This is a genomic window from Burkholderia sp. Bmkn7 (assembly GCF_041103175.1).
GTDB classification, from domain to species: domain Bacteria; phylum Pseudomonadota; class Gammaproteobacteria; order Burkholderiales; family Burkholderiaceae; genus Burkholderia; species Burkholderia cepacia.
In genome coordinates, this window is record NZ_JBGCUH010000002.1 from 3,414,808 (window position 1) to 3,472,478 (window position 57,671).

At 64.3% G+C, this 57,671-nt stretch carries 40 protein-coding genes, 2 rRNA genes, 1 pseudogene and 1 riboswitch (2 of these 44 only partly in view); of the genes and pseudogenes, 17 read left to right on the forward strand and 26 right to left on the reverse strand.

Annotated features, from left to right (window positions below; genetic code table 11):
• Positions 1-312: the beginning of an adenosine deaminase gene (gene add, locus AB3K92_RS21155; protein ID WP_369465750.1), read on the reverse strand. It extends 789 nt beyond the left edge of the window; only the first 312 of its 1,101 coding nucleotides appear in the window; it begins with the start codon at positions 310-312; its stop codon lies off the left edge, out of view.
• A gap of 46 nt (positions 313-358) precedes the next feature.
• Complete coding sequence (locus AB3K92_RS21160) at positions 359-1,708, reverse strand: NCS2 family permease (RefSeq protein WP_369465751.1); 1,350 nt, start codon at positions 1,706-1,708, stop codon at positions 359-361.
• Between the two features lie 94 nt (positions 1,709-1,802).
• Here AB3K92_RS21160 and AB3K92_RS21165 point away from each other — a divergent pair, with 94 nt between their 5' ends.
• Complete coding sequence (locus tag AB3K92_RS21165) at positions 1,803-2,714, forward strand: LysR family transcriptional regulator (protein ID WP_027790547.1); 912 nt, start codon at positions 1,803-1,805, stop codon at positions 2,712-2,714.
• A gap of 55 nt (positions 2,715-2,769) precedes the next feature.
• Here the strand turns inward: AB3K92_RS21165 and AB3K92_RS21170 are convergent, their stop codons facing one another.
• The 4 genes from AB3K92_RS21170 to AB3K92_RS21185 all read right to left on the reverse strand — a co-directional run bounded on the left by AB3K92_RS21170 (position 2,770) and on the right by AB3K92_RS21185 (position 8,259).
• Positions 2,770-3,822, reverse strand: a complete 1,053-nt coding sequence (locus tag AB3K92_RS21170; RefSeq protein WP_369465752.1) for a nucleoside hydrolase — start codon at positions 3,820-3,822, stop codon at positions 2,770-2,772.
• A 10-nt stretch (positions 3,823-3,832) separates the two neighbouring features.
• Positions 3,833-4,945 carry a porin gene (locus tag AB3K92_RS21175; protein WP_249454504.1) on the reverse strand — a complete coding sequence of 371 codons (1,113 nt, stop codon included), beginning with the start codon at positions 4,943-4,945 and terminating at the stop codon, positions 3,833-3,835.
• A gap of 169 nt (positions 4,946-5,114) precedes the next feature.
• A complete protein-coding gene (locus AB3K92_RS21180; RefSeq protein ID WP_369465753.1) occupies positions 5,115-6,443 on the reverse strand; it encodes a hypothetical protein in 1,329 nt (442 codons plus the stop codon).
• A 397-nt stretch (positions 6,444-6,840) separates the two neighbouring features.
• Entirely contained in the window at positions 6,841-8,259 is a 1,419-nt protein-coding gene (locus AB3K92_RS21185) for an MFS transporter (RefSeq protein ID WP_059524920.1), read from the reverse strand.
• A 454-nt stretch (positions 8,260-8,713) separates the two neighbouring features.
• Between AB3K92_RS21185 and AB3K92_RS21190 the strand changes: the two genes are divergently transcribed.
• The gene (locus AB3K92_RS21190) at positions 8,714-11,158 is read left to right on the forward strand and encodes a DUF3772 domain-containing protein (RefSeq protein WP_301854826.1); all 2,445 of its coding nucleotides are present in this window, start codon (positions 8,714-8,716) and stop codon (positions 11,156-11,158) included.
• 51 nt (positions 11,159-11,209) lie between these two features.
• On the opposite strand, the gene AB3K92_RS21195 is transcribed toward AB3K92_RS21190, so the two are convergent.
• The 7 genes from AB3K92_RS21195 to AB3K92_RS21225 all read right to left on the reverse strand — a co-directional run bounded on the left by AB3K92_RS21195 (position 11,210) and on the right by AB3K92_RS21225 (position 23,545).
• The gene (locus AB3K92_RS21195; protein ID WP_165582005.1) at positions 11,210-12,667 is read right to left on the reverse strand and encodes a TolC family protein; all 1,458 of its coding nucleotides are present in this window, start codon (positions 12,665-12,667) and stop codon (positions 11,210-11,212) included.
• Positions 12,639-13,982 carry an HlyD family type I secretion periplasmic adaptor subunit gene (locus tag AB3K92_RS21200; RefSeq protein WP_060278028.1) on the reverse strand — a complete coding sequence of 448 codons (1,344 nt, stop codon included), beginning with the start codon at positions 13,980-13,982 and terminating at the stop codon, positions 12,639-12,641. The genes AB3K92_RS21195 and AB3K92_RS21200 overlap by 29 nt, the downstream gene beginning before the upstream one ends.
• Positions 13,979-16,165 (reverse strand): type I secretion system permease/ATPase, encoded by a 2,187-nt coding sequence (locus AB3K92_RS21205; protein WP_219704974.1) that lies wholly within the window; start codon positions 16,163-16,165, stop codon positions 13,979-13,981. The genes AB3K92_RS21200 and AB3K92_RS21205 overlap by 4 nt, the downstream gene beginning before the upstream one ends.
• 102 nt (positions 16,166-16,267) lie before the next feature.
• Positions 16,268-20,806 (reverse strand): calcium-binding protein, encoded by a 4,539-nt coding sequence (locus tag AB3K92_RS21210; protein ID WP_369465754.1) that lies wholly within the window; start codon positions 20,804-20,806, stop codon positions 16,268-16,270.
• A 57-nt stretch (positions 20,807-20,863) separates the two neighbouring features.
• On the reverse strand, positions 20,864-21,370 hold the full coding sequence (locus AB3K92_RS21215; RefSeq protein WP_369465755.1) for a hypothetical protein: 507 nt from the start codon (positions 21,368-21,370) through the stop codon (positions 20,864-20,866).
• 856 nt (positions 21,371-22,226) lie between these two features.
• Positions 22,227-22,784, reverse strand: coding sequence for a hypothetical protein (locus AB3K92_RS21220; protein WP_369465756.1), 558 nt, complete (start codon positions 22,782-22,784; stop codon positions 22,227-22,229).
• Between the two features lie 302 nt (positions 22,785-23,086).
• Entirely contained in the window at positions 23,087-23,545 is a 459-nt protein-coding gene (locus tag AB3K92_RS21225; protein ID WP_369465757.1) for a hypothetical protein, read from the reverse strand.
• Between the two features lie 549 nt (positions 23,546-24,094).
• On the opposite strand from AB3K92_RS21225, the pseudogene AB3K92_RS21230 reads away from it, so the two are divergent.
• Positions 24,095-24,600 (forward strand): annotated as a pseudogene (locus AB3K92_RS21230) (transposase); the annotation flags it as partial.
• A gap of 148 nt (positions 24,601-24,748) precedes the next feature.
• Here the strand turns inward: AB3K92_RS21230 and AB3K92_RS21235 are convergent.
• A complete protein-coding gene (locus tag AB3K92_RS21235; protein ID WP_021161161.1) occupies positions 24,749-26,260 on the reverse strand; it encodes an aldehyde dehydrogenase family protein in 1,512 nt (503 codons plus the stop codon).
• A 366-nt stretch (positions 26,261-26,626) separates the two neighbouring features.
• On the opposite strand from AB3K92_RS21235, the gene AB3K92_RS21240 reads away from it, so the two are divergent.
• The 4 genes from AB3K92_RS21240 (at position 26,627) to AB3K92_RS21255 (ending at position 30,695) form a co-directional block, all read left to right on the forward strand.
• On the forward strand, positions 26,627-26,866 hold the full coding sequence (locus AB3K92_RS21240; protein ID WP_124628408.1) for a hypothetical protein: 240 nt from the start codon (positions 26,627-26,629) through the stop codon (positions 26,864-26,866).
• 123 nt (positions 26,867-26,989) lie between these two features.
• Positions 26,990-28,474, forward strand: coding sequence for an amino acid permease (locus AB3K92_RS21245; RefSeq protein ID WP_230941579.1), 1,485 nt, complete (start codon positions 26,990-26,992; stop codon positions 28,472-28,474).
• A gap of 164 nt (positions 28,475-28,638) precedes the next feature.
• Positions 28,639-29,907 (forward strand): NAD(P)/FAD-dependent oxidoreductase, encoded by a 1,269-nt coding sequence (locus tag AB3K92_RS21250; RefSeq protein WP_369465758.1) that lies wholly within the window; start codon positions 28,639-28,641, stop codon positions 29,905-29,907.
• A 113-nt stretch (positions 29,908-30,020) separates the two neighbouring features.
• Positions 30,021-30,695, forward strand: a complete 675-nt coding sequence (locus AB3K92_RS21255) for a TetR family transcriptional regulator (protein WP_011353990.1) — start codon at positions 30,021-30,023, stop codon at positions 30,693-30,695.
• Positions 30,696-30,770: 75 nt separating this feature from the next.
• On the opposite strand, the gene AB3K92_RS21260 is transcribed toward AB3K92_RS21255, so the two are convergent.
• Both AB3K92_RS21260 and AB3K92_RS21265 read right to left on the reverse strand, forming a co-directional pair.
• On the reverse strand, positions 30,771-32,555 hold the full coding sequence (locus AB3K92_RS21260) for a phospholipase D-like domain-containing protein (RefSeq protein ID WP_369465759.1): 1,785 nt from the start codon (positions 32,553-32,555) through the stop codon (positions 30,771-30,773).
• A gap of 105 nt (positions 32,556-32,660) precedes the next feature.
• Positions 32,661-33,419 carry a DeoR/GlpR family DNA-binding transcription regulator gene (locus tag AB3K92_RS21265; RefSeq protein WP_021161157.1) on the reverse strand — a complete coding sequence of 253 codons (759 nt, stop codon included), beginning with the start codon at positions 33,417-33,419 and terminating at the stop codon, positions 32,661-32,663.
• 208 nt (positions 33,420-33,627) lie between these two features.
• Between AB3K92_RS21265 and AB3K92_RS21270 the strand changes: the two genes are divergently transcribed.
• The 3 genes from AB3K92_RS21270 (at position 33,628) to nadE (ending at position 36,054) form a co-directional block, all read left to right on the forward strand.
• Entirely contained in the window at positions 33,628-33,813 is a 186-nt protein-coding gene (locus AB3K92_RS21270; RefSeq protein ID WP_021161156.1) for a hypothetical protein, read from the forward strand.
• 205 nt (positions 33,814-34,018) lie between these two features.
• Complete coding sequence (locus AB3K92_RS21275) at positions 34,019-34,888, forward strand: DMT family transporter (RefSeq protein ID WP_369465760.1); 870 nt, start codon at positions 34,019-34,021, stop codon at positions 34,886-34,888.
• A 317-nt stretch (positions 34,889-35,205) separates the two neighbouring features.
• On the forward strand, positions 35,206-36,054 hold the full coding sequence (nadE, locus tag AB3K92_RS21280; protein ID WP_021161153.1) for an ammonia-dependent NAD(+) synthetase: 849 nt from the start codon (positions 35,206-35,208) through the stop codon (positions 36,052-36,054).
• 134 nt (positions 36,055-36,188) lie between these two features.
• Here the strand turns inward: nadE and AB3K92_RS21285 are convergent, their stop codons facing one another.
• The 3 genes from AB3K92_RS21285 to AB3K92_RS21295 form a co-directional block, all read right to left on the reverse strand.
• Positions 36,189-37,865 (reverse strand): S10 family peptidase, encoded by a 1,677-nt coding sequence (locus AB3K92_RS21285; protein ID WP_060376675.1) that lies wholly within the window; start codon positions 37,863-37,865, stop codon positions 36,189-36,191.
• Positions 37,866-37,940: 75 nt separating this feature from the next.
• On the reverse strand, positions 37,941-39,545 hold the full coding sequence (locus AB3K92_RS21290) for a protease pro-enzyme activation domain-containing protein (RefSeq protein ID WP_059487870.1): 1,605 nt from the start codon (positions 39,543-39,545) through the stop codon (positions 37,941-37,943).
• A gap of 249 nt (positions 39,546-39,794) precedes the next feature.
• Positions 39,795-40,421: a LysE family translocator gene (locus AB3K92_RS21295; protein WP_027790530.1), complete on the reverse strand. Its 627-nt coding sequence runs from the start codon at positions 40,419-40,421 to the stop codon at positions 39,795-39,797.
• A 134-nt stretch (positions 40,422-40,555) separates the two neighbouring features.
• Between AB3K92_RS21295 and AB3K92_RS21300 the strand changes: the two genes are divergently transcribed.
• A complete protein-coding gene (locus AB3K92_RS21300; RefSeq protein ID WP_011353982.1) occupies positions 40,556-41,020 on the forward strand; it encodes an Lrp/AsnC family transcriptional regulator in 465 nt (154 codons plus the stop codon).
• Between the two features lie 126 nt (positions 41,021-41,146).
• Here AB3K92_RS21300 and AB3K92_RS21305 read toward each other — a convergent pair whose 3' ends face one another.
• Positions 41,147-42,058, reverse strand: coding sequence for a LysR family transcriptional regulator (locus AB3K92_RS21305; protein WP_027790528.1), 912 nt, complete (start codon positions 42,056-42,058; stop codon positions 41,147-41,149).
• A 139-nt stretch (positions 42,059-42,197) separates the two neighbouring features.
• Between AB3K92_RS21305 and speB the strand changes: the two genes are divergently transcribed.
• A complete protein-coding gene (gene speB, locus AB3K92_RS21310; protein WP_021161147.1) occupies positions 42,198-43,154 on the forward strand; it encodes an agmatinase in 957 nt (318 codons plus the stop codon).
• A gap of 56 nt (positions 43,155-43,210) precedes the next feature.
• Positions 43,211-44,536 (forward strand): MFS transporter, encoded by a 1,326-nt coding sequence (locus tag AB3K92_RS21315; RefSeq protein ID WP_059619845.1) that lies wholly within the window; start codon positions 43,211-43,213, stop codon positions 44,534-44,536.
• 97 nt (positions 44,537-44,633) lie between these two features.
• Here the strand turns inward: AB3K92_RS21315 and metE are convergent, their stop codons facing one another.
• A complete protein-coding gene (metE, locus tag AB3K92_RS21320) occupies positions 44,634-46,928 on the reverse strand; it encodes a 5-methyltetrahydropteroyltriglutamate--homocysteine S-methyltransferase (RefSeq protein ID WP_369465761.1) in 2,295 nt (764 codons plus the stop codon).
• A 125-nt stretch (positions 46,929-47,053) separates the two neighbouring features.
• Here metE and AB3K92_RS21325 point away from each other — a divergent pair, with 125 nt between their 5' ends.
• Complete coding sequence (locus AB3K92_RS21325; protein ID WP_048023349.1) at positions 47,054-47,962, forward strand: LysR family transcriptional regulator; 909 nt, start codon at positions 47,054-47,056, stop codon at positions 47,960-47,962.
• Positions 47,963-47,984: 22 nt separating this feature from the next.
• Here AB3K92_RS21325 and AB3K92_RS21330 read toward each other — a convergent pair whose 3' ends face one another.
• Entirely contained in the window at positions 47,985-48,707 is a 723-nt protein-coding gene (locus AB3K92_RS21330; protein WP_369465762.1) for a CbtA family protein, read from the reverse strand.
• A 13-nt stretch (positions 48,708-48,720) separates the two neighbouring features.
• Complete coding sequence (locus AB3K92_RS21335; protein WP_006488502.1) at positions 48,721-48,930, reverse strand: CbtB-domain containing protein; 210 nt, start codon at positions 48,928-48,930, stop codon at positions 48,721-48,723.
• Between the two features lie 32 nt (positions 48,931-48,962).
• Positions 48,963-49,106: riboswitch (cobalamin riboswitch) on the reverse strand.
• Positions 49,107-49,151: 45 nt separating this feature from the next.
• Between AB3K92_RS21335 and AB3K92_RS21340 the strand changes: the two genes are divergently transcribed.
• From AB3K92_RS21340 to AB3K92_RS21350, 3 genes are all read left to right on the forward strand, one after another.
• A complete protein-coding gene (locus tag AB3K92_RS21340) occupies positions 49,152-49,724 on the forward strand; it encodes a histidine phosphatase family protein (RefSeq protein ID WP_060222422.1) in 573 nt (190 codons plus the stop codon).
• Between the two features lie 175 nt (positions 49,725-49,899).
• The gene (locus AB3K92_RS21345; protein WP_059854964.1) at positions 49,900-51,492 is read left to right on the forward strand and encodes an inorganic phosphate transporter; all 1,593 of its coding nucleotides are present in this window, start codon (positions 49,900-49,902) and stop codon (positions 51,490-51,492) included.
• A gap of 422 nt (positions 51,493-51,914) precedes the next feature.
• On the forward strand, positions 51,915-52,658 hold the full coding sequence (locus AB3K92_RS21350; RefSeq protein ID WP_369465763.1) for a 2OG-Fe(II) oxygenase: 744 nt from the start codon (positions 51,915-51,917) through the stop codon (positions 52,656-52,658).
• Positions 52,659-52,885: 227 nt separating this feature from the next.
• On the opposite strand, the gene AB3K92_RS21355 is transcribed toward AB3K92_RS21350, so the two are convergent.
• From AB3K92_RS21355 to AB3K92_RS21365, 3 genes are all read right to left on the reverse strand, one after another.
• Complete coding sequence (locus AB3K92_RS21355) at positions 52,886-54,310, reverse strand: MFS transporter (protein WP_059648926.1); 1,425 nt, start codon at positions 54,308-54,310, stop codon at positions 52,886-52,888.
• A 553-nt stretch (positions 54,311-54,863) separates the two neighbouring features.
• Positions 54,864-54,976, reverse strand: a 5S ribosomal RNA gene (rrf, locus tag AB3K92_RS21360).
• 156 nt (positions 54,977-55,132) lie between these two features.
• A 23S ribosomal RNA gene (locus AB3K92_RS21365) occupies positions 55,133-57,671 on the reverse strand (it continues 342 nt past the right edge of the window).

Genomic DNA, 57,671 nt, shown 5'->3' on the forward strand with positions numbered 1-57,671 from the left:
CGCATCCTCCAGATACTCGTAAGCGATGCGCCGCAGGTCGTCGGGCCGCGTGAGCAGATACTTGTCGAGCGCGCGCAGCACGTGCAGCACGCCGACCGGCTTCTCGCCGCGCGCATAAAACGCGTCGATCTCCGCGCGCTCGATCGGCGCGCCGCTGCGTTCCGCGAGCGCGACGAACGTGTCGTGCCGCACCGCGCCGAGCAGGTGGCAATGCAGCTCGACCTTCGGCAGCGCGTGGAAGAAGGCCCGATGGGCCGGCGTGATCTCGATGCCCGTGCGCGCGGCCGGGACGTTACCTGGTGTTGCCTTCATTGCAGTCTCGTTTTGGGTAGTGCCGATACGTCGCGAAAGCCGTCTCTCAGTGCGGCTTCACGACGGTCCAGAAGTAATAGCCGATCGGCAGCGCGAGCACGACGAGCCCCCACGACACGTCGCGCCGGCGGCCGGCCAGCAGCTTGACGAGCACGTAGCACAGCAGCCCGCCCGCGATGCCGGTGCCGAAACTGTTCGACATCAGCGTGAGCAGCACCATCGACATCACGGGCAGCGCATCGGTGAAGTCGTCGAAATGCGTATGGCGGATCGTTGCGAACATCGACAGCCCGATCAGGATCAGCGCCGGCGCGGTCGCCTCTTTCGGGATCGCGAGCGCGACCGGCACGAACAGCAGCATCGCGGCGAACAGCACGGCCGCGGCCAGCGACGACAGCCCGCTGCGGCCGCCGGCCTCGACGCCTGCCGCCGATTCGATCAGCGCGGTCAGCGCGGGAATGCCGAACACGGGCCCGATCGTCGCCGCGAGCGAATCGACGAGGAACGGCCGGTTGATGTTCGGCAGGTTGCCCTGTTCGTCGAGCAGGTTCGCCTTCGCGCCGACCGCGAGCGCGGTGCCGAGCGTCGAGAAGAATTCCGCCGCGAAGAACGCGAACAGGTACGGCGCGACCGCGAGGCTCAACGCGCTGCCGATGTCGAGCTTGAACGCGATCGGCGCGATGCTGTGCGGCAGCGACACGAACGACGCGGGCAGATGCGTGACGCCGAGCGGCACGCCCGCCGCTGCCGCGACGAGGATCGCGATCAGGATCGCGCCGGGCACCTTGCGTGCCTGCAGCACGATCGCGACCGCCAGGCCGATCAGCGCGACGAGCGCACCCGGCCGCGAGAAATCGCCGAGCGCGAACGCGTTGGTCTTCGCGTTCGCGACGACCATCCCCGCATTGCGCAACCCGAGCATCGTCACGAACAGCCCGATCGACGCGCCGAGCCCGAGCTTGATCTGCACCGGTATCAGCTTCATCACGACGCCGCGCGCACCGAGAATCGTCAGCAGGAGGAACAGGATGCCCGACACGCACGCGATGCCGAGACCCGTCTGCCAGCCCACATGCTCCGTCGTCGCGAGCGTCACGCCGATGATCACCGAGCCGCCGATGCCGGGGCCGACCAAGAACGGCAGGTTCGCGTAGAGCCCCATCAGCGTCGTGAACAGCACGAACACGACGATCGTCGCGGTCGTCGCCGCGCCGCGCTCCATGCCGCCCGTCGCGAGCAGCGACGGGATCACGACGAGCAGGTACGCGGCCGCGAGAAACGACGTGACGCCCGCGATCGTCTCGGTGCGCACGCTCGTGCCGCGCGCGGCGAGCGCGAAGCGGCGTTCGAGCCAGTTGGCCGGCGCGCGCGCCGGCATCGTGTCAGTCGCTGACATGGTGGTTCTCCTGTGATTCCGAATATTGTCCTGTGTCGATGCACGCAGCGCGGTCTTATACTGCCGCGTACCGCACCCCGACCGTTATTGCCCGATGTCGTCCGACCGCTCGTCGCTGCTGCCCGCGCTCACGCTGCGGCAGGTTCAGCACTTCGTCGTGCTCGCCCACGCACGCAGCTTCACGCAGGCCGCGCAGGCGCTGTCGCTCACGCAGCCCGCGCTCACCGCGTCGATCCGCCAGATCGAGTTCCTGCTCGGCGGGCGCCTGTTCGCGCGTTCCGCGCACCGGCTCACGCTCACCACCGCGGGCGAAGCCGTGCTGCCGCTCGCCGAACGCCTGCTCAACCAGGCACGCGGCACCTTCGACGACATGACGCGGCTCATCGGCGAACGCATCCAGACCGTGCGTATCGCGTTCATCCCGTCGGTCGCCGGCCGCCTGCTGCCCGCGCTCAACGCACTGCGCGACGCCCACCCGACGCTGCGCTTCACGCTCACCGACCTGCCCAACAGCGCACTCGTCGAAGCCGTGCGCGACAGCGTCGCGGATCTTGGCATCGGCGTACGCGAACCCGACAGCGACGACGGCACGCTGCGCTACCGGCAGCTGTTCGAGGACGAGATCGTGATCGTCGTGCGGCACGACGATCCGCTCGCCCGCGCGAAAAGCGTCACGTGGGCGAAGCTCGTCGATCGCGAGCTCGCGGTGTTCGTGCGCGGCAGCGTCAGCGAATCGCTGCATCGCACCGGCGGCGCCGAGAAGCTGCGCCTGAACGTCACCTACCGGATGGAATACACCGAGCCGCTCTACGCGCTCGCGCGCAACGGCCTCGCGACCGCCGTGCTGCCGAGCCTCTATACGATGCATCTGCACGATCCCGAACTCGTTGCGCTGCGCGTCGACAAGCCGCGCGTCACGCGCGCGATCTCGCTGATCTCGCTCGCCGGCGACGATCGCGGCCCGCACGTGCGTACATGCCGCGAGTGGATTGCGAAGCACATCTGATTACGTCGGCCGAGTGCGGTTCGCGGTTCGCCGTTCGCCGCACGAGCGCCCGCGCTCAGGGCAGCTTCGCGATACGCTCGACGAGCGTCGCGTAGAAGCGGTCCGCGTCGACCTCGTTGATCCACATCGCGTTCGCCGCGCGGCCGCTGCGCCCGTTCCAGTCGACGACGGTCTCGCCGAGCGTCCACTGTCCCGTCGTCTCGACCATCACGTTGACCTTGCGCCCGCCGAACAGCGTCGGATCGACGAGGTAGCCGACCGCGGTCGGGTCGTACATCGGCGCGTCTTCAGCGCCGCGCCGCTTCTTGTTGTACGCGAGTTCGGCATCCATGATGTCCGCGACGATCGCGCCGCAGCGGTTGCCGAGCGCACGGAACGGTGCGACGCGCGCCGGCGTGATCGGCGCCTTCACCGCGACATCGCGCGGCAGCACGACGATCGGCACGCCGCTGCCGAACACGACTTCGGCCGCCTGCGGATCGACGTAGATATTGAACTCGGCGGCCGGCGTGATGTTGCCGCGCTCGAAGAACGCGCCGCCCATCAGCACGATCTCGCGCAGCGCACCGCGAATCTGCGGCGCCTCGACCAGCGCGGTCGCGACGTTCGTCAGCGGGCCGAGCGCGCACAGCGTCACGCTGTTCGGCGCCGCTCGGCTCAGCGTATCGACGAGGTACGACACCGCGTGGCCTGCCGCGAGCGGCGCGCGCGGCTCGTGCAGTTCGACGCCTTCCAACCCCGTCTTGCCATGCACGTTCGCGGCCGTCACGAGCTCGCGCACGAGCGGCCGCGGACAGCCCGCGTAGACCGGCAGCGTCTTCGTGCGGCCGGCCCAGTCGCGGATGATCCGCGCATTGCGTTCGGTCAGGTCGAGCGGCACGTTGCCCGCGACGGCGGTCAGCGCGCGCACGTCGAGGCGGTCCTGCGCGCCCAGCGCGAACAGGATCGCGATGGCGTCGTCCTGCCCCGGGTCGGTATCGATGATCACCGTGCAGCGCGCGGCATCGCCGCCGGCGGCGAACGCGCCCGTTTCGGGCAGCAGCGCAGTGCCGGCCAGCGCGGCGGACAGTTTCAGGAAGGTGCGGCGGGATGCGATCGGATGGGTCATGGTCGGGCGCTCAGAAAACGTGCCGGACGCCGAGCGTCGCCATCATCTGACGCGTGCCGGTCGAGCGCGCATACGCGAAGATCTGCGCATGGTCCGCGTCGCCGGCCGCCTGCTGCGCGATCACCGTCAGCGCGACGTCGGTGCGTTTCGACAGGTAATAATCGGCCTGCAGGTTCACCTGATGCCATTTCGGCCGCTTGTCGATCACGTCGTACTTGCCGTTCGTGAACGCATACGCGGCGCCGAGAAAGAGCTGCGGTGTCATCGTGTAGACGACGTTCACGCCGAGGTTCTGCAGGTGCAGGTGCGAATTGTCGAGGTAATCGTAGCGCACGTCGGTAAACATCGCGGCGAACTGCGCGCGGCCGATCGTGTAGAAACCGCCGGTGCCCGCGATCCGCTGCCGGCTGGCGTAAGCCGCGGGCGTCATCGCGCTCTTGCTGAAGATCAGCAGCGGCGACGCGTAGTCGTTCGCGATCGCGCCGTCCTGGTTCGTCGCGCTGTAAGGGTGGTTGTACTGCGCGTAGACCACGCTCCAGCGCAGCGGGCCCCGCTCGTAGCCGAGCCCGAAGCTGTAGGCGCTGTTGTTCGCGAAACCCGTCGCGTTGCTGAAGCCGTACAGCGCGGTGAATTTCAGGCCGTGGTACACCGGGCTCACGTACTTCACCGAGTTCTGCACGCGGATGTCGTTGTAGCCGTTGTCGTTGTCGCCGATGTTCACGCCGTTGCTCGCGATGATCACCGGCCCGATGTAGTCGTGGATCGCGTCGTACTGGCGGCCGAACGTCAGCGAGCCGTAGGTGCGGTCGGCAAGGCCGACATAGGCCATCCGCCCGAACTCGCGGCCGTTCTGCGCGGCCGTGCCCGTCATCACGTTGAAGCCGTTCTCCAGCTGGAAGATCGCGGACAGCCCCTGCCCGAGATCCTCCTTGCCCTTCAGCCCCCAGCGCGGGTTCTGGTTCGTGCCGGACAACGCCTGCCACGCGTTCTTGCCGCCCTGGTTGGTCGCGAACCCGACACCGGCCGAGATGAGACCGTACAGCGTGATGCTGCTTTGCGCACAGGCATGCGTCGCGAAGGCGCCGAGCATCGCGAGCGGGGCGAGCTTGTAGAGAGTTTTCATGCGGGTCGTGTGATCGGTGGTGGTCCAGGCGCGGCAGGGTTCCGCGAAACTGGCCTCGACTATACGAACCCGGATCGGATAATAAAAGTTTGCTTTTCTTATGTATCAATAAAACGGATTTATTCTCATCCTGGCATCGCCTGCAGCCGTCAGCCCCGCGAACCGGCGGTCAATCCGCCGTGTCGCCGCCCTTCGGCACCTTCGACCACGCGTTGCGCCCCGGCATTGGCGCCCAGGCCGGGCGCGTCTTGCGTGCGCTGTCGACCACGACCAGATAACGGCCCGCGATCGGCGTGACGTCGCGGTCGCGACGCAGCACCCACAACGACTTGCCGGCCTCGACACGCGCCTGGTAATCGTCGTCGAGCAGGCCGTGACGATCGAAGAACGTGTTCAGCGACGCGGGAATCCGCACGCAGCCCTTCGAGTGCCGGATACCGAGCAGCGCTTCGAGCCGGTCGGGATCGGTCGCATGCATCTGGAAGCGCATCGGCGACACGCCGCCCTTGCCCCAGCCGCGCTCGCCGTCCACCCAGCCGAAGTCGTAGATGCGCATGTCGCGGCGGCCGTAGCCGCGAATGCCGTTCTCGTTCGTCGTGCCTTCCGCGCGGAAATCCATGTTGTCGGGCGAGTGATGGAACACGCCGAGCGGCGTCACGAAATGGTCGTACTTGCCCGGCAACCCGGTGCCGACCGGCGAAGCGCCGATCATCAGCCACGCGTTGGCCGGCGTTGCACGGAAGTAGATGAAGAGCGCCTGCACGTTCGGCGCGCGGTCGACCATCGCGACGTATTCGCCGGCGAGGTCGCCGAGTTCCGCATCGGCGAGCGCCTCCTGGAGCCGCTGGCCGTAGGCGCGCTGCTCGCTTGCGGGCACGTTCAGGCGCCGCGTGACTTCCTGCGTGAAGCGCTTGCGCATGTCGACCGCGCGCGCCGTCGCATTTTTTGCTTCTTCTGCCGATAGCGGCGGATGCCGGCGTGGCGGTGTCGGCGCGGGTGCTTCGGCCTCGCTCGCGGCGGTGGCGGAAGCGGCGGACGCGGGCGCAGCGACGGAAGCGGCTGACGCGACGTCGGCAGCGGAAGTGCCGGAAGCAGTCGATGCACCCGATGCCGCGCTGGCAGGCTCCGCATGACGCTCGTGCGACGCGGCTGACGCGGGCTGTACGGCCGACGCCCCCGACGACGCATGCGCAGGCGAGCCTCGTTGCGCATGAGACACCGCCGACGCGGGCGGCGCAACTGATGAGGATGACGGAGCAACGGACGACGAAGGGTCGGACGCGGCAAACGCAGGCGGCCCGACAAGCACGGGAACGATCAGGGCAACAGCGAGCGACACATACGCGGCGACTGTGCGGGTACGGCAACGCGACTTCGAAATGGGCCGCGTCAGGCTGAAAAGCATCATACGTTCGAAGCCATCGGCCGATCCGGCCGCCGCATGCTGCAGTTGCGGGCGGCGCATCTTCCGCGCGAGCCATCGACACGTCCGGCGCATCGTGTGCGCCCGGCGCCGACGCCTCTTCGCGGCGGAGCCGTTCGCCGATGCAACGCGTACGGTCCGATGGCGGCTAATGAGTCGTCAGGCCCTTCATTCTACGCGTCCGCGCAGGAATCTTCAGCGATACAAGCCGCAGTTTTACGGGGATTTTCGCTTCGTCACGCTTTGTTTCAACTCGTTGCCGCACGCATCTTTCGATGCATGGCAATCTCGTTGGTTGCACATTCGAGTCCGACAAAGGGCGCTGCTTTTTCGCCGCGGTGCGATGGCTTCGCCAAATCGATTCGGAAACCGGATCATTCCCGGCAAGCCGTACGCACCGGCCGCGCAGTGCGATGCCATCGCGTGGCACGCATGCAGCACGAACCGTGCGACACGCGTGCACGATCACCGGTCACTTCGAGATGGTTTCGAGCGCGATGCCCTTCGTGCGCGGCCCCATGAGCCCGATCGCGGCCATCACGATCACCATCGCGCCCGCGATGAATGCGAACACGCCGAAGGTGCCGAAGCCCTTCAGCACGGCCGCGATCACGAACGACGAGAAGATCGCCGAGAAGCGGCTCCACGAATAGACGAAGCCGACGGCCCGTGCGCGGATCGACGTCGGGAACAGCTCGGCCTGATATGCGTGGAAGCTGTACGACATGATGTTGCTGGCGAGCGTGAGGCCGATGCCGAGCACGATCAGGAATGCGCCGACCGTCGTCTGGCTGAACAGCAGCCCGCAGACGACGATCGCCGCCGCCATCGCGACGATCACCGACTTGCGCTCGAAGCGGTCGGCGATCACGAGGCCGATCAGCGGACCGACCGGTGCGGCGAGCGCGATCACGCTCGAATACATCAGGCTCGACGTGATCGTGATGCCCTGCTTGATCAGCAGCGTCGGCACCCAGTTCGCGAAGCCGTAGAAGCCGACCGTCTGGAACACGTTGAAGATCGTCATCATGATCGTGCGGTTGCGATACGGCTGCACCCACATGTCGCGGAAGCTGCCGCGCGGCGGCACGGGTTCGGCGGGCGCCGGCGGCGGCAGCGGCCGCCCGTATTCGGCTTCGACCTTCGCCTCGAGCGCACGCATGATGCGGTCGGCTTCGTCGACCCGGCCCTGCTGCGCAAGCCAGCGCGGGCTTTCCGGCAATTCGCGGCGAATCCACCAAACGAACAGCGCGCCATGCGCGCCGATCAGCACGACCCAGCGCCAGCCATCGAGGCCGAACGGCGCGTGCGGCACGAGCAGGTAGGCGAGGAACGCGACCACCGGCACCGCGACGAACCCGACCGCCTGCTCGCACGCGAATGCGCGGCCGCGGATCTGCTTCGGCACGAGTTCGGAGATGTACGTGCCGATCGTGACCATCTCGACGCCGAGGCCGAGGCCGACGACGAAGCGCCAGAAGTTCAGCCCGGCCGCGGTGTCCTGGAACGCCATCACGACGTTGGCGGCCGTGTACCACAGCAGCGACCACGTGAAGATCGCGCGGCGGCCGAAGCGGTCGGCGAGGAAGCCGCATGCGATCGTGCCGATGAAGAGCCCGGAGAACAGCGCGGCGATGAAGCTCGCGACGCCCGTGGTGCCGAACAGGCCGTGTGTCGTCGCGGACAGGATGCCGCTTTTCACGAGGCCGGGCGCGACGTAGCCGCTGTACAGCAGGTCGTAGAGCTCGAAGAAGAAGCCGAGGCTCAGCAGGACGACGAGCTTCCAGACGGTACGCGTCGGCGGCAGGCGGTCGAGGCGGGCCGAGATGGAGCCGGGGTCGACGGGAGGGGATTGGGCGGGTGCCTGCGAAAGGCTGTCCGTTGAGGCCATCTTGGGCACGTCTCCTGTTCGTGTCGTGTTGTTGTCCGGCGACCTTCGAGCCGCCGTCGGGCGAATCGCTGCATTGTACCGGCACGTCCGTCCGACGCGAGCGCACCCCGGCCCCGATATCCGGCGCGCGACGACGGGCCGGCTGCACGCCGTACGTCGAACCGATTCGGGTGCCTCACTTTTGCGCTGACCAACGTGTAACTTTCGTAACCGTCTGTCGGGTGCGGAAAACGCGCAGGAACGGCGACCCGGCGACGCATCGCGGCGGGATAGGCCCCACCGTCCGGGCCTGATGCGCCGTTTCACCCGGCCGCACGCCGCCGGAACCGCCACAAAGGGGGTACGCAATCAGTACAACCACGCGTTCCACACCCCGGTAACATGCTACCGGGCCAACCACCGGCTTCCGGGCACCTTTCGGCGCCCGGCATTGTCGGCAAATCGTAAGCATTCCATGTCCATACAACGACTATCCACGTACGCTCGCCGGATCGCGCTGATCGCGTTGCTGCAGTTCGCGGCGATCGCAACCGCGTCGGCGTTTCCGGAGGCCGCTTCCGCCCCGGGCGCAAGCGGCGTCGGCGCGCCCGTGCCCGCCATCTCGCTGAACGACGCCGTCGCGCAGCTCAAGCAGATGCAGGTCGAGCTCGACCGCATCAAGCAGCAGACGTCGACCGCGTCGAGCAGCAAGGAGCTGGACGCGCTCGACGACTCGGCGCAGGAGCTGAGCACCGACGTCGTGAAACTGCAAAGCGATCTCACGCCGCAACGCGCGCAGATTCAGGCACAGCTCGACGTGCTCGGGCCGCCGCCCGCCGAGGGCGCCGCGCCCGAAACGGCAGCCGTCGCGAAACAACGGGCCACGCTCGACGCGCGCAAGACGCAGCTCGATGCGGCGCTGAAGCAGGCCGCCGACCAGAAGACCAACCTCACGAACCTCGCCGAACAGTTCGCGAAGCTGCATCGCGGCCTGCTGAAGAACCAGCTCGCGTTCCGTTCGGGCGGCATTTTCAGCGCGCAGTTCTGGCTGCCGCTGTTCCATCTGTCGCCGGACGATACCCAGCGGCTCGGAGACTTCAACGAAGAAATCCGCGACATGCTGCGCTCGTCGTGGGTGTCCGGACAAAAGGCGATCACCGCGCTGCTGCTGATTGCCGCGATCGCAGCCTGGCTCGGCGGCCGCCGGCTCCTCGAGCGCGGGCTCGCCTGGTTCTGCGTGAACCGCCTGCCGGCCACCCGCTTGCGCCGCAGCGCGCTGGCGTTGTCCATCGCACTGTCGACCCTGCTGGCCACCGCCGTTGCCGTTCAGATCCTTTACCTCGCCGTCGCGCGCCGTTACGACCTCACGCCGGGGCTGACCGATCTGTGGGACCAGTTCGCGAAGCTCGCCGCGACCTGCGCACTGATCGCCGGGCTCGGCCGCGCACTGCTCTGCACGAAGCATCCGTCGTGGCGCCTCCCCGCGCTCGCCGATCCCGTCGCGCTCGCGATGAAGCCGTTCCCCGGCATCCTGGCCGCGCTGCTGCTCGTGTCCGGCACGCTCGAATCGATCAACCGGATCGTCGACACCAGCCTGTCGGTCACGCTGTTCGGTCGCGGCATCGTGTCGCTCGTCGTCACGCTGACGGTCGGCGCGTCGCTGTTGCGCGCCAACCGCGCGCGCGCCGCGCTCGCGGCGGCAGGCGAGGCGCCCGAACAGCGCTCGACGCTCGCCGGGCTGATCCATGCCGGCGTCACGCTCGCGATCGTCGCATCGTTGATCGCACTCCTGATCGGTTACGTCACGGTTGCACGCTTCATCACGTACGAACTCGTGTGGTTCGAGATCGTGCTGTGCACGACCTACATCCTGATCCAGCTGACGCGCGACGCGAGCGAAAGCCTGTTCTCGTCGAGCCTGTCGACGGGGCAGCAGATCAAGCACCTGTTCGCGCTCGAGGACCGCCACCTCGACCAGGCGCGCACGGTGCTGTCCGGCTTCGGAACGAGCCTGCTGATGCTGATCGCGGCCATCGCGCTGGTGACGGGCGGCTTCGGCACGACCCCGGGCGACCTGCTCGACAGCGCGGTCGCGATGATCGGCAGCCAGCGGCTGCAGAGCCTGAACATCATGCCCGACCGGATCCTGAACGCGGTAATCGGGTTCGCGATCGGCTTCTACCTGTTGCGCTCGCTGCGACGCTGGCTCGACAGCGAGTTCATGCCCGCGCTCGGCATGGATACCGGGATGCGCGTGTCGCTGATCACGCTGTTCACCAACGTCGGCTATGTACTGCTGGTGCTGATGACGCTCGGGCTGCTCGGCGTGCGGTGGAACAACCTCGCGTGGATCGTCAGCGCGTTGTCGGTGGGTATCGGCTTCGGCCTGCAGGAGATCGTGAAGAACTTCGTGTCGGGGCTGATCCTGCTGACCGAGCGCCCGGTGAAGGTCGGCGACATGGTCAGCATCGCGGGCGTCGAAGGCGACATCCGCCGCATCAACGTCCGCGCGACCGAGATCCAGCTCAGCGACCGCTCGACCGTGATCGTGCCGAACTCGCAGCTGATCTCGCAGAACGTGCGCAACGTGACGATGGGCAACAGCACGCAGGGCGTCGCGACGCTGGTGCTGACGTTCCCGCTGAACACCGATCCCGAGCAGGTGCGCGACCTGCTGCTCGACGCGTACCGCGAGCACCAGGCGATCCTCGAGAAGCCCGCGCCGTCGGTCACGTTCAGCCAGCTCACGCCGGACGGGATCACGCTGAGCGTGACGGGCTACGTGTCGAGCCCGCGGATCGCGAGTTCGACGAAGAGCGATCTGCTGTTCGAGATCCTCAAGCAGTTGCGCGCGGCGGGGATCACGCTGTCGAGCCCGCAGATGCTGGTCGTGCAGAACATGCCGGCGGCGGAGAATTGAACAAAGACGGTCGGTCGCGTACTGCTGCTCTCGCGCCGACCGTCTCCAGTACTACCGAAATGCCCACCGTCCGATGACGCCGGCGCTGGCAAACAGCCGAAGCCGTGCCGCCTCCCACTCAGCCAGCGTTCGCACCCGTTCCTGGCGGGCATCGGAAAGGGCCGCTTGTGCCGACAGCAGTTCCAGAATATCTCCTGCGCCGAACGCGTAACGATTGCGCGCCGACGTCAGCGCCGCTTCTGCGGCAGCCAGCAAGCGTGCAGACGCATCCAGGTTGCCCGCCGTCGTCTCCGCGTCGGCATGGGCCTTCAGCACGTCACGCAGAATCTGCTGCTGCGTATCGAGAAGCTGTACCTGTGCCAGTTCGCTTTGAGCCTGCGCGCCGCGAATCCGATACGTGCGAGAAAAGCCGTCAAAAAACGGAATCGTCAAAGTCAGACCGATGCTCGTCTGCGTCGCCCGCACTGACTGCAGTCCCTGATTCGGGTAACCGTTTCGCGACAGCGTACCGCTTAGATCGAGGGTCGGCATTCCGTCGGATCGCACGGCCGTGACCTTCGCTTGCGCAGCCTTCCATTTGGCCCGCGCTGCCCGGATCTCGGGGTGCGAACCTTCGGCCGTGCGAAGCCAGTCGCTTAGCTGGCGCTCCGCGTCCAGCGCAACCGGTGCGACCGCCTCTTCGACTTCGACCCGCGTGCCGACGGGCAGACCGGTCGCAAAGACCAGTTCGGCGCGGGCCCGAGCCACCTCCCCGCCAGCTCGCCGCGCAGCGAGCAATGCCTTGGCTAACGCCGTTTCCGCCTGCAATACGTCTGCTCGGGATGCTACGCCCAAGGCCAGCCGCTTGCGCGACGCACGCAGCGTCGATTCCGCCAAGGTCGCTGACTCGGTACGCGCTGCAAACGCCGCTTGAGCATTCTGGACATCGAAATAGCTTCCGATGACATCCACGACCGCCTTTTGCATCGCTGCGTCGTGGCCCGCCAACGCTGCCGTCAGCAGTTGTTGCGCCGCCGCGCCGTTTGCAGCTCGCCCGCCAAAATCGAGTAGCCGCCAGTTCAACGTCGCGTTCGACGTTCGACCGACGCCGCGCGTATTCATCGATGGTGCATCGGAATACCGGTTATAAGTCGTCAATTGGCTGATCGCCCCGTTGACGGTGGGGAGCCATGCCGATCTGGCTTCACCCACCGCAGCGGCCTGGATCTTGATCGACGCCCACGCCGCTCGAATACGGGGGTTGTGACATAGCGCAAGATCAACCGCATCACCAAGCGTCAGCGGCTTCGCCGGGCCAGTCGACGAAGCGCATACAACTGCCATGTCATCGCCCGGCAATCGCTGCCCCGCATCCAGCACCGATAGACGGGTCAGCAACGGATCGGCCAGGGCATCCGGAATCCCGCGTGTTTCGGCATTGCAGGCAATTGAAACCAACATCAGGCCGAAGATCCACGGACACACGCCATCTTTCAAGCTCCTAGCGCTCACGCAAACTCTCCCGCGCATGCTGCAGCACCGGCGACAGCACGTACTCGATCACCCGCCGCGTACCGGTTCTGATCTCGGCACTACCCGACATACCCGGCGACAGTGCGACCTCGCGACCGTCAACCAGCAGCGCCGAACGATCAAGCAGGATCCTGACCGAGTAGACAAGTCCCTTCTTGTCGTCGTCAATCGCATCGCGCGAGACATGACTCACTGTCGCCGACAACGTGCCGTATTTCGTGTACTCGAATGCATCGATCTTCACGCTGGCGGCCTGCCCTTCCTCGACGAAGCCGATATCCCGGTTGTCGACGAACGCTTCCATTTCTACCGCCCCCTCTCGCGGCACGATCTGCATCAGCGGCTGTGCGGCCGGCACCGCCGTCCCGATGGTATGGACGGCAAGCTGCTGGACGGTTCCGTCGATCGGGGCAGTCAGACGCAGCAGTTCCCCGTGTGCCTCCGCACGCCGCATGTCGCCCGACGACGCGTCAACGATACGCTGCGCATCGTTCAACGCATCCCGGGTATTCCTTCGCGTCTCTGCCACGAGAGCCGCGCGTTGGTGACGAGCATCCGCAAGCTGTCCCGCCGTATCGATGCGCTGCTGCTCTGCCTCGATCCACGCGTGCTCCGCAACGTCACGTGTCTCCATCAATCTGGCGTAATCGTCCGCACGACGCGCCGCAAGCGGAGCGGCCTGACCGTACCTGTGTATTTCGCTGTCGAGACGGTCCCGTCGCGCGACGAAATCGCGCCATTGATCCAGCAGGTGCCGCTCGGCTTCGCGCCGACGCTCGGCCGACACGCCCTCCACACTCGCCAGTCGAGGCTGTCGCCCCGTGTCGATCGCGTCGATCAACGCCCGGGCACGCTCGGCTTGCAGTACCGCATTCAGCCGGTCGCCGTCCGCCCGTTGACGTTCGGCGTCGATTACGCGCGTATCGAGATCGATCAGCGCGTCGCCAGCCTTCACGACCTGTCCGTCGCGCACGTGCAGCGCTCGCACGCTGGCAACCTCGACCGCCGCCAGCGTCTTGGTCCGGGAGGATGGAATGATCTTGCCGCCGCCGTCGACAACAATGTCGATTTTCCCGAAATACGACCAGACGATCGCCGTCGTTACGAGCAGGATGAGAATGCGCGCGACCCACCGGCCTGCCGGCGAAACAGGTGTCGCCTGGACAGACAGCGCCGCCGGCAGAAACTCGGCCTCGTTCGCATTGAATGTCGGCAGCGTCATCCGATGGCGCCGCTTCCAGCAGTGACGCCAGACATCGCGGTACCGCCCGAACAGTTCACGCCAGGCCCCTGCCTGCTGTCGCATGCTCATATCCGTCCCTCTGCTACGTCGCGACCGCCTTGTTGCAGCGAATACAGGTGTGCGTAGATTCCATTCTTCGTGCGCAGCAGTGTGTCGTGCGTGCCGCTTTCCACGATTTGCCCGCGATCCATCACGAGAATCCGGTCGGCGTCGCGTACCGCCGAGAGCCGATGCGCAATGATCAGCACCGTACGCCGCGCGCAGATGGCCCGCATGTTGGCCTGTATGACGGCTTCTGATTCGTAGTCGAGCGCGCTGGTCGCCTCGTCGAATATCAGGATGCGTGGATCGGTCATCAATGCGCGAGCAATGGCGATGCGCTGCCGCTGGCCGCCCGAGAGCCCCGTGCCATGCTCGCCGACAAGCGTGTCGTAGCCCTCCGGAAGCTCGCAGATGAACTCGTGTGCGCCGGCCAGCCTCGCTGCATCGATCACCGCGTCGATCGATGCAGTGGGTCGAGCCAGCGCGATGTTGTCGCGTACCGAACGATTGAACAGTGTGTTTTCCTGCAGAACGACGCCAATCTGCTGGCGCAGACTCGCCGTATCGATCACTGCAATATCGTGCCCGTCGACCAGCACTCGCCCGCGATCCGGCACGTAGAGCCGCTGTGCGAGCTTGGTCAGCGTGCTTTTGCCCGATCCAGAGCGGCCGACGATTCCGATGACCTCGCCCGCCGCGATCCTGACGGAGATCTGCCGGATGACATCGCTCGCATCCGGCCGGTAGCGAAACGATACCTGGTCGAATTCGATCGCGCCATCGAGACGGGGTACTCGCGTCTTTTTGGCTGCGGTTTCGGGCGCCGTGTTGAGGATATCCCCGAGGCGCCCCATCGAAATCCCTACCTGTTGAAAGTCGTTCCACAGCTGAGCGAGACGCAGTATCGGGCTGGACACCTGTCCGGCCAGCATGTTGAACGCGACGAGCTCGCCGACGGTCAACTTGCCATCGATCACCAGCGTGGCGCCCAGCCACATGATCGCCGCGGTCACCAGCTTGCTGATCAACGTCACGCCGCCGCTTGCAATCGTGGCAACGTTGGTCGCCGACAGGCCCGAACTCACATAAGCGGCCAGTTGACGGTCCCATCGGTCCGTCCAGCGCGGTTCGAGTGCCATCGCCTTGACCGTATCGATTCCGCTGATGGTTTCAACGAGGAACGACTGATTTTCGGCGCCCTTATTGAATTTTTCGTTCAGACGCCGCCGAATGATCGGCGTAAACACGACCGACAACAGCACGTAGAGCGGAATCGAAACAACGACGATCAACGTAAGCCACGCGCTGTACCAGAGCATCACCCCAAGGAAAACGAACGAAAACGCGAGGTCCATCACCAGCGTCACGGCGTTGCCGGTTAGGAACGCGCGAATGTTCTCCAGTTCGCGAATACGGGCGACAGAATCGCCGACACGGCGTGCCTGAAACCACGCCAGCGGCAACGCCAACAGATGACGGAAGAGCCGCGCTCCGAGTTCGACGTCGATCTTGCTGCTCGTATGCGCGAAGACCCATGTTCGTATCCCCGAAAGCGCCGCCTCGAACAGCGTCGCGCAAATCAGCCCCACGGCGATCACGTTCAACGTCTTCATCGCGTGATTGACGAGCACCTTGTCCATCACCACCTGGAAGAAGAGCGGCGTGGCGAGTGCAATCAACTGCAACACCAGAGAGATCGCAAGGACTTCGCCCAGCAGCTTCCGGTACGTGACGATTGCCGGAATGAACCAGCTGAAATCGAAGCGCGCCAGGGTACCCGCGATGCTGCTCTTGCTCGTGAAATAGATGAGCTCACCCGTCCAGATTTCCAGAAGACGCTCGCGCGTCAGCACGGTAGGCGCCTCACTCGGAAATTGAACAAGTGTTCGAGGCGCGCGCGTTCCGTCCCCGGCCTGATACTGCGCGACCACGAAATAGCCGCCTTCGCCTTTCATCCGTGCGACCGCGGGCAAAGGTGCCCGATCCAGTCGTTCGAGGCTCTGTTGAACGGCCCGGGCCGTCATGCCAAGTGAGCGCGCAGCTCGCAGGATGGTTTGAGTATCGAAACGACCGTAGCCGAATTCATGTCGCAACGCGGCCTCGTCGGCTGCGATGCCATGCAGGCTGGCCATCGTCAGAACGACGGCGAGACCGGAGTCGACATCCTGCGTCAGAGACGACGCTGGAGGCCGGAGAATGGAACTGTCCATGAAGGGAACACGAAGCGAGGAAGGAAATGCGATACGGCCGGCTGCAGGCCGTCCGGTCGCACGTAACGTGCAACCGGACGGATCGACCGTCGGGAATCGGAATTAACGCCAACTCGTCGCCAGCGTCGGCGCAAGCGCAGCCTGATACTCAGGGGACAGCGTGACCGACCCCGCAGCTGGCGGCGACCATACCGCCATGGCCTGTACCAGCTTCTCGACATCCGCGTTGACGAGCGTCCGCCCGTCGTCGACATGGATCTGCTCGATCTGATACCGCGAACCCAGGTACCAGTCCCGAACCGTCGCGGTATCGCTGGTGCCGAGGATACTGATCTCCAGATCGTTGCCGACATGACGGAACCACAATTGATCCGCCGATACGCCCACGCCGATGCTGATCACATCGCTGTTGCCGAGCGTTTCATCATCGTCCCGGATCGTGTCGCGGCCGGACCCGCGACCGAATCGATAGGTATCGTTGCCCAGGCCGCCGATCAGGATGTCGTTGCCGGCACCGCCATCCAGCACGTTGTTGCCCCGGTTGCCGATGATCGTATTGTCGAGTGCGTTACCCGTGCCGTCGATGTCCTCGTTCCACAGTTTCAGCGCCTCGGCCGTGTAGATCGCGTAGGCATTCGGTACGTTGGCGGCCGCCCGGAACTCCTGAAGGCTGATGTAGCGCGTCATGTCGCTGACGCGCTGGCGGCCCGAGTCGGCAATATAGAAGCCTTTGAGCTCACCGTCGGCGTCTCCATAAACCGCGCCCGTCACGGTTACGACGTGATTCACGCCGCCGCCATCGAGATAAGCGCTGTCTCCCCAAAGACGCCCGGAGTTCAGCGCCAGTATCACGCCACGGCCACTGCGGATGAGATTCGCGACCGCATGTTCGTCGTATCCGGCAAGCAGATCGTTTGCAATGCCGTAACTCTTGAGCAGTGCCTGTTGCTGAACGTAATTCGATCCGCCTCGCTGGTAGTCCGTTGCGGCAGGGGTGGTGACCGCCCATTGGTTGTCGATTGCGCGGCGGACGACGTCACCCTCGGTCGTCGGCGTACCGGTCTGCGTCAGCAAATTCGCGATCGACGTCAGCGCACATGTTCCCTGGAACGTCGGAACCGCATCGCCTTGCATGTAATCCAGCTCGTTGGCTTTCGGGTAACCGTACACGTGAACGGCCGCGCCATCGACGAGCCCTTTCTCCGGCTTGCCGAAATCCAGCAGGTTAAGGTTCTCGACGTGTTCGCCCAACGTATAGCTGATCTTGCTCTGCACCGTATCGATGCCTTCGCCAGCGAATTCGACGACGCGGTCGCCGACATTGTCGACGTAGTAGGTATCGTTGCCCTTTCCGCCGATCATCGTGTCGGCGCCGGTGACGCCATCGAGGATGTTGTCTGCGCTGTTGCCGACGATCCGGTTATCGAGCGCATTGCCCGTGCCGTTGATGTTGAAGCCCTCGACGAGTCTCAGTTCTTCAATATTGGCGTTGAGAATGTAGTTTGCGCTGCTGATTACCGTGTCGTAACCCTCGTTCGCGTATTCGAGAATCACGTCGTTGACGCTGTTCACGATATAGGTGTCGTTACCCTGGCCACCTTCCATGTGATCTGCACCGGCACCGCCGTCGAGATAGTCGTCGCCCAGACCGCCGAGCAGCGTGTCATTGCCTTCTCCACCGTAGAGATAGTCATCGTCGGTCTCGCCGGGGGCCAGCGTCCTCTTCGCCTCGTTGTCACCGGTGAAGCCCACCAGCAAGTCGTCGCCTGCGCCGCCGTACAGGATGTCGTTCCCGACCTGACCGAACAGTCGGTCGTTGCCATCGCCGCCATAAAGCTTGTCGTGGCCGTCCCCGCCTTGAATTTCATCATCGCCAGCGTCGCCGTGGAGCTGATCATTGCCGAGACCGCCGAGGATCAGGTCGTTTCCGGCCCCGCCGTAGATCGTATCGTCATCGGTTTCCCACGCTGCCAGCGACTGCTTCGCGTCATTGCTGGCCGTAAAGCCGACAAGAATATCGTCGCCGTCGCCACCCCAGATCGTGTCGTTGCCCGCGCCGCCGAAAATCTTGTCGTTACCTGCTTCTCCGGAAAGCGCGTCGTGACCGTTGCCGCCGTTCAGTTCGTCGTCGCCCGCGCCGCCAAAGAGCCGGTCGTCGCCATCGCCGCCGTCGAGGAAATCGTTGTCGTTGCCGCCATCGAGGTAGTCGTTGCCAAGACCTCCGTACAGCGCATCGTTACCGTTGCCGCCATACAGCGTATCGTTGTCGGATTCACCCCACGACAACGTTTGCTTGGCATCGTTGCTAGCAGTGAAACCGATCAGCACGTCATCGCCATCACCGCCCCAGAGCACATCGTCGCCGGCTTCGCCGAAGATGCGATCGTTACCGGCGTCGCCAACAAGCCGGTCGTTGCCTGCATCACCGTGCAGTTCGTCGTTCCCGGCGCCACCGAAGACCGTGTCGTTTCCGTCCCCGCCACTCACGAAGTCCGCCCCGTCGCCACCATCCATGTAGTCGTGGCCGACGCCACCCCACATCCGGTCGTTGCCTGCGCCGCCGTACATGATGTCGTCATCCGTTTCGCCCCACGCCAGGGTCTGCTTGCTTTCGTTCGATGCGGTAAAGCCCATCATGATGTCGTCGCCATCGCCACCGTTCATGATGTCGTTACCGACCTGGCCGAAGAGCTTGTCGTTGCCGATACCGCCGTCGAGCACGTCGTTGCCTGCGCCGCCATTGAGTTCGTCGTCGCCGTCCTCGCCGTACAGCCTGTCGTCACCGTCATAGCCGAACAGCGTGTCGTTCCCGGTGCCGCCCCACAGATTGTCGTTGCGGCTGCTGCCGCCCATCATGTCGTTGCCGTCGCCCGCGAGGAAATTGACGAGCAGCTTGCTGTCGATCCAGTGGCCATACGCTGCGTAGTAATTCGCATCGAATACGTCGTCCCCGTCGGTACCGATGAGATAGCTCCGATTGGAAGGACTGACCTTGATCTTATCGGGGCCGAAAAAGATAAAGTCTTTGCTATTGATCCAATAGAACTGCTCGTTGTCGCGCAGCCATCGATAGTTCGAGAGCGGAACGGCCGGGGCCAGATATATTCGACCGGGTTGCGATGCTTCCGAGGGTTTCCACGGCGCCCCGGCAGGTGCCGCTGCGTAGCGGTTGTTACCGCGTGTGATGATGTCATAGTCGACCGACCGAATCTCGGTGATCCCGGCTTGCGCCAGCAACCTGAATTCGCCGGCATCGCCGATACCGTCCTCGTTCGCGTCGATCCAGACTTGCAGCCCGTTCAGTTCCGCGCCGGACAATTTGCCGTCGCGGTTCGCGTCGCGCGACTGGAGCGCGCTGACGCTTACTCCCCACCGGTTCGCGTCGAGCAGGACAGGCGTCTTGTCGGCGATGGAGGCGGCTTTGTCGAATGCAGCGCTTTTGGCTTCGTAGAATGCACCGATCGGGTTGTACCAGCCGGACGGCATCGTAAAACCGTAGTCGTTTCGACCGCCGTAGGTCAGCGTGCGGGAAATGATCTGGCTCAGGTCGAGGAAACTCGTGCCGCTCAGCAGCCCGGTCGCGCGGTATCGCGACAGCAGGTTGTCGGCAAAGGCAGCATCGCGGACGTTGGACAGATCGTAGCGCTGACCGCCGTTCACGACGAAATTGCGGTCGGCAACGCCGTCGCCATTGGTGTCTTCACGGATTACGCTGGCGCCTTCGCCGAGGCGGGTTTCTTTCTTGACATAGGTAAATACGCCGTCGCCGTTCGCATCGGTTTTCGTGACCGTAACGGATTGCCCGATGTACTGGACGGTATGGCCGCCCTTTCCGTTGGGCGTGGTAATCTGGATTGAATATCCTTCCCACTGCCCTCCTACCGCGATGTACCCTGGCTCGAATCCCGGACGATAATCTTCGAGCGACAGGGTAGACATTTTTATCTCGGCACCATTGCTGTAGGTCGTGATACTCCAGTCTCCATCGGTGCGAGTGCTAGTCACGGTAACGCCGGACGACGACACTCCCATTACACGGTCGATGGTGCGCGAGACATCATCACGAAACAGCGGGCTGTTGTCAGCGGTCAGGCCGAGAACGTTCGGTGCGATATATTCCTCCCAAGCGCCTTTAGCCAAGGCCCCCAAAAACATTCCGCCCCCCACAGTGGCAACGCCCACGGCTAAACCGGAGATGGAGGCAGGTAGCAATGCAGTGACCACGGCTCCACCAACAATGCCACCCAATATTCCAACTGCGGTGTCAATTACCTCATAAGAGGACGCACTTGGATTCTTGACAACCCACAGCAATTGAACGGCAGAAATAATACCGCCCAACTGTCCTCCAATAGCACTCATCCGTTTCGCAGATGTACCAGCCTCCTGAGCAATTTCTGAGAATGAACGCATCTTGCTCAATTCGGCTCGCATAGCTTCGACTCGCGAAATTAATTGAGCATCAAGCCGACTACGATCTACAGTATCGAGCGCCTTGATCGCCCCAACACTGAGTGCATCGATATTTTTCCACATACTCCGCGCATATTCAGCGCGTGCAGCGGCGTCAGTGGATAGTTTTGCGGAATTTTCTGCGACCCCTTCCAATTGGGCGGCGATATTTTGCAAGGTCAATCTCATTCCTTCTCCAGACGCACCCAGCGCATCCCACTCATCGAGCTCATACCAAGCCATATTTCACCTCCATTTATTAGAAAATACGCAGCACAACAAAGAAATAATCGCGACAACCCCTACAACAAAACAAATAACCAAATATCCACCAGCAAACAATGGCCCAACAATTCCAAGCCAGAATTTCGATTTTCCGACAGACATGAAATTCCAATCTAAATATTGACCATAGAAAATCAGCAGAAACACACTTCCGGATACAAAAAAGAGCGCAACCAGAAATGCGAGAATTTTTCTTTTCCACGAGTAACCGAAGTACCCAGCAACTATTTCCTCCCTCTCCGCATAACAAAAGCGGAAAGCTTCAAAGATTCTGAGAGGTATCGCGGCCAACATCAGTGCGAAATAGAGCGCAGTGACATCCGAAAACAGAGATTTCTCGATCGCCTTAGGTAGCAATGGAAATACTTCTCCGACGGCGGCCACCATTGGCTTCAGCACTGGCCAACGATTCAGCACGTCATCAGGTGCAAACCACGCGATCAGCGCGCCCGCGAGATGCAAAGCCATTAGTGCGGGACTTCGACGATAAAACTCGATCAAGAAGGAAAGAATATTTCGAGGCCCTTTGCCTCCGTCTTTCGCAATCAATAGCGGCCGACGGCATGTTTCCTCTTCGCTACCACCAGCGCATCTATGGCTTCTTGATTCCAGCGACCATCTCATATGCACACCCAATCAATTTTCTAAAACGTTACAAAATTTAATCCCAAAAAATCACACTGCCGACCGATTCGATTCAATACCATGAAGATATGGGAATAATTTAAAGAAAACAAGAAAACTCATTATTTTCATACACATACGAAATACAAAAAATAACTCTAAGTTCCCGTACTTGTACGATTACTTATCCCCGGCACGCCATCAACGAATCCACTCACGCGAAAACATCCCGACCTTCGCCCAATCAATCACCGCAGCAGAAAACAAAAATGCCGGCGCATGGTCGGCTTTCCCTATAGGCCGCCTCGACCTCTCGTGTCACTCCAACCATTACGGCCGAGTGATAGTCGTCTTTTTTTCCCGTCATGTATTCGTGCTCACGAGCCTGATCTCGACTGTGATTTACGTAATGTCCGATTTCATGGCTGAGCACACCAACAAACACTGCGGGGTCGAGGTCTTTATAAATTCCACCGTTATATTTTGAAAAGACAATCCCGGAACCATCTAGCCTCCAGAATATGCCACGCCCCCCCGTTTGAGACTTCCATTTCCCCGACGGCCCCACTAATTACATCAGCCTCATATGCAAGCAATTGCCGCACAAGAATGCCACTTTTATTGATAAGATCGATCCCCTCAGCATTGAGATGCAATTTGGTAAACATTTTTTTCACTGCCAGATATCATGACCATAGCACTATCTCCCCATAAATCCCTGACTCAACCCCACCTCAATGAGGCACCCATCGCTGCCAAATCTAAAATAAGCCTGAACGATCGCTGTTGAATCACCCCTATATATATACTCCCCACCGAAACCGACAAAATACCGACCCTTGCCATCAAAAACATCCAACAGATCGACATTCATCACGCACACCATATCCGGATTCAATTTGAATCGAATTTGAACCCTCATCGGCTCACCGGCGCCCCCAAAGAACATTCCGTAATAAACCGCCGAATCTTTTTCAAATTCTTTCGCCTGACGTTCGGCTCGCCGAACCAGCCGGCGTCCAAACACCGTTGATGCTCCAGACGCCATATAATTGGCATCCTCCGTCACTGAAAAATCGACACGCAAGCTCCTGCCGACCGCATCAACGTCAGCCAGATTATCTGAATCAACAATATTTTTTACATCTTGAAGAAATTTCCGTCGCTCACGAACAGGCATCTCATTCACAGGAAGGGGGGCACATGCCGCTATCGTAAATGCGACCAACGCTCCAAGTAAAATTATAAATCTACCCATTAAATCCCCCAACACCGCCCAACAACAAAAGCAAACCCTTCCGCCGCCTCACTCAAAAGTTCAAATACGCGATTAACACATGACATAAAATTTCAATAGCACGGCTGCCCACCTGAATATAATCAGGAGCAAATCAAGCGATCAGCACACTGAAAATGTGTAAAGTGAAAATTTGCCGACAGCAACAACACCTCAACAGCACCTCAAAAACTTATTTCTCGATGACGTCATCGAAAGCACTGCCGCAATCAACCAGATGCGTATTCACAAACACTTGCGTCTCATCCACCATCGCTCACACATCATGCATTCTGCCGATTTTTGTAAATACCAACTCGGGAGACGCATCCACCACCTGAAATATGAAAAATAATCCTCGTTTTTGCACCTTTATTGTCACGCACGTACATCATAAACGCATTTATATCCATAATCGGATATCCCCCAACATCGTCAAATACATCAATGAAGTCGTATGGCGCAATACAGATCACCTCAAAATCCACCGGAAACGATATCGAAACCCTAAATGAATCACTCCCTTTAGGCTGGAATATGTCATAAGTAAATTCTCGATCTCGATAATATTCTTTAGAAAATGCGTAGCGCGTCACATTGATGGAATACCCCTTGACAGAACGATTATCCTCTCCGATGACGGAAATCTTTGAATTTCGCTGATAGCCAACCCTCATCAACTTAGAAACGAATCCTACGTCTTCCAGATCACCCGAATCTGCAACAGCTTTGACATCACTCAAGAACTGATACGGCGACCGAATTGGCAGTTCACTTGCCGGCTTAATTACGCACGCCGAGGTAATCCCAACAACTAAAATTAGTAACCCTATATTTTTTGTACGAATCGCGTCTCTACCCACATCACCTCACTGTTCATATCAGTCCCCTGCCCACCTTCCCAAGCTCACCGCCCAACCTCCATCGGCCCCTCAAAAGATATAGAAAGAATTGAAAGAAAACAAGGGAAGTTATTATTTTCAGACACATACTAAAAACAATTTCGTAACTATCCGATTACTCACTGCCCCAACCTCATCAGCAAATCGACACGTTGAAAGCCCCCCAAGCCAGTTCGCAGCCCCTATAAGCCATCGGCTTATACACAATGCTGCCCGTCGCTCGAGCGTTCGGAGTGAGTCGTTTGAGGTCAATGCGATAGGCACCGGCTTGTAAACTTTCGGCGCGTCGCGTTTACTTTCACTTTTTGCGTGAATGCCTTGGCCCTGGAAACACCGTGCTGGACGGAAACTGAATTTGTCGACCTTGACCTTGGCGACGCGCGCTTGAACAACGAATACGTGTGTCCGCAGGGCCAGGCATTGCCTTACAGCACGACCATTCGGGTCGGCTACCGGGAATACAGATCCGACGCGCAGATCTCCCGGCGCTGCCCGGTACGGGCGCAGTACACGAACAGTGCGAACGCGGTGAAGGTGGGGCCCGCCATGTCTGGGAGCGCGCCAACGAGCGGGGGGCGCCAGGCGGCTAACAGAGTGGGGGCAACGCGTTTACGCGCGGCGCAAGGAGACGATGGAGCGCAGCTTCGCCGATGCCAAGCAACTGCATGGGCATCGTTATGCCCGCATGCGGGGGCTCCGCAAGGTGGCCGAGCAGTGCTTGTTGGCCGCGATGGCACAGAACATCAAGAAGATTGCGATGCTGCTGGCACGGCAGCGGAAAAAGGGGCCTGCGGGTTCCCGATTGGCTATTCGCACGCGGCCTGCTGTTCCTGGTATGCCGTTTGTACAGCCCATCGGCCTACTCGCTTCCCGCAATCCTCCAAGCCGGCTCCTAGAAAAACAAAACCCCACGCTTCGAAAAACGTGGGGTTCGTCAGCAGTCCGAGCCGACGTATGGCCGGCTTTCCCGCTTGAAACGATTACGACGCTACATCAGTCGCCTGATGGAATCATCGCAAACAACATGCCAATGCCACCCCGACATCAAACATCAAACTTCACACCCTGCGCCAGCGGCAACTGCCGGCTGTAGTTGATCGTATTCGTCGCGCGGCGCATATACGCCTTCCACGCATCCGAACCCGACTCGCGGCCGCCGCCCGTTTCCTTCTCGCCGCCGAATGCGCCGCCGATCTCCGCGCCGCTCGTGCCGATGTTCACGTTGACGATCCCGCAGTCGCTGCCCGCTGCCGACATGAACTGCTCGGCCTCGCGCATGTCGTTCGTGAAGATCGCCGACGACAGGCCTTGCGGCACCGCGTTGTGCAGTTCGATCGCGTCGTCGAAGTTGTCGTAGACCATCACGTACAGGATCGGTGCGAACGTCTCACGCTCGACCACGGCCGATTGCTTCGGCATCCGCACGATGGCCGGACGCACGTAGTACGCATCCGCGTGACCGACGTCGACGCGCTCGCCGCCCTTCACCTCGCCGCCCTGCTCGCGTGCGTCGCCCAGCGCCTTCTGCATCGCATCGAACGATGCGCGATCGACCAGCGGGCCGACCAGCGTGCCTTCTTCAAGCGGGTTGCCGACCTTCACCGACGCGTAGGCCTTCTCGATGCGCGGCAGCAGTTGCTCGACCAGGCTGCGATGCACGATCAGGCGGCGCAGCGTCGTGCAGCGCTGGCCGGCCGTGCCGACCGCCGCGAACGTGACCGCGCGCACCACGAGATCCAGGTCCGCGCTCGGCGCGACGATCATCCCGTTGTTGCCGCCGAGTTCGAGGATGCCGCGCGCGAGACGCTGGCTCAGCACCTTCGCGACTTCCTGGCCCATCCGCACGCTGCCCGTCGCGCTGACGACCGGCACCTTCTTCGACGCCGTCAGCACCTCGCCGACATCGCGCATGCCGAGCACCAGCTGGCTCAGGCCCTTCGGCGCGACGCCCGGATGTGTCTTCTCGAACTCGCGGAGCGCCTTCTCGAGCAGCACGTGGCACGCGATCGCGGTGAGCGGCGTCTTCTCGGACGGCTTCCACACGACCGAATCGCCGCACACGAACGCGAGCGCCGCGTTCCAGGCCCACACCGCGACCGGGAAGTTGAACGCCGAGATCACGCCGCACACGCCGATCGGGTGCCACGTTTCCATCATCCGGTGGCCCGGGCGCTCGGAGGCGATCGTCAGGCCGTAGAGCTGGCGCGACAGGCCGACCGCGAAATCGCAGATGTCGATCATTTCCTGCACTTCGCCCAGGCCTTCCGACGTGATCTTGCCGGCTTCGAGCGTGACGAGGCGGCCCAGTTCGGCCTTGTGCTCACGGAGCACGTTGCCGAACACGCGCACGAACTCGCCGCGCACCGGCGCCGGCACCGTGCGCCACTTGAGGAATGCGTCGTGCGCGGCGTCGATCTTGCGCTCGGCGTCGGCGGGCGTGTCGACGGCCAGCGTCGCGAGCGTCGCGCCGTCGAGCGGCGAACGCGCGGTCAGCGCATTGCCTTTCCACTGGGCGAGATCGATATCGAGCGCGGCAAGAATGTCGTTGAATTGCATCACTTCCTCTTCAGGGACAGATTGATCGGTGCGGCGGCAACGCCGCCCGCGTGATTCGATTGGAGCGCGTTCGCGCGCCCTGTGCAAGCGGATGCGCCGCGCGGCAGGCCCGGTGCGCCGTGCGGCGCATTGCGCCGCGCCACCGCCGGAAGCCCGGCCGGACGGCGCGCTCCCGCCTCGCAAGGCACGATCCATGAAACACATTGTCGGTGGCCACAAGTCGGGCCGCTATTGATATTAACTCACGACTTCATTCCGAAAACGCAACAACTAGGCGCACCGATCCGATGCGCTTGCGCGCCGATACGGGACGTTTCCAAAGCCCGTAGACGGGCAGGAGGACACATCGCAACACGACGCAAGTTGATGACAATCCTGCATCACCCTGTGCGGAAATATCGTTTGCCGGCCGTGCATCGGGCACACACAATCGTTGCGACGTCGAGGTGCAACGCACCCGGCGCGCCGCCGGCCGCCACAACGGCAGCCGGACGCCTGACGAAGGCGACACGCACCGCGCCCCGGCTCACCGGCGCGCTTTCGCACCGCATCACCGCTGCCCGGCCCGCCGCCGGCAACGCGTCGCGCTTCGTCACCGAAAAATAATCCCGGAGACAGCGCCCAGCGCCCGCCATGCATTCAGATGCCCGCCCCGATTCACCCCGTCCGTCCGGCTCGCCGCCCGCGAAGCCGTCCCTCCACCGTGCGCTGCAGGCACGCCATCTGCGGATGATCGCGATCGGCGGCTCGATCGGCACGGGCCTGTTCGTCGCGTCCGGCGCGTCGATCTCGCAGGCCGGCCCCGGCGGCGCGATGCTCGCGTACCTGGTGATCGGCCTGATGGTCTATTTCCTGATGACGAGCCTCGGCGAAATGGCCGCGTTCATGCCGGTGTCGGGCTCGTTCGCGACCTACGGCGCGAAGTTCGTCGACGAAGGTTTCGGCTTCGCGCTCGGCTGGAACTACTGGTACAGCTGGGCCGTGACGCTGGCGGTCGAACTCGTCGCCGCGCAGCTCGTGATGCATTACTGGTTCCCGCACGTGCCGGGCGTCTGGTGGAGCGCGCTGTTCCTGACGTTGATCTTCGCGCTCAACGCGCTGTCGGTGCGCGGCTTCGGGGAGGCCGAATACTGGTTCGCGCTGATCAAGGTGCTGACGGTGCTCGCGTTCGTCGGCGTCGGGCTGCTGATGATCTTCGGGATCATGCAGGGCGGCCCGAGCGCGGGCTGGGGCAACTTCACGATCGGCGACGCGCCGTTCGCCGGCGGCTGGGCAACGATGCTCGGCGTCGCGATGATCGCGGGCTTCTCGTTCCAGGGCACCGAAATGATCGGCGTCGCGGCCGGCGAATCGGAAAACCCGCGCACGACGATCCCCCGCGCGGTCAAGCAGATCTTCTGGCGCATCCTGCTGTTCTACGTGCTCGCGATCTTCGTGATCGGCGTGCTGATTCCCTATACCGATCCGAGCCTGCTGAAGAGCGACGTGACCGACATCGGCGTGAGCCCGTTCACGCTCGTGTTCCGCCACGCGGGCCTCGCGTTCGCGGCCGGCGTGATGAACGCGGTGATCCTCACGGCCGTGCTGTCGGCCGGCAACTCGGGCATGTACGCATCCACGCGGATGCTCTACAACCTCGCGGTCGAAGGCCGTGCGCCGAAGATCTTCGCGAAGCTGTCGCGCGGCGGCGTGCCGCGCAACGCGCTGTATGCGACGACGGCCGTCGGCGCGCTGTGTTTCCTCACGTCGCTGTACGGCGACAAGACGGTCTACCTGTGGCTGCTGAATACGTCGGGCATGGCCGGCTTCATCACGTGGCTCGGCATCGCGGTCAGCCACTACCGGTTCCGCAAGGGGTTCCTGAAACAGGGCTACCGGCTCGACCAGCTGCCGTACCGGTCGAAGTGGTTCCCGTTCGGCCCGCTGTTCGCATTCGCGTTGTGCACGGTCGTCGCGCTCGGCCAGGATTACCAGGCGTTCCTCTCCGACAAGATCGACTGGGTGGGCGTCGCCGCGACCTACATCGGCCTGCCGTTCTTCCTCGCGATCTGGCTCGGCTATGCACTCGTGCGCAAATGCCGCCTCGTGCGCTACGAAGACATGGAAATCGCGCCGTGGATCGAACGCAACGTGACACCCGAAACCGCGCCGCAGGCCGAAACCGGCTACGCGGGCTACATCGCCCGTCCGGCCAACCCGACGCCGGGCACCTGACCGCGCGAGTCGGCCCGCACCGGCCCGCCCCAGCCCACTTCGCACCGGCCGCCGCCCAGGCGCGACAGCCGGTGCCCCACGCCCCCATTCGACGCGGCGCGCGCGTTCAGGCAAGATCGACGCGCGCCGCCTGTTTTTCCGCCGTCACGAGTCAACGAAATCGCATGCAGAACTTCTACGAAGCCACCGTTACCCGCCAGCCCTACCCGCAACTGACCGGCACGATCGATACGCAGGTCTGCATCGTCGGCGGCGGCCTCGCCGGCCTGTGCACGGCGCTCGGCCTGGTCGAGCGCGGCGTGCATGACGTCGTCGTGCTCGACAGCGAGCGGGTCGGCTTCGGCGCCTCGGGCCGCAATGGCGGCTTCGTCTTCGGCGGCTACAGCCTCGACAACGCCGACCTGCTGCGCACGCTCGGCCGCGACGAGGGGCGCCGGCTATACCGGCTCACCGTCGATGCGGTCGACCTGATCCGCGCGCGGATCGCGCGCTACGGCATCGACTGCGACATCGTCGACCAGGGCGTGATGCTTGCGAACTGGTTCGACGATCCTTCGAGGCTCGACAGCGTGCGCACGCTGATGAAGGACGAACTCGGCGTCGACTGGGAACCCGTTTCGACGGACGCGCTGCGCAAGCGGCTGAAGACGCAGCGCTATTACGGCGGCCTGTTCGAGCCGAACGCGTTCCACTTCCATCCGCTCAAGTACGTGCTCGGCGTCGCGGCGGCCGCATCGCGCGGCGGCGCGCGCGTGTACGAACGCTCGGCCGCGCTCGGCATCGCGCGCGAAGGCGCCGGGTACGTCGTGCGCACCGCACAGGGCACGGTGCGCGCGAAGGACGTCGTGTTCGCCGGCGGAGGTTATGCACGCGGCGTGTCGCCGCGCATCGAGCGCGCGGTGCTGCCGATCGCGACCTACGTGATCGCGACCGAGCCGCTCGGCACGCGCCTGCCCGACGCGATCGACGCACCGTACGCGATCTACGACACGCGTTTCGCGTTCGACTATTACCGCCCGCTGAAGGACTCGCGCATCCTGTGGGGCGGCCGGATCTCCGTGCTCGACCGCGGCCCCGACGCGATCGCCCGCCTGCTGCGGCGCGACCTGCTGCGCGTGTATCCGCACCTGGAAGATGTGAAGGTCGACTACGCGTGGGGCGGGCTGATGAGCTACGCGCGGCACAAGATGCCGCAGATCGGCCGCGACGCGGACGGCGTGTGGCACGCGATCGCGTTCGGCGGCCACGGGATGGCGCCGACCACGGTCGCCGGCGAAGCGCTCGCGGCCGCACTGGCCGAAGGCCGGCCGGTGCCGGAAGGCTTCAACGCGTTCGGGCTCACGCGCACGTTCGGGCTGGCGGGCCTCGCGGCTGCGCAGCTCACGTACACGGCGTACCAGGCCCGCGACGCGCTCGCGTCCTGCCGCCGCTGAGCGGCCGCAGCGGCCGGAACCGCCCCGCCGATTAGAGAGGAAGGTCGGCCGGGCGGGGATTTCCCGCATGCTAGAATGCCTTTTCCACGCCGCCGAAGCCACAATAAAGTCACATGAAAGCAGGAAGCAAGGCCGCCACGTCCGATACCCGCGCGCTTCCGTCCGATGCGCGGCGCAAATACGATCCCGAGCAAACCAAGCGCAACATCCTCGATGTCGCCACGCAGGAATTCTCCGCGATGGGGCTCGCCGGCGCGCGCGTCGACGCAATCGCCGAGCGTACCAACACGACGAAGCGGATGCTCTACTACTACTTCGAAAGCAAGGAAGGCCTGTACGAGGCCGTGCTGGAGAAGGTGTACGGCGACATCCGCGCACTCGAGCAGGAGCTGCACGTCGGCGACATGGAGCCGCGCGAAGGCATGCGCCGCCTCGTCGAATTCACGTTCGACTATCACGACAAGCATCGCGACTTCGTCCGCCTCGTGTCGATCGAGAACATCCACGGCGCGAAGTATCTCGAACAGCTCAAGTCGTTCAAGAACCGCAACGTCAGCATCATCAAGACGCTCGAGGAACTGGTCGAGCGCGGCGCGGCGAGCGGCGCGTTCCGCAAGGACATCGACGCATTCGACCTGCACCTGCTGATCAGCTCGTTCTGCTTCCACCGCGTGTCGAACCGCTACACGTTCGGCGCCGCGTTCGGACGCGACCCGTCGGCGCCGCGCCTGCGCGCCCGGCATCGCGACACGATCGCCGACGCCGTGCTGCGCTACGTCGCCGCATAAGCGACGGCGGCGGCCGGTTTCCCGGCCGGCCTCATACCGGGCGCGCGATATCCGCGCCCGTCGCCTTCTCTTGGGTCAGTCCGTCGGCGCGGCCGACGCCAGTGCGATCCGCGCCTTCTCTTCCGGGCTTCCCGCCACGTAGTACTTCTTCGCCCAGCTCGAATCGGGCGCAAGCGCGAGCCGCGCATGCGTGCCCGTGCCGTGCTGCTGCTTCGCATCGATCGCCAGCGCCCGTGCACGATAGTGCTCGTAAAGCCGCAGGAATTCCGCGAGATAGATCGCCGCGATCCGCTTGTCGCGGATCTCGAGCAGGTTCTCGTCGTTGTACTGCTCGGAATTGCGGCTCATGTTCGCCGAGCCCGTATAGACGACCGGATTCGCGCCTTCCGCGTCGATCACGATGAACTTGTGATGGATCACGACCGGCGGAAAGGCCGGCGCCGGCTCGCCCGGAAAGAGGCGCAGCTCGGGCTCGAAACCCTGCGGCACGGTGGCCGGCGAGAAATACGCGGCATCGATCACGTCGCGGTTGTCGCGGCTGCGGTGATACAGCTCGAGGTTCGCGAGCGTCGCCGCATCGAGCGTCTGGCCGGCCTGCTGCGCGGCATCGGCCTTCGTCGCGCTGCCGGCGTTGATCCTGTTCACCAGCCCGAACATCATCAGCCCGCGGTCGCCGGCCGCGAAGCACGCGTCGCGCAGCGCCGCGTCGGTGGGCATGAACAGGCAGAACGACACCGAATGCTTCGCGGCCGCGATCGCGGCGACGATCGTGTCGATCTCGGTGCGCTGCCCCGCCGGTTCCGGCGAAAACGCGAGCCGCACCTGCGCGCTGCCGATCGTCATCGGTTCCGACCAGCCCGGCGACAGCCGCGCGGTCGCCGCGATCGACGGGTTCCCGGCCAGCGCATGCGCGCGCTCGTTGTACAGCGCGGCGAGCGCGGGCGAGTCGAACGCATGCAGCACGTTGGCCTGCTCGGTCAGCCCCTCGGTCGTGAAGTTCGCGGAACCGGTCAGCACACGCGCGGGCGCCGGGTTCGACGCCGCATCGGTCACGATGAACTTGTCGTGCATGATGTGCGTCCTGTCGCGCGGCGCGAGCGTCGCGAGCCCCTGCAGCGCGTCGACGGCCGGCTGGTTCGGCGACGGTAGCGGCGGCTTGCCCTTGCGCGCCGTCGTGTGCGCGTCGTAGACGATCGCGAGCGACGCTTCACCGTGGGTGCGCCCGAACGCTTCGAACGCGGGCAGCGCCCACAGCGTGTCGGTCAGGTGATAGACGGCCGACGCCGCGCGCGATGCCGGCTCGAGCATCTCCGCGAACACCTGCTCCATGTCGTTCGCGAGCCAGGTGCGCAGCTTCAGCGCCTGCGCGGCGCTCGGCGCCGCATTCGGCGCGAGGCCCAGCGCCGCCACCTGCTTCGCGAACGCCTGAGAACTGACCACCGCGCGGTTGAACCACGTGCCGATGCCGTCCTCGACATGGGCGGGCAGCACGACGTCGCACACGCCGGCTTGCGCGTCGAGTACCTGCAGATTCGCCGGCGTGCCGACGACCGGATACACGTCGTAGCGAAACGACGCGCCGCGATCCTGCGGATCGATGCGCGCGTCCCACCACATGAATTTCTGGATCGGCGCCTGGTCGGTCGGCGCGTCGCCCTGCGTGTGCGCGGCCGGGCCGTCGAACGTCAGGCGGTTCGGGAGCCAGCTGTCCGGCGCGCGCGTCTTGCCGTCGGCCGACCAGAAGCCCGGCGTGCGCCGGATCGCGAAACCGAGGAAATCGGCACGCGACGCCGCATCGGGCCAGTCGAAGGCCAGCAGGACCAAGGTGGGGGAAAGATAGCTGCGCACGCTGACGGTCATTCGTTGCTCCCTGGCCTGGCGGCCGGTCGAGGTGAATGAGTCAGTCTTGACGGCAGTTCTTCCCGCGGAATGACGGTTCGATGAACCTTGTATGTCCGGCGCGCGTCAGTCGCACACGAGCAGCTCGATCCCGCGCGCGGTCAGCGCGCGGCGCACGGCCTTGTCGGGCGCGCGCTCGGTCACGAGATAGCGCGCGGCGGCCGTGCCGTTGATCCGCACCGGCGTCACGCGGCCGAATTTCGAATGATCGGCGACGATCATCGCGGTGCCGGCCGCCGCGATCATCCGGCTGCGCACCTCGGCCGCGAGCCGCGAGTAGTCGGTGCATTCGCCGTCGGGCGTGATGCCGCCGGCGCCGATGAACGCGAAATCGACGTGGTACTGCGCGAGTTGCTGGATCGTATCGAGCCCGAATGTGGCGTCCTCGTCGTCGGACAGCTCGCCGCCGAGCAGCGTCACGCGATTGCCGTTGCGTCGCGCGAGCACGAACGCGGTGCGCCAGTCGTTCGTGTAGATCGACAGCCGGTGCCGGTCGGCAAGCGCGAGCGCAACCGCATGCGGCGTGCTGCCCGAATCGATCAGCACCGACGCATCGTCGGGCACGAACTCGGCTGCGCGCCGCCCGATCGTGCGCTTCGCTTCGGCATTCGCGGCTTCGCGCTCCGACAGGCTCGGCTCACGGCGATCCGCGGCCAGCGCGCCGCCGTGCGTCATCACGAGCAGGCCGCGTGCGGCCAGTGCGTTCAGGTCGCGCCGCACGGTCTCGCGCGACACGTCGAGCGAGCGGACGAGTTCCGCGACCGACAATGCGCCCGATCGTCCGAGCTCCGACAGGATGAATTGATGACGTTGTTCCGCCAGCATCGCGTGTGCGCCCGAGGCGACTGGTAATGGGTAAGCCGCCCATTGTATTACGGCCGTTTGACCGGCATTTGACGGCGGCGGGACGCCGGGCGGGCCGCGTTTCCCGAAAGCGAAATTCTGTATTGCCCGACGCGCGCGAATCGGCGCGGCGCCGGTTGCTACACTTTGCGCTTCGCCGAACGACAGACCAAGCAAAGGGGCTCGCGCCATGTATCGCAAAGGCAGTGTGATCGAAATCCAGTTTCCACCCGAACGACTCAACGACGCGGCCGGCGATCCGTACTGGATCGACCTGACGCTCGACGAGGCCCGCCGGCTCTACGAACAGCTCGCCACGCGCTTCGCGACCGACGCCCGCGCCAACCAGCCGCTCGACACGTTCTCGATCGACTGATCTCCGCTGCTTCACGCCCGCCCGCTGCGCATGCCGGGCGGCGCTCCTTCCGTTCCCTCGGCACCGACCGGCCCGCACCGACGGCCGCACGTGGCGCACATTCGGCACGCGGCATGAGTGCAGGATTCGACAAGACGCCGGCATCGCTTCCCCCGATACTGGCCGACTTCACGATTCTGTCCGGCCGCAGCGCGGCCCGCCATGCATGCTGATTTCGCTCGTCGCCGCCGCTTTCGTCGCACTCTGGTCCACCGGCTTCATCGTTGCGCGGGCCATCAAGCCCTACGCCGATCCCAACCTGTTCCTGCTTGCGCGTTTCGCGGGCACGGCCGCGCTGTTCGGCGCGGTGGCGCTCGTCGCGCGCGCGCCGTGGCCGGCCCGGCGCGAATGGCCGCGCCACCTGATCGCGGGCGCGCTGCTGCAGGGCATCTATCTCGGCGCGAGCTACTGGGCCGTCGCGCAAGGGCTGAACGCAGGCGTCATGGCACTGCTCGGCGCGCTGCAGCCGCTCGCCACCGCCGTGCTCGCCGTACCGCTGTTCAACGAGCGCCTGCCCGCGCGCGGCTGGCTCGGGATGGCGCTCGGGCTCGCCGGCGTCGCGCTCGTGCTCGCGCCGAAGGTGACGGGCGGTGTCGCGTCGGCGCCGGGCGCCGCGCCTGCGTGGCTCGTCGTCGCCGTCTCGGTGCTCGCGGTCGGGTCGATCACCGCCGGCTCGCTGTACCAGAAGGGCAAGCTCGCGCAAAGCGACCTGCGCACGGCGGTTGCCGTGCAGAATTTCGGCGCGGCGATCGTCGCGGCCGTCTTCGTCGCGCTGCTTCACGAAACCCGCTGGATCGGCGCGCCGGCGCTGTGGGTGTCGCTGGTGTGGGGCGTCGTGTTCCTGTCGGGCGGCGCGGTCACGATGCTGATGTGGATGCTGCGCCGCGGCAACGCCGCGCGCGCGACGTCGCTGCTGTTCCTCGCGCCGCCGCTGGCCGCGCTGCAGGGCTACTGGCTGTTCGGCGAAACGCTCGCGGCGATCCAGCTCGCCGGCTTCGCGCTCGCGCTGGTGGGCGTCGTGCTCGCGCGGCGCTGACGCCGGGCCGGGCCGGTGCATGTGTCGGTGCATGTGTCGGTGCATGTGTCGGTGTCGGTGTCGGTGTCGGTGTCGGTGTCGGTGTCGGTGTCGGTGTCGGCGTCGGCGTCGGCGTCGGCGTCGGCGTCGGCGTCGGCGTCGGGCACAAGGATGCGCGTCACGCGGCATCCCGCACCCGCCCGGCGCACCGTGCACCACGACGATGCAGCCCGTCTCGCCGATGCAACGCAAAACCGCCGGAACGCACGCCCGGCGCGGCACCGCGCCGCGATTGCGCTTATGATGGGCGCCTTGAATTTCGTTCCGGAACTTCCTTCATGACATTCGCCGATTACGCCAGCCGCCAGCGCGCGATCATTGCCGAACTGAACGTTGCCCCGCACTTCGACGCCGAGGCCGAGATCGAGCGCCGCATCGATTTCCTCGCGCAATATCTTCGTTCGACCGGCCTGCGGTCGTACGTGCTCGGCATCAGCGGCGGCGTCGATTCGTCGACGGCCGGCCGGCTCGCGCAACTGGCGGTCGAGCGCCTGCGCGCCGACGGCTACGATGCGCGCTTCATCGCGATGCGCTTGCCGAACGGCGTGCAGAACGACGAAGCCGATGCACAGCGCGCGCTCGCGTTCGTGCGCGCGGACGAGGTGCTGACGGTCGACGTGAAGCCGGCCGCCGACGCGATGCTCCGCTCGCTGGTCGCCTCCGGCCACGCATTCGAAACGCCGGCGCAGCAGGATTTCGTGCACGGCAACATCAAGGCGCGCGAGCGCATGATCGCGCAGTATGCGGTGGCCGGCGCACGGCGCGGCATCGTGATCGGTACCGACCATGCGGCCGAATCGCTGATGGGTTTCTTCACGAAGTTCGGCGACGGCGGCGCGGACATCCTGCCGCTCGCGGGCCTGAGCAAGCGGCGCGTCCGCGCGGTCGCGCGTGCGCTCGGCGGCGAGGAGCTGATCGTGATGAAGGTGCCGACGGCCGACCTCGAGGAACTGCGCCCGCTGCGGCCCGACGAGCACGCGTACGGCGTGACCTACGACGAGATCGACGATTTCCTCGAAGGCAAGCCGGTCGAAGACCGCGTGTACGAAACGGTGCTGCGCTTCTTCGACGGTTCGCGCCACAAGCGCGCGCTGCCGTACACGCCGTTCGACTGGCCGGCCGCGTAAGTCGCGACCGCGGCAGGACGACTGCCGCGTCGCAATCCTGCGCTACCGCGCGTGGCGACCGGCCGGCAGCGTCGGAGCCCGACCGCCGCGCGCGGCCTTGACGGCTACGCGCGGCAACCCGGCGGCGGGCAACCCTATGCGTGCCCGCCCGTCTTCGACGCCTGCAGCGCGCGAATCCGCATCCGCGCCCCCGTATCGCTGACCGTCGCGTCGTACATCGCCGCGAGATCGCGCTTGAGCGCGGTACGCGAGCCGCCGTCGAGATACACCATGTGCCCCGACGGATAAAAACGCGCGGACAGGTTCTGCCGCACCTTCTGGTCCTCGAGCGGCATCTGCTGCAGGTCGATCACGGTCTGGTAGAACGGCGTGACGAAATCGTAGAAGCCGTTCGCCGACAGCACCTTCAGGTCGACGTTCAGCGCCATCACCGCGGCGAGATCGCCGGCCGTATAAAGGATCACGTTCCCCTGCGCATCGATGCCCTGCTGCGCGCCGGTCGGATCGATGTGGCTGAAATCCCAGTTCTGGAACGCCTGGTCGTTCAGGTCGGTGAACGCGGAATTCGACGTGAACTTCAACTGCTCGTTCAGGTAGCTGTTCCACATCGCCGTATAGACGCCCGTCACGGCCGTCATCGTCGGATCGTTGCCGCCCGAGTTCGGGTCGATCTTGCCGGCGATGCCCGACGAGATCCCGGTCACGCGGCCGTCGTACGAGCCGAGCGCGAGCCCCTGCGCATGCAGCAGCGTCGTCAGGAACAGCGAATTGCCGCGCGCGTCGTAGCCGGCGATGTCGAGGCTCCACGATTGCAGCGTCGTCGTATCGATGCCCGTGTATTGCGACAGCTTCTGCACGGCGGCCGGGTCCGCATGCGGGACCGTGCGCAACGCTTTCAGGTAGTCGGTGCGCGCGAACTGCGCGACTTCCTCGACGAACGCGCCGAGATCGGTCGGCGCCGGCGTGACGCCAAGTTTCTTGTGGTACCACGCATCGGCTGCCGCGGTCGGCAGCGCGCCGACCGGGTTGCCGGCCTGCCGGTAGTCGAGGATCGACGATTGCAGCGTGACGCCGTTCAGGTCGACGCCGTCCTCGTGCAGCTTGTACGCGAGCACGCAGCTGCGCGCGGTGCCGTACGATTCGCCGAACAGGTATTTCGGCGAATTCCAGCGGTTGTTCTTCGTCAGGTAGCGCTTGATGAACTGCTTCAGCGAATCCGCATCCTGGTCGACGCCCCAGAAGTTGCGGTTCTTGTTCGGCGCGACGGCCGCCGAATAGCCGGTGCCGACCGGGTTGATGAACACCAGGTCGCTGTGGTCGATCATGCTGTCCGGGTTGTCTTCCATCTGGTACGGCGCGGGCGGCGTGAACCCCGGCATCGACGTCTTGATGCGCTTCGGCGCGAACGAGCCCAACAACACGAACACCGACGACGAGCCCGGCCCGCCGTTGTAGAAGAACGTCACGGGCCGCGTTTCTTCCTTCGCGCCGTCGGCCGTGAACGCGACGTAGAAGAGCTTCGCGGCCGGCAGCGAACTGCTCGGGTCGACCGTCACGAGATGGCCGGCCGTCGCCGTGTAGGCGATGCGCTTCCCGTCGATCAGGATCGTGTGATGCGTGATCGCGGCGGCCTCGGTGGTGTCGGTCACCGAATCGTCGGGGCCGTTGCCGTACGCGACCGGATCGAAGAACGGCTGGTCACGGCCGTGGCTCAACGCGACCGGGTTGACGGTCGGCGGCACGCCATGCGAATTGTGGTCGCCGTGATGCAGCGGATACACGCCGCCGGAAGATGCGGAATCGATGCCCATCGTGCTGCTCCTGGAGGTGAGAAAAAGGCGCGGGCAGGAAGCCCGCGCCATGCGGAAAGACGTGTACCGCGGCCGTCAGCTCGACGGCTTGCGCGTCAGGATCGCGGCGAGCTGCGCGCCGTTCGGGCTGCCGAGGCCCGTGCAGGCATCCCAGCCCTGCGCGGCCGCGTAGGTCCCGTTCGAGCCGTGCGTGATGTCGCGCAGCGCACCGGGATTCCTGTAGAGCACCGGATTGACCCAGCCGGCGGGCGCACCGCCAGCCGCACTGGCCGCCGCGTTGATCCGCGCGATCAGCGCGGCCCACAGCGGCGCGACCGCACTCGTGCCGCCCATCACCGTGGCCGTGCCGGCGATCGACACTTCGTAGCCGGTCTGCGGCGACGCATCGCCGGCGACGTCCGGCACGCCGCGCTTCGCGAGCGGCACGCGGCTGCCGTCGGCCAGCGTCGCGGCAAGCCCCTGCTGCCACACCGGCAGGTCGAACAGCGTGCTGACGCCGCCCCCGCCCGCGCCGCCGCCGGCTGCCTCGTCGTTCCACGCGACCTCGCTGCGGATGCCCTGCCCGGGCAGCGCGTCGAGCTGCGTGCCGCCGCAGCCGAGCACATACGGGCTCGATGCGGGGAAGTCGACATGATCGGCGCCGTCCTGCAACCCGTCGCCGGAGCCGCTGTCGCCGGAGGCCGCGCACACCGTGATGCCCTGCGCGGCCGCCGCCTGCAGCACGCGGTTGAACGCCTGAGCGGACTGCGCCTGCCAGATGGCCTCCGGGCCGCCCCAGCTGATCGAGATCACCGACGGCTTGTTGGTCGTGTCGCTGACGGCCGCGTTGACGGCCTGGATGAAGCCCGCGTCGCTGTTCGCCGCGAAATAGACGGCGATCTTCGCGGCCGGCGCGATCGCGCCGGCGATCTCGATGTCGAGCGCGACTTCACCGTCCGGGCCACTCGGATCGCCGGTCGGCGTGTTGCGGCCGGTGCCGACGTTGACGTCGACGAGCGTCGGCGGCTTCGTGATGCCGAGCCCGCGGAAATACTGCTGGATGTCCGCCGCGCGGTAGCCGCCGCCGAGCTCGATGATCGCGATGCACTGCCCGGCGCCGTCGCCGGCCGGGAAGCCGTACAGCGATGCGAGCTGGACCGGGGTGAACGTGACGGCCGCCGCGCCGCCGCGCGCGGGCGTGAACGGCGGCCTCAGCCGGAAGTGCGGCCGCGCCTGCGGACGGCTGTCGAGGCCGAGCACGGCCGTGACGGCGTCGCCGAGATCGTCGGGCAGCGCGATCGGGCCGGAGCGGCCGCGATACTGGCCGATCGACCGATGCTCGAAGCGCTCGAGCTTGACGCCGAACGCGGCTTCGAACTGCTGGATCGTGCCGGACACCACGACGACGCTTTCGACCGGATCGACGCGATCGACCGTCAGCTGGTGGCGACGCGCGAAATCCTCGGCCTTGCGAATGTCGTCGGGATTGGCGGAAAAACGTTGCGCGAAGGTTTCGCGCGACACCGGTTTCGCTTGCGCGTCGCCGGTGGCGAGCTGGTGAAGCAGCGTATCGAGTTGCCCTTCTTCCTGCCGCCGCAACATGATCGTGACGTGGATGCGTTCTGCCGGATCGCACGGGCCGAGGCACTTGGACTCGGCGACGATTCGGGGTTCACGGTCGGCGTGAAGATGCCTTGCCATGTTCAGACCCTCCTTGGTACCGCGTTGCACGGAACAGCCAGGAAATCGGACAGGGCCGGCGGGAGACGGTTCCGTTCGGTCGTTCGGGTTCGCGACAGCGCGAAGTAACAGGGAGTTTAGATCAGTCAGACGATTTGCGCGCACGCCCTTTTGCGGCGGGGCGCATGCGCGGGCCGGCGTTGCGCGCGGCCCTCATCGGATGCGGCGACGCGCCGCGCGACCTGCGCCGGCGCAGCGCCGCGGCGGCACTCAGTCCATCGACAGGCGCAGCGCAAAGCCGATCAGCGCCGCGGAAAACGTCCAGCGCTGCACCGTCTGCGCGAGCGGATGCGCACGCATCCACGCGGCGATCCGCGACGCGCCGAACACGCACGCGAGGTCGAAGCACACGCCGGCCGCCACCAGCAGCGCGCCCAGTTCGAACATCTGCAACACGACCGGCCCGGCCTCGGGGCGCACGAACTGCGGCAGCAGCACCGAGCAGAACAACAGCGCCTTCGGGTTCAGCAGGTTGGTGAGCAGGCCCTTCACGAACGACTGCCGCAACTCGCCCGCCGTGGCCGCCGCGTCGCCGTCGCCGAGCGCGAACACGGGCGAACGGAACACCTGGATCGCGACATACGCGAGATACAGCGCGCCGCCGTAGCGGATCACTTCGTACAGCCACGGCGCGCTGCGGATCAGCGCCGCGACACCGCAGGCGGACAGCGTCACGTGCGCGGTGCGCGCGAGCGACAGGCCGGCGGCGGCCGCCATCCCCGGCCGCACGCCGCGGCCGATGCTGGTCTGCAGCACGAGCGCCATGTCCGGCCCCGGCACCGCGTAGATGGCCGCCAGCGCGGCGAGATAAATCAACAGCAAATGCGTGGAAATCATGGTCTGCCCCTCTCCTCCTACGGCGATATGTTGCCGCTGGAGCGCGAGGGATTATTGGCCATCTTTGGCTCAGGATTGGCGATCCGTAGGGGAATCCGCCACAATCGCTGAACTCGCATCAGGAATCCGCCATCATGACCGAACTCGACAAGACCGACCGCGCCATCCTGGCCGCGGTGCAGCGCGACGGCCGCCTGCCGATCGCCCGCCTCGCCGACACCGTGGGCCTCTCCGAGACCCCTTGCGCGCGCCGCCTGAAGCGCCTCGAAAACGACGGCTACATCGAGCGATACCGCGCGCAGCTGTCGCGCCAGGCGCTCGGCTTCGGCGTCGTTGCGTTCGTGCTCGTGCGGTTCGCGACGCACGACCGCAAGACCGCCGACCGCTTCGAGCGGGAAGTGCTCGGCATCGAGCGGATCCTGGCGTGCCACAACGTGGCGGGCACCGCCGATTACTTGCTGCAGGTCGTGGCGCGCGATCTCGACGATTACGGCACGTTCCTGCGCGAATCGCTGCGGATGCTGCCGGGCGTGACGTCGATCGAATCGGCGCTGTCGCTGCGCGAGGTCAAGCACGACGCGGGGCTGCCGGTGCCGTGATGCCGGCACGGGCACGGTTCACGCAAGCCGGGCCCGATACCCGTTTCGTCACTTCGACGTCGATCGATGTGGGCCGCGTCGGGCCGCGCCGCCGCAACACTCGTTCACATTGTCGATGCCGGCCGCCTACGCGATGTCGGTCGGCTGGTGCGCGCGTTCCAGATCCTCGAGAAACGCTTCCACGAGCGGATTGCCGCGCCCGTTGCGGGCGACGACCATGTGGAACGTGACGTCGTAGCGCAGTTGCTCCGGATTGAGCGGCGCGAGCAGCCCCTGCGCGACGTAGGGCGCCGCGAAATGCTGCGGCAGGTAGCCGAGGTGGTGGCCGGACAGGATCAGCAGCGCGACGGCCTCCATGTTGTCGGCCGTCGCGGTCACGCGGTCGGGCGTCGTCGACATCTGCGCTTCGGGCAGCGGATACGAGCGCCACGCCCATTCGAAGCCCGCGACGTCGGCCGGCGTCAGCGCGCCGGCGCCGTCGAACAGCGGATGGCCGCGCCCGCAGTACGCGACCTGGCGCTCGATGAACAGCGGCGTGTAGTGCAGCGACGGCACCCGGTGCCAGAAGTAGCCGACCGCGATCTGGATCTCGTCGCTCAGCAGCTTCTCCTCGAGATCGCCCGGCGCGCGCACGGAGATCGAGAAGCGCACGGCCTCGTCGCGCGTGCGGAACGCGGCGATCGCCTCGGCGATCCGCGCGTTCTGGCTCACCGGCGTATGGCCGATCAGGCCGATGTGCAGCGTGCCGACCAGCTGGCGGTCCATGTGCCGCGCGGCCATCCCGAATTCGTCGAGCGCCGCGAGCAGCTTGCGGCTCATCGCGTGAAACCGCTCGCCCTTCGGCGTGAGCCGGAAACCGCTGCGGCCGCGCTCGCAGAGCCGGTAGCCGAGCCGCGTCTCCAGCGACGAAAGCTGCGCGCTGATCGTCGACTGCCCGACGTTCAGCACGGCCTGCGCGGCCGACACGCCGCCCGCGTCCGTGACCGCGAGAAACACGCGGATCAACCGCAGATCGAGGGTCGACAGATTCCCCAGCACGTTCATCCCCTTCCATACATCGATGAAAATCGATGTTTACGTCGATATCTTCGCATTCTTCTTTCCCGGCGGAGCGCGTAAAACTGTGCGCCAAGCCGCGTCGCATGATACGGCAACCCCACATCGGAAGAGACAGCCCATGAACGACCACACCCATTTCCAGCCGCTCGGCGGCAATGAAATGCCGCGCTGCGGCGGCATCGCGACGATGATGCGCCTGCCGCACGTGGCGAGCGCCGAAGGCCTCGACGCCTGCTTCGTCGGCGTGCCGTTCGACCTCGGCACCTCCAACCGCACCGGCGCACGCTTCGGCCCGCGCCAGATCCGCACCGAATCCGTGCTGCTGCGCCCGTACAACATGGCCACGCGCGCCGCGCCGTTCGATTCGCTGCAGATCGCCGACATCGGCGACGTCGCGATCAATCCGTACAACCTGCACGATTCCATCGCGCGCATCGAAGCCGCGTACGACGCGATCCTCGAGCACGACTGCAAGCCGATCACGCTGGGCGGCGACCACACGATCGCGCTGCCGATCCTGCGCGCGATCCACCGCAAGCACGGCAAGGTTGCATTGATCCACGTCGATGCACACGCCGACGTGAACGACACGATGATGGGCGAAAAGATCGCTCACGGCACGCCGTTCCGCCGCGCGGTCGAGGAAGGCCTGCTGCACGGCGACAAGGTCACGCAGATCGGCCTGCGCGGCACCGGCTACGCGGCCGAGGATTTCGACTGGTGCCGCGAGCAAGGCTTCCGCGTCGTCCAGGCCGAGGAATGCTGGAACAAGTCGCTCGCGCCGCTGATGGAGGAAGTGCGCGCGCGCGTCGGCGACACGCCGGTCTACATCAGCTTCGACATCGACGGCATCGACCCGGCCTACGCGCCGGGCACCGGCACGCCGGAAATCGCGGGCCTCACGGTGCCGCAGGCGCTCGAGATCATCCGCGGCGCGAAGGGGCTGAACATCGTCGGTTGCGATCTCGTCGAAGTCGCGCCGCCGTACGACCCGTTCGGCACCACGGCGCTGCTCGGCGCGAACCTCGCCTACGAGCTGCTGTGCGTGCTGCCGGGCGTCAAGTACCGCGACTGATTCCCGCGCCACCCCCTATTCCAAAATCAAAGGATTCCAGAGGAGCACTTATCAAGATGGGGACTTCCGTCAAGCAACCCAAGCGTGCGGCGCTCGCGTCGTTCGTCGGCACCACGATCGAGTGGTACGACTTCTATAGCTACGCGACCGCCGCCGCCATCGTGTTCGGGCCGCTGTTCTTTCCCGGCGAAAACCGCTTCGTCAGCCTGCTCGCATCGTTCGGCTCGTTCGCGGTCGGCTTCTTCGCGCGCCCGCTCGGCGGCGTGATGTTCGGCTATCTCGGCGACCGCTTCGGCCGCAAGCGCTCGCTGCTCGCGACGCTGATGCTGATGGCCGTGTCGACGGTCGCGATCGGCCTGCTGCCGACCCATGCGCAAGCCGGTGTGATCGCACCGGTCCTGCTCGTGCTGATGCGGGTGCTGCAAGGCATCGCGGTCGGCGGCGAATGGGGCGGCGCGGTGCTGCTTGCCGGCGAACATGCGCCGGAAGGCAAACGCACGTTCTTCGCGTCGTTCGCGCAGCTCGGCAGCGCGAGCGGCCTGATCCTGTCGATGCTCGCGTTCGGCGCGATCAGCACGCTGTCGAAGGAAGACATGATGAGCTGGGGCTGGCGCGTGCCGTTCCTCGCGAGTTCCGTGTTGCTGATCGTCGGCTTCGTGATCCGCGCGAGCGTGTCCGAATCGCCCGAGTTCGAGGAAGTCAGGAAGAGCGGCAACATCGCGCAAAAACCGCTGCGCGAAGCGCTCAAGTACTGGCCGCTGCTGCTGCTCGCGATCGGCGCGAACGTGTACGGCATCGCCGGCGTGTATTTCAGCAACATCTTCATGATCAGCTACGCGACGCAGTTCCTGTCGCTCGACCGGTCGATGGTGCTGCATTGCATGACGATCGTCGCGGTGCTGCAGTTCGTCGTGCAGCTCGCGGCCGCGTTCCTCGCGCAGCGCTTCGGCACCACACGCGTGCTGCTGATCACCGGCGCATGGGCCGCGATCGTCCCGTTCGTGATGCTGCCGCTCGTGCACATGGGCACGCCGCTGTCGATCACGGTCGGCGTCGGCCTCGCGACGCTCGCGGAATCCGGCTACTACTCGGTGGTCGCGGGCTTCGTCAGCGGCATCTTCGTCGCACGCATCCGCTACACGGCGATCTCGATCGCATACCAGGTGTGCGGCGCGCTCGCCGGCGGCCTCACGCCGCTCGTCGCGACCATCATCGCGCAGAACACCGCGCCGCAATGGTGGCCGCTCGCGCTCCAGTACACGAGCGCCGCGCTCCTGTCATCGCTGTGCGTGTGGCTGATCTCGCGCCGCGTCAGCATCGACGATGCCGGCGCGCCCGACAAGACGAACGAGCCGCTGCCGCGCGGCGCACGCACGGCGTAACGCAAGTGCACGCATGATGCAAAACGGCCCGCTTCCGCGGGCCGTTTTTTTGCCGTCCGATCTTCGATCGCAACGACGGCGTGCAGCGCTCGCTGCGTTATTGCACCTGGCTGCGCAGCGTCTTCGCGGCAGCGACCATGTTCGTCAGCGCCGGAATCACTTCCGCCCACTGGCGCGTCTTCAGCCCGCAGTCCGGATTGACCCACAGACGCTCCGCCGGAATCCGTTCTGCCGCTTTCCTCATCAGGCCGACGATATGTTCCTGCGTCGGGATATTCGGCGAATGAATGTCGTACACGCCCGGCCCGATCTCGTTCGGATACTTGAAGTCGTCGAACGCGTCGAGCAGCTCCATGTCCGAGCGCGAGGTCTCGATCGTGATCACGTCCGCATCCATGTCGGCGATCGACGCGATGATGTCGTTGAACTCCGAATAGCACATGTGCGTATGGATCTGCGTGTCGTCCTGCACACCGTTCGCGGTGATGCGGAACGACTCGACCGCCCACTTCAGGTACGCGCCCCATTGCGCGCGGCGCAGCGGCAGCCCTTCGCGCAGCGCGGCCTCGTCGATCTGGATCACGTGCACGCCGGCCTTCTCGAGATCGAGCACTTCCTCGCGGATCGCCAGCGCGAGCTGGTAGCACGACACCGAGCGCGGCTGGTCATCGCGCACGAACGACCAGTTCAGGATCGTCACGGGGCCGGTCAGCATGCCCTTCATCGGCTTGTTCGTCAGCGACTGCGCATACGTGATCCATTCGACCGTCATCGCCTTCGGGCGGCTGATGTCGCCGAACAGGATCGGCGGCTTCACGCAGCGCGAACCGTACGACTGCACCCAGCCGAACTGGCTGAACGCGTAGCCGTCGAGCTGCTCGCCGAAGTATTCGACCATGTCGTTGCGCTCGGCTTCGCCATGCACCAGCACGTCGAGATCCAGTGCTTCCTGCTCGCGCACGCTGCGTTCGATTTCAGCCTGCATCGCGGCCCGGTAGCCCGCATCGTCCAGCGCACCGGCCTTGAACTGGCTGCGCGCGTGACGGATTTCGCCGGTCTGCGGGAACGAGCCGATCGTCGTCGTCGGGAACGCCGGCAGCTTCAGGCGTGCCGACTGCTTCGATGCACGCTGCGTGTAGGGGCTCACGCGGTTGCCAAGCTGCGCGTCGATGCGGGCGATCGCGGCCTTCACCGCCGGGTTGTGCACGCGCGGCGAGTGGCGGCGCGCATGGATCGCGGCAGCGTTCGCGGCCAGTGCATCGGCCACCTTGTCGCGGCCTTCGTTCAGCGCGGTCGCGACCACCTTCAGCTCGTCGAGCTTCTGCAGCGCGAACGCGAGCCACGAGCGGATTTCCGGATCGAGCTTCTCCTCGCTCGCGAGATCGACCGGCACGTGCAGCAGCGAGCACGACGGGGCGAGCCACAGGCGATCGCCCAGTTGCTTCGCGAGCGGTTCGAGCCAGTCGAGCGTCGCGTTCAGGTCCGTCTTCCAGATGTTGCGGCCGTTGATCGCGCCAACCGACAGCACGCGCTCGGCCGGCAGTTCACGCACCAGCGTGTCGACGTCGTCGCGTGCGTTGATCGCATCGACATGCAGGCCGTCGACCGGCAGCGAGCTCGCGAGCGCCAGGTTGTCCTGGAGCTGGCCGAAGTAGGTGGCGAGCAGCAGCTTGATGCGACGCGTTTCCAGTGCCGCATAGGCGGTGCGCAATGCCTGACGCCACTCGGCGTCGAGTTCGGTGACGAGGATCGGTTCGTCGATCTGCACCCATTCGACGCCCTGCGCGGTCAGCGTGTCGAGCAGCGCGCCGTACACGGGCAGCAGCTTCGGCAGCAGCGCGAGGCGGTCGGAATCGTCCTTCGCCTTGCCGAGCCACAGGTACGTGACGGGGCCGAGGATGACCGGCTTCACGGCCACGCCCTGCGCCTGCGCTTCCGCCAGTTGCTGGAGCAGGCGCGACGGGTCGAGCGAGAAGTTCGTGTCCGCATGGAATTCCGGCACGATGTAGTGGTAGTTCGTATCGAACCACTTCGTCATTTCACCGGCGGCGACCCCGCCGCAGCACGCCGCATGCTCGTCCGCCGACTGCGCCGAACGGCCGCGCGCGACGCGGAAATAGTTGTCGAGCACATCGCCGTGGAAACCCTGCACGCGCTTCGGCAGGTTGCCGAGCGTGAAGCTCATGTCGAGCACCTGATCGTAGAACGCGAAGTCGCCGATCGGGGCCAGGTCCAGGTCGCGCTGGTCGTTCCAGTGACGCTTGCGCAGCTCGGCGCCGAGCGCCTTCAGCTCGTCGCGCGACGATTCGCCCTTCCAGTAGCGTTCGAGACCGAACTTGAGTTCGCGCTTCGCACCGATGCGCGGGAAACCGAGGTTGTGTGTCGTGACCATGAGGTGCCGTCCAGAAGAAGTGAAGATCCGGCAGCCATCATAGGGATTTCATCTCATGAAATAAAATGGCATTATTTCATTCATCCATTAAATCTGCTCATGCATCCGTTACACGAGCGATATCCATGCTGGAACGATTCCATCTCGTCGTGATCCGTGAAGTCGAGCGCCAGGGCTCACTGACCGCGGCCGCCCACGCACTGCACCTCACGCAATCGGCACTCAGCCATACCGTCCGGAAAATCGAGCAGCAGCTCGGCACGCCGATCTGGGATCGGGAGGGCCGCGGCCTGCGACTCACCCAGGGCGGGCAGTATCTGCTGAAGCTGGCGAACCGGCTGCTGCCGCAGTTCGAGCTCGCCGAGGAGCGGATGAAGCAGTACGCGAAGGGCGAGCGCGGCACGCTGCGCATCGGGATGGAGTGCCACCCGTGCTACCAGTGGCTGCTGAAGGTCGTGTCGCCGTACCTGTCGCGCTGGCCCGACGTCGACGTGGACGTGAAGCAGCGCTTCCAGTTCGGCGGCATCGGCGCACTGTTCGGCTATGACATCGACGTGCTCGTGACGCCCGACCCGCTGAACAAGCCGGGCCTGCGCTTCGACCCCGTGTTCGACTACGAGCAGGTGCTGGTGGTCGCCGATTCGCACCGGTTCGCAAACGCCGATTACGTGACGCCCGAACAGCTGACCGACGAGATCCTGATCACCTATCCGGTCGAAACCGACCGGCTCGACATCTACAACCAGTTCCTGACGCCGGCCGGCATCGTGCCGAGGCGGCACAAGTCGATCGAAACGACCGACATCATGCTGCAAATGGTGGCGAGCGGGCGCGGCGTGGCCGCGCTGCCGAGATGGCTTGCCGACGAATACGCCGACCGGATGCCGGTGGTACCGGTCAAGCTCGGCAAGAAGGGAATCGCAAAGCAGATCTTCCTCGGCATCCGCGAAGCGGACGCATCGATCGACTATCTGGCTGCGTTCGTCGCGCTGGCGCGCGAATCGACGGGGAGCGCGCCACGCATGCTGCGCTAGGCGGGCCCCGTTGCCATGCGCGTCAGGCGGCGCGCGTGCCGATGCGTTCGCCGCGCTCGACCCATGCGCCGAACAGCAGGCCGATCGTCGTCCACATGATCACCTGCATGCCGATCGCCGCCACGCGGAACTTCCACAGCAAGGCCGCCGGGAAATCCGCCGGCAACTCGCTGACGGACGGCAACCCGATCTGCACGGCCGCGATGATCGCGACGAACACGAGCCCGGCGACGATCGATGCGTTCCACTGGCCGAGCTTCGCCAGCAGATGGCGGCGTACGCTGACCGAGAACACCATCGTCGCGACCGAGATCGCGATCATCAGGAAGAACAGGCCCGTGCGATAGCCGATCGTGTCGGGGTCGCCGACCGACGGCGGATTGGCCGGGTACTTGAGGTTCGGCACGATCACGAGCGCGATGAACGCCGCCAGCGCGAGCCACGCGGCCAGCGGACGGGCCGGGAGGCGGCTGCCTCGCCCGTACGCATACGCGAAGACCAGCGAGAACAGTCCGCCGAATGCCGCGCCATAGGTCACGACGCCCGTCAGCAAGCCGAGGCCGGCCTGCGTGTGGCGGCTGACCAGCTCCGGCTCCGGTGCGTCGCCCTTGGCGGCGTCGGCTTTTTCTTCAAAGGAGATTGCCTGATCGACTTGCGGTTCGCCGACGACCTTCGCGAAACCGAACGTGAGGAGGCCTGCGGCGATGCCTGCGAGCATCCCGCGCATGAGCAGCTTTCCGACCATCGTGAACTCCGCGTCAGTGGCAGGGGAAGCCGAGCAGGTGACGGCCGTCGTGGACGAATTCGTGGACGTACATGCCCGGCACGAGCGACGTCGCACCTTGTTCCGCGCCGACGAAATAAAGCGCGAGCAACAGGATCAGGCCGACGAACACGGCCCACGGCAACAGTTCACGGACGGGGATGGGCGCCGGCACGACCGCCGGCTTCAGCACTGCTTCGCTCATGGATGCACCTCAGGGGAATCGCGCCCCGATAAATGTTGGATGGGTACGAAGGCAGGTCTGGCTTCCGGGATCATCGATTCCCCGGTTACAGTGGCGCGACCGCGCCGGGCTTGCACCGGCTTCCGCGCTTCGTATCGGGCGAATTGTACGCGCGAACGTTCGCGCATTGAAGCGGCGCCAGGCGGGCACGTGCGCCCGTCCCGGATCATCCGACAACCGACATGAACATGCCTACCTCGCTGCGCCTGATCGCACACGCATCGACCCGGGCGATGCGCACCGGCACGTTTCCCGACGACGATCCGCTCGACACGCGCGGGCTCGCCGAAGCCGCTGCGCTATGCGGCCGGTGGGCAGGTACCGCCGGCGCGCTCGTGCTGTGCAGCCCCGCATGCTGCGCGCGGCAGACCGCCGACGCGCTCGGACTTCATGCCGACATCGACGACGCACTGCGCGATATCGATTACGGCAACTGGCGAGGCCAGCGCCTGCACGACCTCGCACGCGACTTGCCGGACGAACTGGATGCGTGGATCGCAGACCCGTCGGCGCCGCCGCACGGCGGTGAATCGTTCGAAGCAGCCATGCACCGCGTCGGCACCTGGTTGAACGCGCTGCGGCAAGATCGCGACATCGTCGCAATCACGCATGCGCCAATCGTCCGCGCAGCCATCGCCCATGTGCTGCGGATGGATTCGAAGGCAGCGGCCCGCATCGACGTCGCGCCGCTGTCCTGCACGACGCTTGTTGCGTCGCCGAACGGATGGATGTTGAGCGCGGACGGCAACGCGTAAAACGCTATCGCGCTCACTATGTGGACGACGATGCGGGCTGGCGCGTCACGTTGCGCATACACGCCTTCAATCGCCTTACGCATCGGTAAGACGCACCGTTCGTGGTCCCGACTGTCATCAAACTGACTGCTGGCCGCAGATAGGATCGGACGCGGTTCCCTCACGAGACGCCGTCATGAATCAACCTGCTTCGTCCGCACCGAACAACCCGGGCTCCGTCGAACGCACCAGACAGGTCGGCTATGCCGTCTTCCTGCTGGTGCTGGCGCTCGGCGCGCTCTACATCGCCACGCACCTGATCGACGATCTGGCTCCGGTCCGCGAAGGGAAGCTGTTCCCGTACCTGCTGCTCGGCGCCGCGCTGCTGATCGCGCTCGGCTTCGAATTCGTCAACGGCTTCCACGACACCGCGAACGCGGTCGCCACCGTGATCTATACGCACTCGCTGACGCCGAACGTCGCGGTGATCTGGTCCGGCATGTGGAACTTCCTCGGCGTGATGGTCTCGAGCGGTGCCGTCGCGTTCGGCATCCTGCAGTTGCTGCCGGTCGAGCTGATCCTGCAGGTCGGCAGCGGCGCGGGCTTCGCGATGGTGTTCGCGCTGCTGATCGCCGCGATCGTGTGGAACCTCGCGACCTGGTATTTCGGGTTGCCATCGTCGAGTTCGCATACGCTGATCGGTTCGATCATCGGCGTCGGGCTGATGAACCAGCTGATGCACGGGCCGTCCGGCACGAGCGGCGTCGACTGGGGCCAGGCGCTCGGTGTCGGCAAGTCGCTGCTGTTCTCGCCGATCGTCGGCTTTTTGTGCGCAGCGCTGCTGTTGCTCGTGCTGAAGACGCTCGTGCGGGTTCCGGAGTTGTACAAGGAGCCGCCGAAAGACCAGCCGCCGCCGTTCTGGATTCGCTGCCTGCTGATCCTGACCTGCACGGGCGTGTCGTTTGCGCACGGTTCGAACGACGGGCAGAAAGGGATGGGGCTCATCATGCTGATCCTGATCGGCACGGTGCCGACCGCCTATGCGCTGAACAAGGCCGTCACGCCGGCCGAGACGCAGACCTTCGTGGCGGTCGCGAACCAGGCGGCCGCGACATTCGGGAAGTACACGAACGGCGTCGCGCCGTCCGCGAACCCGCGCGCCGACGTCGAGCGCTACGTGCAGCATCGCGAACTGACGCCCGCGGTGCTGCCGGCCGTCCAGCAGCTGTCGACGTCGCTCGCGACCGCGGTCGGCGCGTCGGGCTCGATGGCAGCCGTGCCGCAGCGCGACGTCGACAACGTGCGCAACACGATGTATCTGGTATCCGAAGCAATCCGCCTGATCGAGAAGTCGGGTCAGCCCGCGTTCGCGGCCGACGACAAGCTGGCGATCGACAACTATCACAAGCAACTCGACCACGCGACCAAATTCATTCCGACGTGGGTAAAGGTTGCCGTCGCGATCGCGCTGGGCCTCGGCACGATGGTCGGCTGGAAGCGGATCGTCGTGACCGTCGGCGAGAAAATCGGCAAGCAGCATCTGACGTACGGACAAGGCGCATCGGCCGAACTCGTCGCGATGCTGACGATCGGCGCCGCCGACGTGTACGGATTGCCCGTGTCGACGACACATGTGCTGTCGTCGGGTGTCGCGGGCACGATGGCGGCGAACGGCTCCGGGCTGCAGTGGAGCACGGTGCGCAGCCTCGTGCTCGCGTGGGTGCTGACGCTGCCGGCGTCGATCATGCTTGCCGGCGGGCTCTACTGGTTGTTCCGGTCGATGGCTTGATTCACGTTGCGACGGGTGGCCGGTGAGCCGGCCGCCTGTCGTGGAAGATTCGCCGCTCGTTTCTCTGCTTCTCCGCCTTTCCGCCTTTCCGCCTTTCCGCCTCTCCGCCTCTCCGCCTCTCCGCCTCTCCGCCTCTCCGCCTCTCCGCCTCTCCGCCTCTCCGCCTCTCCGCCTCTCCGCCTCTCCGCCTCTCCGCCTCTCCGCCTCTCCGCGCTGATACGTCGCCGCCTTCGATGTGTCCGTGCGCGCCCCGTGCCTTTCCCTCTTGCTTCCGAATTGAAGCGCAAGATCTGGAGCGCGTCTGCGCACGAACGTCGCTAGACTGGGTTCATCGACTTTCTTCGTGGCTCCAACCGTGCACGAAATGCTTCCCGGCATTCCGCACGACTCGCGCCACATCGCTGACGAACCAAGGGACGCCCGTGAACATCGCCGATCTGCAACCTCCCGTCGAATCTCCGGACATCGCACAACGCGTCGACGCCATCGACTGGCCGACTGTCGGCGCCGAGCTCGATCGCTATGGATGCGCGCGTGTGCCGGGCCTGATTTCGACGAACGAATGCAATGCGCTCGCGTCGCTCTATCCGCGAGATGCGCTTTATCGTTCACGCGTCGTGATGGCGCGGCACGGATTCGGCCGCGGCGAATACAAGTATTTCGCGTACCCGCTGCCCGCAGTCATTGCCGAGCTTCGCACGACGATCTACCCGCATCTCGCACCCATCGCGAATCGCTGGAACCAGGCACTCGGAATCGACGTCCGCTATCCGAACGGCCACACGACATTCCTCGATCGCTGCCGGGCGGCGGGGCAGACGCGACCGACGCCGCTGATCCTGCAATACGGCCCCGACGACTACAACTGTCTCCATCAGGATCTTTATGGCGAGCACGTGTTTCCGCTGCAGGTCGCGATCCTGCTGTCGGCGCCGGGCCGCGATTTCACGGGCGGGGAATTCGTGTTGACGGAACAGCGGCCACGCATGCAATCACGGGCGGAAGTGGTGCCGCTGATGCAAGGCGACGCGGTGATCTTCTCCGTGCATGGCAGACCCGTGCAGGGGACGCGCGGCGTCTATCGCGTCAACCTGCGCCACGGCGTGAGCCGGATTCGCAGTGGCCACCGTCACACAGTCGGCATCATCTTTCATGACGCGCAGTGACGGCAGCGAGGACGAGCGTGGTGTCGTCCCGACGTTCGTCACGCGGATGATTTCCGGTTCGCGCGGGGAGCACCGCTACCCTATTGCCCGCACGCCCGCAGCAGTGACAAATGGCCGACTGCGCTGACCACCAGGCCATCGCAAACACAACGAATCGACGTTTCGGGTGAGCGACGAAAAACAGTCGCGCTCACCCATCGCGATGCATATTGGATGCGCCGTTCGACCTACCCTCGCGCCACACTCGCCCGCAGCCGATCGCCTGCATCCGAGGCCAGTCGCGCATAACCCGGCAACGTCAGCAGCGCGAGCACGCCGGCTGCGACGAATGCCCAACGGAAATCGTCGAGCACGTAATGCATGCCAACCGCATCTCCGCGCACCAACGCCGCGAGCCGCAGCGACAATGCACCGAACGCGATCCCCATTCCGATCGTCATCTGCTGTGCGGCACTCCACAGCGTGCTGGCTGCACTCGTCTGATGAGCCGGGATATCCGCATAGGCGAGTGTCGCGAGCGTCGTGAACTGCATCGACCGCGTGAGTCCGTAGACGAATACGACGAGCAGCGTGATCGCCAGCGGCGTCGACGCGGTCAGCCAGCCGCACGCAATCGTGAAGATGCCGACAATTGTCACGTCGACGAGTGCAACGCGCCGGAAACCATATCGGTCGAGAATCCACGACGTTCCCGCCTTCATCCCCAGATTGCCGAGCGCACTCGCGAGCAGCAACAGGCCGGACTGGAAGGGCGACAACCCGAAGCCGATCTGGAACAACAGCGGCAGCAGGTACGGCACGGCGTTGATCGCCATCCGCGTGACCGAGCCGGAGATCACCGTTACCGAGAAGGTCGGCACCTTCAGCGTGGTGAAGTCGAGCAGCGGATGCGCGCAGCGTCGCGCATGCCACCACGCGGCCGCGCCGAACAGCACGCTCGCCCCCACCAGGACGCCCGCGCGCGTGAAGTCGACATCCTGCTGGCCGGCCGCTTCGGTACCGATCAACAGACAGGTCAATGCACCACCGGCCAGCACGAATCCAGCCCAGTCGAGCGGCCGTTGCTCGTCGGCCCGCGTGTTCCGGACGATCAGCCAGGTACAGACGAGCGCGGCGATACCGAACGGGACGTTCAACAGGAAGATCCAGCGCCATGACGCATAAGTCGTGATGAAGCCGCCGATCGGCGGCCCGACGACAGGCGCGACGATGCCCGGCCACGTGATCGTCGCGATCGCTCGCATCAGCTTCGCCTTCTCGGTGCTGCGCACGACGATCATCCGTCCGACCGGCACCATCATTGCCCCGCCGACGCCCTGCAGCAGCCGTGCAGCCGTGAACGTCACGACACCTTCGGACAGCCCGCACAGCACCGACGCCCCGGTAAAGACGACAATCGCACTCGCGAATACCGTACGCGATCCATAGCGGTCCGCGATCCAGCCGCTGATCGGGATGAACACTGCCAGCGCCAGCATATAGGCCGTCATCCCGAGGCTCAGCGCGTTCGGACCGACACCGAACGAACGCGCCATTTGCGGCAGCGCGGTCGCGATCACGGTCGTGTCGAGGTACTCCATGAAGAACGTTGCGGCGACGAGATACGGCAAGAAGTCGGTCGTCCGACTACCTTGGGCAGGGCTGTCAGTCATGAACTGTGCGAGGGACGGAATACGGAGGACACCGACCGCCAGCGGATGCCTGAAAGCACCGGGAATCGGGACGAATGGCGATATTACCCCGAAGGGCCTGCTCCCCGCTCTGCCGCGCATGCCGTGCGAACGGACTTTATGCGCATAGATTTTTATGACGATTTCGTGGGTGGATTCGTGGAAAGGCGCACACCGATCAGGTCGACAGGGTTCGTCGAAAGACCGGCGGATGACGCAGGGGATTTTCGTCAGAAGACGACATTTATCGACCATCTTCGACGAACGTCGCGCTTCGTCGACCATCAAAACATCGCCTCTGGATGTATCACCATCGACCGAATGCTGACTAATGGGGGATCGGCGTGGTACGTAGAGAACGTACCGAGGATATCAAAGGTGCTTGATGGTGGACTGCTCGGGGATGGCAGATACCTGATCCACGACCGTCGGCCGTCTCGGCTCCGATCACAGTATTGCTTGGCCAGCGCCGTACATTTCCGCCGCGCCAATGCAAAAACCCCCGCCTTTCGGGCGGGGGTTTCTGGCTTAGGGAGCCTGACGATTACCTACTTTCACACGGGAATCCGCACTATCATCGGCGTAGAGTCGTTTCACGGTCCTGTTCGGGATGGGAAGGGGTGGGACCGACTCGCTATGGTCATCAGGCAAAGAGGGTTGTTGCGCTGGCTTCGCAGCACAACCAATCTTGGAAGAAGCAGTAATTTTGAGTTGTGTGTATCACACACGAGAATCCAACTTGTCGCTTTGGATCCTGCGGCCAGTGCTTTCACACGGCGCCGATCTACAAGGCAGACTTGTTATAGGATCAAGCCTTACGGGCAATTAGTATCAGTTAGCTGAACGCATTACTGCGCTTACACACCTGACCTATCAACGTCCTGGTCTCGAACGACCCTTCAAGGGGATCTAGTCCCCAGGGATATCTCATCTTAAGGCGAGTTTCCCGCTTAGATGCTTTCAGCGGTTATCTCTTCCGAACATAGCTACCCGGCGATGCCACTGGCGTGACAACCGGTACACCAGAGGTTCGTCCACTCCGGTCCTCTCGTACTAGGAGCAGCCCCCTTCAAATATCCAACGCCCACGGCAGATAGGGACCAAACTGTCTCACGACGTTTTAAACCCAGCTCACGTACCTCTTTAAATGGCGAACAGCCATACCCTTGGGACCGGCTACAGCCCCAGGATGAGATGAGCCGACATCGAGGTGCCAAACACCGCCGTCGATATGAACTCTTGGGCGGTATCAGCCTGTTATCCCCAGAGTACCTTTTATCCGTTGAGCGATGGCCCTTCCATACAGAACCACCGGATCACTATGACCTGCTTTCGCACCTGCTCGACTTGTCGGTCTCGCAGTTAAGCACGCTTATGCCATTGCACTATCAGCACGATTTCCGACCGTACCTAGCGTACCTTCGTACTCCTCCGTTACGCTTTGGGAGGAGACCGCCCCAGTCAAACTGCCTACCATGCACTGTCCCCGACCCGGATCACGGGCCAAGGTTAGAACCTCAAACAAACCAGGGTGGTATTTCAAGGACGGCTCCACCGAAACTAGCGTTCCGGTTTCATAGCCTCCCACCTATCCTACACAGATCGGTTCAAAGTCCAATGCAAAGCTACAGTAAAGGTTCATGGGGTCTTTCCGTCTAGCCGCGGGTAGATTGCATCATCACAAACACTTCAACTTCGCTGAGTCTCGGGAGGAGACAGTGTGGCCATCGTTACGCCATTCGTGCAGGTCGGAACTTACCCGACAAGGAATTTCGCTACCTTAGGACCGTTATAGTTACGGCCGCCGTTTACCGGGACTTCAATCAAGAGCTTGCACCCCATCATTTAATCTTCCGGCACCGGGCAGGCGTCACACCCTATACGTCCACTTTCGTGTTTGCAGAGTGCTGTGTTTTTATTAAACAGTCGCAGCCACCAGTTTATTGCAACCCCTTCACCCTCCTGGCGCAGGCCAGTCAAGCTACAAGGGCGTACCTTATCCCGAAGTTACGGTACCAATTTGCCGAGTTCCTTCTCCCGAGTTCTCTCAAGCGCCTTAGAATACTCATCTCGCCCACCTGTGTCGGTTTGCGGTACGGTCATCGTTAGACTGAAGCTTAGAGGCTTTTCTTGGAACCACTTCCAATTGCTTCGCTCCCGAAGGAGCTCGCGCCACACCCTTGAATTGCGCGCCCGGATTTGCCTAAGCGCCTTCTCCAATGCAGCGACCGGGACTTCCAACACCCGGACAACCTTCCGCGATCCGTCCCCCCATCGCATCTAACAATGGTGCAGGAATATTGACCTGCTTCCCATCAGCTACGCATTTCTGCCTCGCCTTAGGGGCCGACTCACCCTACGCCGATGAACGTTGCGTAGGAAACCTTGGGCTTACGGCGAGGGGGCCTTTCACCCCCTTTATCGCTACTCATGTCAGCATTCGCACTTCCGATACCTCCAGCACCCTTTACAAGGCACCTTCGCAGGCTTACGGAACGCTCTCCTACCATGCGTGCAAGCACGCATCCGCAGCTTCGGTATATAGCTTAGCCCCGTTACATCTTCCGCGCAGGACGACTCGATCAGTGAGCTATTACGCTTTCTTTAAAGGGTGGCTGCTTCTAAGCCAACCTCCTGACTGTTTTAGCCTTCCCACTTCGTTTCCCACTTAGCTATATTTGGGGACCTTAGCTGGCGGTCTGGGTTGTTTCCCTCTTGACACCGGACGTTAGCACCCGATGTCTGTCTCCCGTGATTGCACTCTTCGGTATTCGGAGTTTGCTATGGCGGGGTAATCTGCAATAGACCCCCCAACCATGACAGTGCTCTACCCCCGAAGGTGAGACACGAGGCACTACCTAAATAGTTTTCGGAGAGAACCAGCTATTTCCAGGTTTGTTTAGCCTTTCACCCCTATCCACAGCTCATCCCCTAACTTTTCAACGTTAGTGGGTTCGGACCTCCAGTACGTGTTACCGCACCTTCATCCTGGCCATGGATAGATCACCTGGTTTCGGGTCTACGCCCAGCAACTGAACGCCCTATTCGGACTCGCTTTCGCTACGCCTGCCCTATACGGTTAAGCTTGCTACTGAACGTAAGTCGCTGACCCATTATACAAAAGGTACGCCGTCACCCCTTACGAGGCTCCGACTGTTTGTATGCATGCGGTTTCAGGATCTATTTCACTCCCCTCCCGGGGTTCTTTTCGCCTTTCCCTCACGGTACTGGTTCACTATCGGTCGATCACGAGTATTTAGCCTTGGAGGATGGTCCCCCCATCTTCAGACAGGATTTCACGTGTCCCGCCCTACTTGTCGCACACCTAGTTCTTTCATACTGT

Bases quoted from the DNA above. Each gene is read 5' to 3' on its own strand.
- AB3K92_RS21160 (WP_369465751.1), bottom strand. From the start codon at position 1,708: ATGTCAGCGACTGACACGATGCCGGCGCGCGCGCCGGCCAACTGGCTC.
- AB3K92_RS21165 (WP_027790547.1), top strand. From the start codon at position 1,803: ATGTCGTCCGACCGCTCGTCGCTGCTGCCCGCGCTCACGCTGCGGCAG.
- AB3K92_RS21170 (WP_369465752.1), bottom strand. From the start codon at position 3,822: ATGACCCATCCGATCGCATCCCGCCGCACCTTCCTGAAACTGTCCGCC.
- AB3K92_RS21175 (WP_249454504.1), bottom strand. From the start codon at position 4,945: ATGAAAACTCTCTACAAGCTCGCCCCGCTCGCGATGCTCGGCGCCTTC.
- AB3K92_RS21180 (WP_369465753.1), bottom strand. From the start codon at position 6,443: ATGCGCCGGACGTGTCGATGGCTCGCGCGGAAGATGCGCCGCCCGCAA.
- AB3K92_RS21185 (WP_059524920.1), bottom strand. From the start codon at position 8,259: ATGGCCTCAACGGACAGCCTTTCGCAGGCACCCGCCCAATCCCCTCCC.
- AB3K92_RS21190 (WP_301854826.1), top strand. From the start codon at position 8,714: ATGTCCATACAACGACTATCCACGTACGCTCGCCGGATCGCGCTGATC.
- AB3K92_RS21195 (WP_165582005.1), bottom strand. From the start codon at position 12,667: ATGCGCGGGAGAGTTTGCGTGAGCGCTAGGAGCTTGAAAGATGGCGTG.
- AB3K92_RS21200 (WP_060278028.1), bottom strand. From the start codon at position 13,982: ATGAGCATGCGACAGCAGGCAGGGGCCTGGCGTGAACTGTTCGGGCGG.
- AB3K92_RS21205 (WP_219704974.1), bottom strand. From the start codon at position 16,165: ATGGACAGTTCCATTCTCCGGCCTCCAGCGTCGTCTCTGACGCAGGAT.
- AB3K92_RS21210 (WP_369465754.1), bottom strand. From the start codon at position 20,806: ATGAGATTGACCTTGCAAAATATCGCCGCCCAATTGGAAGGGGTCGCA.
- AB3K92_RS21215 (WP_369465755.1), bottom strand. From the start codon at position 21,370: ATGGCTTTGCATCTCGCGGGCGCGCTGATCGCGTGGTTTGCACCTGAT.
- AB3K92_RS21220 (WP_369465756.1), bottom strand. From the start codon at position 22,784: ATGGGTAGATTTATAATTTTACTTGGAGCGTTGGTCGCATTTACGATA.
- AB3K92_RS21235 (WP_021161161.1), bottom strand. From the start codon at position 26,260: ATGCAATTCAACGACATTCTTGCCGCGCTCGATATCGATCTCGCCCAG.
- AB3K92_RS21240 (WP_124628408.1), top strand. From the start codon at position 26,627: ATGACAATCCTGCATCACCCTGTGCGGAAATATCGTTTGCCGGCCGTG.
- AB3K92_RS21245 (WP_230941579.1), top strand. From the start codon at position 26,990: ATGATCGCGATCGGCGGCTCGATCGGCACGGGCCTGTTCGTCGCGTCC.
- AB3K92_RS21250 (WP_369465758.1), top strand. From the start codon at position 28,639: ATGCAGAACTTCTACGAAGCCACCGTTACCCGCCAGCCCTACCCGCAA.
- AB3K92_RS21255 (WP_011353990.1), top strand. From the start codon at position 30,021: ATGAAAGCAGGAAGCAAGGCCGCCACGTCCGATACCCGCGCGCTTCCG.
- AB3K92_RS21260 (WP_369465759.1), bottom strand. From the start codon at position 32,555: ATGACCGTCAGCGTGCGCAGCTATCTTTCCCCCACCTTGGTCCTGCTG.
- AB3K92_RS21265 (WP_021161157.1), bottom strand. From the start codon at position 33,419: ATGCTGGCGGAACAACGTCATCAATTCATCCTGTCGGAGCTCGGACGA.
- AB3K92_RS21270 (WP_021161156.1), top strand. From the start codon at position 33,628: ATGTATCGCAAAGGCAGTGTGATCGAAATCCAGTTTCCACCCGAACGA.
- AB3K92_RS21275 (WP_369465760.1), top strand. From the start codon at position 34,019: ATGCTGATTTCGCTCGTCGCCGCCGCTTTCGTCGCACTCTGGTCCACC.
- nadE (WP_021161153.1), top strand. From the start codon at position 35,206: ATGACATTCGCCGATTACGCCAGCCGCCAGCGCGCGATCATTGCCGAA.
- AB3K92_RS21285 (WP_060376675.1), bottom strand. From the start codon at position 37,865: ATGGGCATCGATTCCGCATCTTCCGGCGGCGTGTATCCGCTGCATCAC.
- AB3K92_RS21290 (WP_059487870.1), bottom strand. From the start codon at position 39,545: ATGGCAAGGCATCTTCACGCCGACCGTGAACCCCGAATCGTCGCCGAG.
- AB3K92_RS21295 (WP_027790530.1), bottom strand. From the start codon at position 40,421: ATGATTTCCACGCATTTGCTGTTGATTTATCTCGCCGCGCTGGCGGCC.
- AB3K92_RS21300 (WP_011353982.1), top strand. From the start codon at position 40,556: ATGACCGAACTCGACAAGACCGACCGCGCCATCCTGGCCGCGGTGCAG.
- speB (WP_021161147.1), top strand. From the start codon at position 42,198: ATGAACGACCACACCCATTTCCAGCCGCTCGGCGGCAATGAAATGCCG.
- AB3K92_RS21315 (WP_059619845.1), top strand. From the start codon at position 43,211: ATGGGGACTTCCGTCAAGCAACCCAAGCGTGCGGCGCTCGCGTCGTTC.
- metE (WP_369465761.1), bottom strand. From the start codon at position 46,928: ATGGTCACGACACACAACCTCGGTTTCCCGCGCATCGGTGCGAAGCGC.
- AB3K92_RS21325 (WP_048023349.1), top strand. From the start codon at position 47,054: ATGCTGGAACGATTCCATCTCGTCGTGATCCGTGAAGTCGAGCGCCAG.
- AB3K92_RS21330 (WP_369465762.1), bottom strand. From the start codon at position 48,707: ATGGTCGGAAAGCTGCTCATGCGCGGGATGCTCGCAGGCATCGCCGCA.
- AB3K92_RS21335 (WP_006488502.1), bottom strand. From the start codon at position 48,930: ATGAGCGAAGCAGTGCTGAAGCCGGCGGTCGTGCCGGCGCCCATCCCC.
- AB3K92_RS21340 (WP_060222422.1), top strand. From the start codon at position 49,152: ATGAACATGCCTACCTCGCTGCGCCTGATCGCACACGCATCGACCCGG.
- AB3K92_RS21345 (WP_059854964.1), top strand. From the start codon at position 49,900: ATGAATCAACCTGCTTCGTCCGCACCGAACAACCCGGGCTCCGTCGAA.
- AB3K92_RS21355 (WP_059648926.1), bottom strand. From the start codon at position 54,310: ATGACTGACAGCCCTGCCCAAGGTAGTCGGACGACCGACTTCTTGCCG.